General features: G+C 39.1%; 50 protein-coding genes and 3 pseudogenes (2 of these 53 only partly in view). 42 read left to right on the forward strand and 11 right to left on the reverse strand.

The genetic code is table 11. The features are described from left to right. The 4 genes and pseudogenes from AMD01_RS01150 to dacB form a co-directional block, all read left to right on the forward strand. Positions 1-186 (forward strand): annotated as a pseudogene (locus AMD01_RS01150) (autorepressor SdpR family transcription factor) (it extends 81 nt beyond the left edge of the window). A 2-nt stretch (positions 187-188) separates the two neighbouring features. Next, positions 189-806: an SdpI family protein gene (locus AMD01_RS01155; protein ID WP_053399549.1), complete on the forward strand. Its 618-nt coding sequence runs from the start codon at positions 189-191 to the stop codon at positions 804-806. 227 nt (positions 807-1,033) lie between these two features. After that, entirely contained in the window at positions 1,034-1,936 is a 903-nt protein-coding gene (locus AMD01_RS01160; protein WP_053399550.1) for an AEC family transporter, read from the forward strand. Positions 1,937-2,485: 549 nt separating this feature from the next. Continuing rightward, on the forward strand, positions 2,486-3,970 hold the full coding sequence (gene dacB / locus AMD01_RS01170) for a D-alanyl-D-alanine carboxypeptidase/D-alanyl-D-alanine endopeptidase (RefSeq protein ID WP_053400088.1): 1,485 nt from the start codon (positions 2,486-2,488) through the stop codon (positions 3,968-3,970). Positions 3,971-4,021: 51 nt separating this feature from the next. On the opposite strand, the gene AMD01_RS01175 is transcribed toward dacB, so the two are convergent. Then, positions 4,022-5,008, reverse strand: coding sequence for a zinc-binding dehydrogenase (locus AMD01_RS01175; RefSeq protein WP_053399552.1), 987 nt, complete (start codon positions 5,006-5,008; stop codon positions 4,022-4,024). Positions 5,009-5,272: 264 nt separating this feature from the next. Continuing rightward, positions 5,273-7,168, reverse strand: coding sequence for an FtsX-like permease family protein (locus AMD01_RS01180; RefSeq protein WP_053399553.1), 1,896 nt, complete (start codon positions 7,166-7,168; stop codon positions 5,273-5,275). Positions 7,169-7,389: 221 nt separating this feature from the next. Here AMD01_RS01180 and AMD01_RS01185 point away from each other — a divergent pair, with 221 nt between their 5' ends. The 3 genes from AMD01_RS01185 to efeB are packed head-to-tail and all read left to right on the forward strand — an operon-like array spanning position 7,390 to position 11,308. After that, entirely contained in the window at positions 7,390-8,871 is a 1,482-nt protein-coding gene (locus tag AMD01_RS01185; RefSeq protein ID WP_053399554.1) for an FTR1 family iron permease, read from the forward strand. 1 nt (position 8,872) lies between these two features. Beyond that, positions 8,873-10,033, forward strand: coding sequence for an iron uptake system protein EfeO (gene efeO / locus AMD01_RS01190; RefSeq protein ID WP_053399555.1), 1,161 nt, complete (start codon positions 8,873-8,875; stop codon positions 10,031-10,033). A gap of 30 nt (positions 10,034-10,063) precedes the next feature. Continuing rightward, a complete protein-coding gene (efeB, locus tag AMD01_RS01195) occupies positions 10,064-11,308 on the forward strand; it encodes an iron uptake transporter deferrochelatase/peroxidase subunit (protein ID WP_053399556.1) in 1,245 nt (414 codons plus the stop codon). A 39-nt stretch (positions 11,309-11,347) separates the two neighbouring features. Here the strand turns inward: efeB and AMD01_RS01200 are convergent, their stop codons facing one another. Further along, positions 11,348-12,793 carry an alkaline phosphatase gene (locus AMD01_RS01200; protein ID WP_053399557.1) on the reverse strand — a complete coding sequence of 482 codons (1,446 nt, stop codon included), beginning with the start codon at positions 12,791-12,793 and terminating at the stop codon, positions 11,348-11,350. A gap of 222 nt (positions 12,794-13,015) precedes the next feature. Further along, positions 13,016-13,207 carry a twin-arginine translocase TatA/TatE family subunit gene (locus tag AMD01_RS01205; protein ID WP_053399558.1) on the reverse strand — a complete coding sequence of 64 codons (192 nt, stop codon included), beginning with the start codon at positions 13,205-13,207 and terminating at the stop codon, positions 13,016-13,018. A 536-nt stretch (positions 13,208-13,743) separates the two neighbouring features. Here AMD01_RS01205 and AMD01_RS01210 point away from each other — a divergent pair. Together AMD01_RS01210 and AMD01_RS01215 are read left to right on the forward strand one after the other, a co-directional pair. After that, positions 13,744-14,244 carry an RNA polymerase sigma factor gene (locus tag AMD01_RS01210; RefSeq protein WP_053399559.1) on the forward strand — a complete coding sequence of 167 codons (501 nt, stop codon included), beginning with the start codon at positions 13,744-13,746 and terminating at the stop codon, positions 14,242-14,244. Then, positions 14,237-15,193: an anti sigma factor C-terminal domain-containing protein gene (locus AMD01_RS01215; RefSeq protein ID WP_053399560.1), complete on the forward strand. Its 957-nt coding sequence runs from the start codon at positions 14,237-14,239 to the stop codon at positions 15,191-15,193. Before AMD01_RS01210 ends, AMD01_RS01215 begins: the two co-directional genes overlap by 8 nt. Before the next feature lie 149 nt (positions 15,194-15,342). On the opposite strand, the gene AMD01_RS01220 is transcribed toward AMD01_RS01215, so the two are convergent. Beyond that, positions 15,343-16,257 (reverse strand): DUF3298 and DUF4163 domain-containing protein, encoded by a 915-nt coding sequence (locus AMD01_RS01220; protein WP_053399561.1) that lies wholly within the window; start codon positions 16,255-16,257, stop codon positions 15,343-15,345. A gap of 297 nt (positions 16,258-16,554) precedes the next feature. Between AMD01_RS01220 and AMD01_RS01225 the strand changes: the two genes are divergently transcribed. Further along, positions 16,555-16,998, forward strand: a complete 444-nt coding sequence (locus AMD01_RS01225) for a DUF3888 domain-containing protein (protein WP_053399562.1) — start codon at positions 16,555-16,557, stop codon at positions 16,996-16,998. Positions 16,999-17,038: 40 nt separating this feature from the next. Here AMD01_RS01225 and AMD01_RS01230 read toward each other — a convergent pair whose 3' ends face one another. Beyond that, positions 17,039-17,944, reverse strand: coding sequence for a DUF3298 and DUF4163 domain-containing protein (locus AMD01_RS01230; RefSeq protein ID WP_053399563.1), 906 nt, complete (start codon positions 17,942-17,944; stop codon positions 17,039-17,041). Positions 17,945-18,193: 249 nt separating this feature from the next. Between AMD01_RS01230 and rpiA the strand changes: the two genes are divergently transcribed. Continuing rightward, positions 18,194-18,865, forward strand: coding sequence for a ribose-5-phosphate isomerase RpiA (rpiA, locus tag AMD01_RS01235; RefSeq protein WP_053399564.1), 672 nt, complete (start codon positions 18,194-18,196; stop codon positions 18,863-18,865). 35 nt (positions 18,866-18,900) lie between these two features. Here rpiA and AMD01_RS01240 read toward each other — a convergent pair whose 3' ends face one another. Both AMD01_RS01240 and AMD01_RS01245 read right to left on the reverse strand, forming a co-directional pair. Further along, the gene (locus AMD01_RS01240) at positions 18,901-19,440 is read right to left on the reverse strand and encodes a hypothetical protein (RefSeq protein WP_053399565.1); all 540 of its coding nucleotides are present in this window, start codon (positions 19,438-19,440) and stop codon (positions 18,901-18,903) included. A gap of 182 nt (positions 19,441-19,622) precedes the next feature. After that, on the reverse strand, positions 19,623-20,225 hold the full coding sequence (locus AMD01_RS01245) for a YdbC family protein (protein ID WP_053399566.1): 603 nt from the start codon (positions 20,223-20,225) through the stop codon (positions 19,623-19,625). A gap of 157 nt (positions 20,226-20,382) precedes the next feature. Between AMD01_RS01245 and AMD01_RS01250 the strand changes: the two genes are divergently transcribed. The 4 genes from AMD01_RS01250 to AMD01_RS24850 all read left to right on the forward strand — a co-directional run bounded on the left by AMD01_RS01250 (position 20,383) and on the right by AMD01_RS24850 (position 25,395). After that, the gene (locus AMD01_RS01250; protein WP_053399567.1) at positions 20,383-22,416 is read left to right on the forward strand and encodes a hypothetical protein; all 2,034 of its coding nucleotides are present in this window, start codon (positions 20,383-20,385) and stop codon (positions 22,414-22,416) included. 232 nt (positions 22,417-22,648) lie between these two features. Beyond that, positions 22,649-22,846: a cold-shock protein gene (locus tag AMD01_RS01255; RefSeq protein WP_053399568.1), complete on the forward strand. Its 198-nt coding sequence runs from the start codon at positions 22,649-22,651 to the stop codon at positions 22,844-22,846. Positions 22,847-23,172: 326 nt separating this feature from the next. Continuing rightward, the gene (locus AMD01_RS01260; RefSeq protein WP_053399569.1) at positions 23,173-24,882 is read left to right on the forward strand and encodes a choice-of-anchor I family protein; all 1,710 of its coding nucleotides are present in this window, start codon (positions 23,173-23,175) and stop codon (positions 24,880-24,882) included. 378 nt (positions 24,883-25,260) lie between these two features. Beyond that, positions 25,261-25,395, forward strand: a complete 135-nt coding sequence (locus AMD01_RS24850) for a hypothetical protein (protein WP_281176816.1) — start codon at positions 25,261-25,263, stop codon at positions 25,393-25,395. 36 nt (positions 25,396-25,431) lie between these two features. Here the strand turns inward: AMD01_RS24850 and tagU are convergent, their stop codons facing one another. Next, positions 25,432-26,352, reverse strand: a complete 921-nt coding sequence (tagU, locus tag AMD01_RS01265) for a polyisoprenyl-teichoic acid--peptidoglycan teichoic acid transferase TagU (RefSeq protein ID WP_053399570.1) — start codon at positions 26,350-26,352, stop codon at positions 25,432-25,434. Positions 26,353-26,633: 281 nt separating this feature from the next. After that, a complete protein-coding gene (locus AMD01_RS01270; protein WP_053399571.1) occupies positions 26,634-27,092 on the reverse strand; it encodes a VanZ family protein in 459 nt (152 codons plus the stop codon). Positions 27,093-27,630: 538 nt separating this feature from the next. Here AMD01_RS01270 and AMD01_RS01275 point away from each other — a divergent pair. The 25 genes and pseudogenes from AMD01_RS01275 to AMD01_RS01390 all read left to right on the forward strand — a co-directional run bounded on the left by AMD01_RS01275 (position 27,631) and on the right by AMD01_RS01390 (position 53,378). After that, the gene (locus AMD01_RS01275; RefSeq protein ID WP_053399572.1) at positions 27,631-28,398 is read left to right on the forward strand and encodes a tyrosine-protein phosphatase; all 768 of its coding nucleotides are present in this window, start codon (positions 27,631-27,633) and stop codon (positions 28,396-28,398) included. A 261-nt stretch (positions 28,399-28,659) separates the two neighbouring features. After that, on the forward strand, positions 28,660-29,553 hold the full coding sequence (galU, locus tag AMD01_RS01280) for a UTP--glucose-1-phosphate uridylyltransferase GalU (protein ID WP_053399573.1): 894 nt from the start codon (positions 28,660-28,662) through the stop codon (positions 29,551-29,553). Positions 29,554-29,570: 17 nt separating this feature from the next. Further along, positions 29,571-30,257 (forward strand): sugar transferase, encoded by a 687-nt coding sequence (locus AMD01_RS01285; RefSeq protein WP_083446367.1) that lies wholly within the window; start codon positions 29,571-29,573, stop codon positions 30,255-30,257. Between the two features lie 48 nt (positions 30,258-30,305). Further along, the gene (gene fcl / locus AMD01_RS01290) at positions 30,306-31,247 is read left to right on the forward strand and encodes a GDP-L-fucose synthase (RefSeq protein ID WP_053400090.1); all 942 of its coding nucleotides are present in this window, start codon (positions 30,306-30,308) and stop codon (positions 31,245-31,247) included. A gap of 36 nt (positions 31,248-31,283) precedes the next feature. Further along, a complete protein-coding gene (gene gmd, locus AMD01_RS01295) occupies positions 31,284-32,363 on the forward strand; it encodes a GDP-mannose 4,6-dehydratase (protein ID WP_053399574.1) in 1,080 nt (359 codons plus the stop codon). A gap of 182 nt (positions 32,364-32,545) precedes the next feature. Further along, positions 32,546-33,793, forward strand: coding sequence for a glycosyltransferase family 4 protein (locus tag AMD01_RS01300; protein WP_053399575.1), 1,248 nt, complete (start codon positions 32,546-32,548; stop codon positions 33,791-33,793). 31 nt (positions 33,794-33,824) lie between these two features. Further along, on the forward strand, positions 33,825-34,403 hold the full coding sequence (locus AMD01_RS01305) for an acyltransferase (protein ID WP_053399576.1): 579 nt from the start codon (positions 33,825-33,827) through the stop codon (positions 34,401-34,403). Next, a complete protein-coding gene (locus AMD01_RS01310) occupies positions 34,400-35,497 on the forward strand; it encodes a glycosyltransferase family 4 protein (RefSeq protein ID WP_053399577.1) in 1,098 nt (365 codons plus the stop codon). The genes AMD01_RS01305 and AMD01_RS01310 overlap by 4 nt, the downstream gene beginning before the upstream one ends. A gap of 101 nt (positions 35,498-35,598) precedes the next feature. Then, positions 35,599-36,798 (forward strand): O-antigen ligase family protein, encoded by a 1,200-nt coding sequence (locus AMD01_RS01315; RefSeq protein ID WP_157052569.1) that lies wholly within the window; start codon positions 35,599-35,601, stop codon positions 36,796-36,798. A 170-nt stretch (positions 36,799-36,968) separates the two neighbouring features. After that, positions 36,969-37,859 (forward strand): glycosyltransferase family 2 protein, encoded by an 891-nt coding sequence (locus tag AMD01_RS01320; protein ID WP_053399579.1) that lies wholly within the window; start codon positions 36,969-36,971, stop codon positions 37,857-37,859. Between the two features lie 143 nt (positions 37,860-38,002). After that, complete coding sequence (locus tag AMD01_RS01325) at positions 38,003-38,833, forward strand: glycosyltransferase family 2 protein (RefSeq protein WP_053399580.1); 831 nt, start codon at positions 38,003-38,005, stop codon at positions 38,831-38,833. A 182-nt stretch (positions 38,834-39,015) separates the two neighbouring features. Beyond that, positions 39,016-39,291: pseudogene (locus AMD01_RS01330) on the forward strand (capsular polysaccharide synthesis protein); the annotation flags it as partial. A 30-nt stretch (positions 39,292-39,321) separates the two neighbouring features. Continuing rightward, complete coding sequence (locus tag AMD01_RS01335) at positions 39,322-40,131, forward strand: hypothetical protein (RefSeq protein WP_053399582.1); 810 nt, start codon at positions 39,322-39,324, stop codon at positions 40,129-40,131. 432 nt (positions 40,132-40,563) lie between these two features. After that, a pseudogene (locus AMD01_RS25040) lies at positions 40,564-40,782 on the forward strand (CatB-related O-acetyltransferase); the annotation flags it as partial. Positions 40,783-40,858: 76 nt separating this feature from the next. After that, positions 40,859-42,226, forward strand: a complete 1,368-nt coding sequence (locus tag AMD01_RS01345; RefSeq protein WP_053399584.1) for an MATE family efflux transporter — start codon at positions 40,859-40,861, stop codon at positions 42,224-42,226. Positions 42,227-42,256: 30 nt separating this feature from the next. Continuing rightward, positions 42,257-43,576: a UDP-glucose dehydrogenase family protein gene (locus AMD01_RS01350; RefSeq protein ID WP_053399585.1), complete on the forward strand. Its 1,320-nt coding sequence runs from the start codon at positions 42,257-42,259 to the stop codon at positions 43,574-43,576. 69 nt (positions 43,577-43,645) lie between these two features. Continuing rightward, positions 43,646-45,034 carry a sugar phosphate nucleotidyltransferase gene (locus AMD01_RS01355; protein WP_053399586.1) on the forward strand — a complete coding sequence of 463 codons (1,389 nt, stop codon included), beginning with the start codon at positions 43,646-43,648 and terminating at the stop codon, positions 45,032-45,034. 45 nt (positions 45,035-45,079) lie between these two features. Next, positions 45,080-46,165 carry a hypothetical protein gene (locus AMD01_RS01360; protein ID WP_053399587.1) on the forward strand — a complete coding sequence of 362 codons (1,086 nt, stop codon included), beginning with the start codon at positions 45,080-45,082 and terminating at the stop codon, positions 46,163-46,165. A 15-nt stretch (positions 46,166-46,180) separates the two neighbouring features. After that, positions 46,181-47,191: a mannose-6-phosphate isomerase, class I gene (gene manA, locus AMD01_RS01365; protein ID WP_053399588.1), complete on the forward strand. Its 1,011-nt coding sequence runs from the start codon at positions 46,181-46,183 to the stop codon at positions 47,189-47,191. After that, positions 47,151-48,905, forward strand: coding sequence for a phospho-sugar mutase (locus AMD01_RS01370; RefSeq protein ID WP_053399589.1), 1,755 nt, complete (start codon positions 47,151-47,153; stop codon positions 48,903-48,905). Before manA ends, AMD01_RS01370 begins: the two co-directional genes overlap by 41 nt. A gap of 104 nt (positions 48,906-49,009) precedes the next feature. Continuing rightward, positions 49,010-49,150, forward strand: a complete 141-nt coding sequence (locus tag AMD01_RS23800; protein ID WP_157052570.1) for a hypothetical protein — start codon at positions 49,010-49,012, stop codon at positions 49,148-49,150. 278 nt (positions 49,151-49,428) lie between these two features. Then, complete coding sequence (locus AMD01_RS01375; protein ID WP_053399590.1) at positions 49,429-50,175, forward strand: YveK family protein; 747 nt, start codon at positions 49,429-49,431, stop codon at positions 50,173-50,175. Next, positions 50,168-50,881 carry a CpsD/CapB family tyrosine-protein kinase gene (locus AMD01_RS01380; protein ID WP_053399591.1) on the forward strand — a complete coding sequence of 238 codons (714 nt, stop codon included), beginning with the start codon at positions 50,168-50,170 and terminating at the stop codon, positions 50,879-50,881. Before AMD01_RS01375 ends, AMD01_RS01380 begins: the two co-directional genes overlap by 8 nt. Before the next feature lie 27 nt (positions 50,882-50,908). Then, positions 50,909-51,709, forward strand: a complete 801-nt coding sequence (locus tag AMD01_RS01385) for a hypothetical protein (protein WP_053399592.1) — start codon at positions 50,909-50,911, stop codon at positions 51,707-51,709. A 349-nt stretch (positions 51,710-52,058) separates the two neighbouring features. Then, the gene (locus AMD01_RS01390; protein ID WP_053399593.1) at positions 52,059-53,378 is read left to right on the forward strand and encodes a UDP-glucose dehydrogenase family protein; all 1,320 of its coding nucleotides are present in this window, start codon (positions 52,059-52,061) and stop codon (positions 53,376-53,378) included. Between the two features lie 50 nt (positions 53,379-53,428). Here AMD01_RS01390 and AMD01_RS01395 read toward each other — a convergent pair whose 3' ends face one another. Beyond that, a complete protein-coding gene (locus tag AMD01_RS01395) occupies positions 53,429-53,920 on the reverse strand; it encodes a sigma-70 family RNA polymerase sigma factor (RefSeq protein ID WP_053399594.1) in 492 nt (163 codons plus the stop codon). 357 nt (positions 53,921-54,277) lie between these two features. Here AMD01_RS01395 and AMD01_RS01400 point away from each other — a divergent pair, with 357 nt between their 5' ends. After that, complete coding sequence (locus tag AMD01_RS01400) at positions 54,278-55,072, forward strand: SGNH/GDSL hydrolase family protein (protein ID WP_053399595.1); 795 nt, start codon at positions 54,278-54,280, stop codon at positions 55,070-55,072. Positions 55,073-55,252: 180 nt separating this feature from the next. After that, positions 55,253-57,671, forward strand: partial view of an EAL domain-containing protein gene (locus AMD01_RS01405; protein WP_053399596.1) — the 5' portion only. The gene runs 386 nt beyond the window's last position; 2,419 of the gene's 2,805 nt are visible here — the first part of the coding sequence; its start codon is at positions 55,253-55,255; the stop codon falls past the right edge of the window.

A 57,671-nucleotide genomic window follows, 5' to 3' on the forward strand; every position in this document is an offset into this window, starting at 1 on the left:
AGTGAAATTACCGCACATTTTAACATTTCACAGCCGAGCATATCGTAACATTTATCTATTTTGAAAAATAGCCATCTCATTGAATCATATAAAGAGGGGAAATACGTCGTTTATTCACTAAATCTAACGGTCTTACAAGATGTTTTAGGGTGGTTTCTAACACTACTGAAGAAACAGGGGGAATAAAAATGAGGCAGCTAGCAATGATCGGTACATCATTTTTAGTCATTATTTTAACGTGGGGTGTTTTCTTTCCTTATTTGCCTGGTAAGGTAGCCATGCATTTTGATGCAGCGGGTAATCCAGATCAGTATGGCAGTAAGCTGTTTGTCATGAGTATGTTTTTAGTACTAAGCTTTGTTTTGCTCTCGATGACGTATTTATTTGTTTTGTATGATCGCAAAAATGTGCACAAAAGAAAGATCAATAGACCCATTTCGATTTTTTTCATCCTCTTTACGTGGTCGCTTAATAGTTTGTTTCTACTCAATACTCAAGATGAGCAGGTGCGGGTTGAAAAGCTCCTCTTTGTCATCATCGGCTTGTTCTTCATCATCATTGGAAACTACATGCCTACGATTAAACAAAATTCGTCCATTGGCATTCGAACGAAAGAAGCGCTTGAAAGCAAGATCGTTTGGAATAAAACACAGCGGTTTGGCGGTTTTGTGTTTATCGTACTAGGCTTTTTAATTGCCTGTTTCGTTTTTGTTGATGGAATAACAGCAGTGTACTCTTCAATTATTAGTCTTACGTTATCACTTGTCATCATTACGCTATACTCCAAAAAGCAAAAGGAAGCGTAGGTTTTTACAGAAGCGTGTGTATGTTGGTACAGGTGATGGAAAAAAATTTCGCATCGCCTTTTTTATTTTGTTAAAAATTTTCAAAAATCCATACGCTTTTCACAAAATTTGTAATACACTTACTAAGTAGGGAAAAAGAAGAGCTTTGCAATAAAAGCTTATTTATGACGTAAAGTGATCCGTTGGGTCATTTTTTTCATTTATTTTATGACAACGAAGGTGAGAAAATGGAATTTTTGAAGGTGCTGCTTCCCGTGTTCGCGATTTTTGTACTAGGGTATGTAGGACAAAAGAAGATTGGGTTTGATCCGAAAACCATTTCGACGATGGCGCTCTACCTGCTGACGCCTGTGCTAGTGTTTCAAACGTTTTATAACGCGGTATTTGACCGTACCTACTTATATATGACGCTTTATACGTTCGGATTATGTTTTGCTCTTATTCTCATTGTTTATGTGATTGGGTATGTGAGAGGGTACAACAAGGTTGAAACGTGTGGAATGATCCTTGCTTCCGTGTTTATGAATAACGGTAATTACGGGACACCAGTAGTCCTTATGCTCTTTGGGGCAGTGGGACTTCATTATGCGATTGTGCTTATGGTTATTCAGCAAATGGTTATGTGTACAGTCGGGGTATATTATGCGGCGAAGGGGAGCCCTGATGCGGATGGGATTCGCTCAGCGGTAAGAGCGGTATACCGAATGCCGATCGTCTACGGTGCTATTCTTGGCGTGCTGTTTCAATACGCGCACATTCCGCTTAGTAATTCAGTAAAAGAAGCAGTCAATTTAGTCGCAAATGCGGCTATTCCAACGGTTATGATTGTGCTAGGCATGCAACTTGCTAATATATCACTTCGTAATTTAGCGAAAAGCAAACTATCACTCTCTCTTTTAGTGAAGCTTCTCGTATCACCGCTTGTTGCCTACGTGCTGACGCTCTTTTTACCGATTGATCCGATGGTGAAGCAAATTATGATTATTACAGCTGCCATGCCAACTGCTGCAAATACCACGATGTATGCGCTGCAGTATAATACCGATCCGGACTTTGTTTCGTCTGCGACATTAGTTAGCACATCGCTTAGCCTTGCAACGCTACCGCTTGTGTTTATGGTCGTATTATAAAAAAACGTGATGAGATCGCCTCATCACGTTTTTTTATGTTTCTTTTGGTTTAGTGCTTTTTTTACGACTCTTACCCCAAAGGACAAGATCGAAGATGGCAAATAAAATACTCACGGTGATCATGACGTTGAAGCGATAACTTATTGGGAGAAAAAAGGTCAGTATTAATAGAAGGGTGTAGGTGGCATGAACCATGATAAAGGGCTTTGCGTACATTTTTCGATAACTCACCGCTTATCACTCCTTTGTTCAAAAAAATTTTCACTCTCTCAAGCTATATCTATTCCTAATTTAACCATTCGATACGAAGATAAAAACTCCTTTATTTGAATATTTACTTCGGGAATCAGCGAAAAAGCATGGACGTACGAAAAAAGATGAAGAAAAAGAATGAAGAACGACAGCCTCAGGCAAACTAGCTTGGGGCTGTTTCGTTTGTTGATGTGAGGAAAAATTTTCAAACAAATCCCTCTTATGTCTCATTAATTTATTGGAATATTCAGTTAAAATAAAGAGGTAGAAAAAATGAAGAACAAGGGGGAGAAAGACATGGACAAGCAAATGTTAAAAAGATGGCTGTTACCGCTCTTTATTTTTTGCTTAGTTGTAATGCCATTTGCGACAAATCACGGCTCGAATGTTGAAGCAGCAGGCGATTATGCGAAGCTGTCAGAGCAAATTAATACGATTTTACAGGACGACCGACTGAGTGGAGGAATTGCTTCCATTAGCGTTCGTGATGCAGAAACAGGGAAGGTCGTATTAGAGCGAATGGGCAATACCCGATTGAAGACCGCTTCTAATATGAAGTTATTCACCGCATCTGCAGCGCTTGAGACGCTTGGGTCCGATTATCGTTTTAAAACGGAAATCTATACGGACGGAAATAAGAAGAATGGCAAACTAAGTGGGAATCTCTATCTAAAAGGAAAAGGTGATTTTTCTCTTTTAGAAGAGGATTTTCAAACGCTTGCCAAGGAAGTAAAAAAACGTGGCATTACAGAAGTGAAGGGGAATGTGGTAGCGGACGATAGCTGGTACAATGACGTGCGCTTGTCTGAGGACTTAGTGTGGAGTGATGAACCATTTTACTACGGAGCACAGATTTCAGCGTTAACAGCTTCACCAAACACGGATTATGATGCGGGAACGGTGATTGTGGAAACGACGCCAACAACGGTAGGGAAGCCTGCACGTGTCGCGTTTGTTCCTCACACAAACTATGCGAAAATTATTAATCACACTAAAACGGTTGCATCAGACGGCGCGAAGAAAATTTCAGTGACGCGCAATCATGGAACGAATGAAATTTTAGTAGAAGGAACAATTCCGGAAAAAGCAACGGCTAGCCGCTCATGGGTGACGCTATGGGAGCCAACGGGCTATGCGCTTGATCTGTTTACACAGGCTCTAAAAAAAGAAGGCATTCGCGTCAAGGGGAAGAACAATACATACGGAATTACACCAGCAAAAGCCTCTTTACTTTATACGAAATCATCTAAGCCGCTGTCAGAGCTCATGGTGCCATTTATGAAGCTCAGCAACAATACGATTGCGGAAAGCTTAGTAAAAGAAATGGGGCAAGTGGTATACAAGGAAGGAAGCTGGGAGAAAGGCCTTGATGTTATTCGAGCTTATGCTGAAAAAGAAGGCGTCAATGTTAAAACGCTCCGCTTCCGAGATGGATCTGGTTTATCACACGTGACAAACGTGCCAACGAATGAGATCTCAAAGCTTCTTGTGAACGTGCAAAAAGAAAAATGGTTTCATGACTATGAATATTCGCTTCCTGTCGCAGGAAACAGTGATCGTATGACAGGCGGAACGCTTAGAAATCGCATGAAGGGAACAGCTGCGGAAGGAACCGTTTTGGCGAAGACGGGAACGATTACAGGTGCGAGTGCGCTGTCTGGATATGTGACAACAAAAAGCGGGGAAAAGCTCGTATTCTCACTCATTTTAAATAACTTTATTGCAGATGATGTCAAAAGCATTGAAGATCAAATAGCGGTTGCGTTAGCAAGCTATCAGTAATCATGAAAAAGGGGCGAAGCGCTGTGTAGAGCGCTTCGCCCCTTTTTAGTGTTATTCTCCTGCGATTTTAGCAACAATTTTACCGCGTACGTGACGGTCGGCAAGCTTTTGTAGTCCTTGAGGAATTTCATCAAGGGAAATGACTTCTTCAAGAAGAGACGAGATTTTTCCGTCTGCTAACAGCTGAAGCATTTCATCACCCATCTTCGCAAAATCACGTTGTTCGTCCATATTATTAGAGGAATGCCCCGCACCTAGCGCTACTTCATGATAAGAAGGAGAGATCGTGAACGGTTTGATTTTTGTGTAATCAGGTGCGCCTGCGATAAATGCAAGATGCCCGTTGAACGTTAAAACGTCTAAAGAAGTCGTTGCGTTATCACGACTTACCGTATCTAATACATAATTCACACCAACGCCGTTTGTCAGCTCCATTACTTTCTCAACGAAGTTCTCTTTACGGTAGTCAATCGCATAATCAGCACCAAGCTCTTTTACGTAGGCGTGGTTCTCTTCGGAAGCCGTTGTAAAGACTGTTAGGCCTGCTTGTTTTGCGAGCTGAATCGCAAAGCCACCAACACCGCCAGCCCCTGCATGAACTAAAATGGTCTTGCCTTCTTGAATGTGCATTTTACGGAAGAGGGCTTGATACGCGGTATATCCCGCACACGGAAGCGCTACTGCATCCTCAAAGCTAATATCATCTGGAATACGAGAAATTGTATGAGCAGTCGTCACCGCGTACTCAGCAAAGTTTCCGTCATTCGCTAAGCTCGCATGATACACGACGCGGTCACCTTTCTTCCATTCAGTTACGCCTTCTCCTACTTCTTCAATTAATCCAGCTCCATCAACGCCCACAATGTGTGGATAGTTCCAATCTGGGTTATTGCCGTTTGCCACTTTATAATCGACAGGATTAAGTCCTGTTGCGTGTACTTTCACTAATACCTCGCCACTTTTTGGAGAGGGAGTAGGAACTTCTCCTACCTTCATATCTTGCCACTGATCGCCTTTTTGTAATAATAATGTTTTCATTTTGATTGCCTCCTCTAAGAAATGATGTTCTATCGTTACTATAACCGAATAGCGGATGATTAAACGGTTGTCTGCACAACGAAAAGTATGAACTGAAAAGAACAAAAAAGAAAGAAGGCACCTTTTGGGTACTGACTTGTTTTGATTTTGTAAGAAAGTGATTTCGGGATGTTTATTCGACAAAATTTGACAAGTAGAGAAGATGAATGGTGTGGGCGGTGTTGGTAAATGAAGGTGTCGTTTAATGGTTTAAAGCGATGGGGGTCAGACCCCCATCGCTTTGTTTAGTTTCCCCATATAATGTAGTCGCAGCCAAATGAAAAACACAACCTGCGCCATCAAGAAACAGCCCAACACCACAGCTAGTTCAGTGCGGATATTTCCGTACTCTTTGTACATCGTTTGCAGCGTCACAAAGGCGACGGAGCTGTGGATCATCGCAATGATGAGCGGTAGGAACGCTTGGAAAGCGAGCTGCTTTGTGATGATGGAGCGCTGCTGTGATGCGCTAAGACCAATGCGTCGCAAAATCGTTAGCTGCTTCACGTCTTCATCAAAGTTTGTGAAGAGGCGGAAGTATAAGAAGCTAGCTGACGTGACGAAAAAGATAATTCCAACGAGCGATGAGACAAGCAGCATGACGTTGTATGCTTGACGTACCATTTGATACAGAACGCCAACGCTCGTATACGAATACTCGGTGCTCCGGGATGTCATTTTCACCAGAGAAGGCGCAATGTTATTTGTGTCCTTCCACTGTGAGTCTTTGACGTTATACGTATAGTAATGAGCATCTGGTTGGATGCCGGAAAACTCCTTCATGTCCGCGTCTGCTACAACGAGCATTGCCCCGACGTTTGGGTTATTAGCGACGATGGGAGCGATATTAGAACGAGATTGAATCGTTTTGGCAATGCCTGAGTTTCCTGTATAAAAGCGGACCGTATCTCCTTGATAAGTGGAACTGAAGTTTCGATAATACAGAACGCTACCACTTCGAACGTCTACAGGTTTTTTCCCTTGAATTTTACGAAGTTTGTTAAATTCGAAACCGCTCATTACGAGAGTTGTTTTAGCTACGCTCGTTTGCATCACGCGAATTTCCCCGTCAAAGGCTTGATACGTAAGCTTGTCTTTTGCAATATCTTTGCGGATCAAGTTCATATGCTTTTCTTCGTTTTTGTTGCCAGGAAGGCTTAAGTAGTTAATCTCGGTCGGATAAAAGCTTTTTATGTTTTCAGCGTAGGACTGTATGGCTGAGAACGTTCCAATCGAGCAAAAAGCAACGGTTAAAACCATCGTCATCAGGAAAAATGTCCGCGCATGATCCTTTAGACGGAAGCTCAGTCCTGAGACGGTGAGCATGCGTTCTCCATTTGCTTTTATGCCGGGTGATTTTTGGATCTTTTGAAACAAGAAGATTAAAAACTGTGAAAAGAAGAAATACGTCCCGATTGTGACGAGACCGACAATGACTAGAAAATCTTTTACAATATCGAGCTGTCCATTAATAAAAATGGCACGAGAATAGCCGTAGCCAAGCGTTGCGATAGCCACCAAAACAAAAAACAGGTTGGCTTTTTTAAAGTGACGTGGCTTGCTGCTTTCAGATAGTAGGGCGATGATTTTTTTACTGCGAACGAAATAAGGCGTGAACATCGATACCACTAAGAAGAGAACAAAAAATGATCCCATCGTAAGGACGAGTGGTTTCCAGTCCATATAGAAAGACAGCGTATTTAAATCAAGAAATTTCCCGCTTGCTAAGTAAAAGAGCTTGCTTAATAAAAGCGCCATTCCCATTCCAAACAAAATCGAAGCGAGTCCAAGTAAAAAGTTTTCTAAGAACAGCATGTTCCGAATTTGACGCGGCTTCGCACCTAAAATGGTTAGAACACCAAGCTGCTTCGAACGCAGTCTTAAGTATGCAGCAACGGAGTAGGTCACAAATAAAAATGAGAAAATAAAGATAATCACTTCTGCGGAGTACATGGCGTATTTTCCAATCTCCTTCACCGTTCCGCTTTCAATTTCAGGGTGAAACATAAAAAGAGCACAGAGGCCAAAGATCATGACTGAAAAGGAACTGCTAATAAAATAAGACCAATAGACCTGAAAGTTTCGTCGAACGTTATTCCATGCGAGCTCACGCATGTTCATGGCTTTCACCTTCCTAATTACGAATTTCTTAATTCTTACTATAAAAGAAGATGGGCGATAAAAATATCGCGTAACCTTACGACTATCTTACAAAATTGTAAGGAACGATGAAAGAAGCGAAAGTTGAAAAAATAGATTGACAAGAATCCATTTTCTAATAATAATAAAAACAGTTAATGATAATGAGAATTATTTTCGATTAGTGGAGGGGACTATACATAATGAAACGTGTTTTGTTTAGCTTGTTGGCGTTCGTATTACTAGTTTGCATCGTGTTTCCTTCTTATATAGGAGCAAAAGAAATTCCAGGAAAAGCGGGAATTGAGGCTTCCACTAAAAGCGTTGATGGAACCATCAGTGCGGTAAAAAAGAACGACTGGGCTGAAAGTGAGGTAGCCTTTGAACAATTCAAGCAGCAATGGACGAAAGTTGAGGGAGATGTTCGAGAAGAATCACTTTCTACATATGGAAAGATTAAAACGAAAATGGCAGCAGTCTCCATTGCGCTGTTAAATCAAGACGCTGAGAAGGCTGAAGAGTCTCTTCAGGAACTGCAGCTTCTTTTGTCACAATATATAAAAGGTCAGGGAGATGGAAAAACGCCTGCATCTTCTAAGCTTACATTATCGACCTACGTTTCTTTACTAGAGGAAACGAAACAAACGTTAAAAGATGGCGACCTTCCGAAGGCTAAGGCACAGGTAGGACAGCTAAAATCACAGTGGTTAACGGTAGAAGGCGAAGTGGTTGGTCAATCAAAAGTGGCGTACAACAACTCAGAAAAACGCCTCGTATTGCTTGATTCTTATGTTTCTTCTGAAAGCGGTTTAAAAAAGGCTGAGAAAACGGTCGGTCATATGATCGCTGATTTAAAGCCGTTATCAAATACAGCATACGGCGTGTGGGATGCTGCGCTTATTCCGATCCGCGAGGGACTTGAGGCGCTGCTTGTCATCGGTGCACTCCTTACCTTCACAAAGCGCGGCCAGCAAAAACGCGGCAGTCAATGGGTGTGGGGGGGTACAATCGCCGGTATCCTTTCAAGCATTGCGATCGGCTTTTTAGTGAGCTATGTGCTGAGCGCTGCCGCATTTGGCCAAAATAACTTTTTAATTAACGGTTGGTCAGGCGTGATCGCAAGCGTCATGCTTCTCTATGTGAGCTACTGGCTTCACCGCAATTCGAACATTAAGCGCTGGAATGCTTTTATGACGAGCAAAACGGAAAAGGCATTGAGTAATGGGAAAGTGATTTCTTTTGCCGTACTTGCGTTTCTTGCGGTGTTACGTGAAGGCATTGAGACCGTTATTTTCCTAGTGGGAATGGCGAATCAAATGTCTATGAACAAGCTTTTAGCAGGTATGGGCGTCGGATTTGGTATTTTAATCGTTATCGGCTTCCTCATGCTGAAGCTGAGCGTTCGCTTGCCGCTGAAGCCGTTTTTCCTTGTATCTAGCATTATCGTATTCTATCTATGTCTGAAGTTCATGGGCTCAGGGATTCATAGCCTACAGCTAGCAGGATTCCTTCCATCAACGGTACATGATTATATTCCAAGCTTCTCAACGCTGAGCGTGTATCCGTCTTGGTACAGCACGCTTCCACAGCTAATCATCGTCGTGGTTGCCGTTGCGGCTTTTGTGATACAGAGAGTGAACAAGAACAAAACAACTAAAATCCAATCAAATCAGGAGGCCATCTAAGATGAGTGTTCGTAAAAAATTTGTTTATACAGCCCTAAGTTTATCCCTATTTACTGTTCCAGCTTTAAGTGCTTGTGGAGCGGACAAAGCGTCTGAGCCGACAAAAGCAGAAAGCTCTCAGAAGGACGGAAGCATGAAGGAAAACGTGAAAAGCATGCAAAAAACGTTAGCTGCGCTTCAAGCCGGTTTAGATAAAAAGGACGAAAAAAAGGTCGTTGCACAAGGAAAGAAGCTAAACGATCAGTGGCTGTCCTATGAAACAGAAATTCGTGAAAAGTATCCTCTGTTATATACAGACGCTGAGAAATATTTGCAGCCACTATACAACGAAGTGACAAAAGAAAAAGTCGATCTAGATAAGATTCAAGAGATAGGGGTTCAAGCAGGGCGTTCACTAGATCAATTAGCAAACGCCAAAAAAGCAGCCGCGAAAACGTCTGAAGCGTTAGATAAAGCAGTGGCGGATTATAAAACATACGTAGAAGAACAAACGGAAGAGCTCGTAAAAACGACGACTGCCTTTACAGATGCCGTTCGTGCCAATGATGCGGAAAAGGCAAAATTCGCTTACGGACAAGCGCGTGTGTACTATGAGCGCATTGAGCCGATTGCTGAAAGCTTCGGAGATTTAGATCCAAAAATTGACGCCCGTGAAAATGACGTATCAGCAGACGAGTGGAGCGGATTCCATCGTATTGAAAAAGCGCTTTGGAAGGACGGATCACTAGAAGGAATGGCGACTTATGCCGATCAGTTAGATAAAGATGTTGCGGAACTTCAAGGTGAGATTAAAAACGTTAAGCTTACGTCCACACAAGTAGTGGCAGGTTCAATGGAATTACTAAACGAAGCGGCCATTTCGAAAGTGACAGGTGAGGAAGAGCGCTATTCACATATTGACTTAGTAGACCTAGCGGCAAACGTTGAAGGATCACAGGCGATTTATCATGCGATTTTACCAGCTCTAACAGATAAAAATCCTGATCTATCAAATCAGCTTGATACCGAGTTCAACCAGCTAACAGAAACATTAACAAAGTATAAGCAAGGTGATTCTTACGTAGCGTACACAACGTTATCAAAAGAGCAAGTACGTGAACTAAGTCAGCAGCTGAGCTCATTATCAGAATCAATGGCACAAACGGCTGAAATTTTTCAGTAAGCGAACGGATTCAGTAAGGAGGATATAGATATGAAGGAGTCAGAGGAATCAAAAAAATATAGCCGACGAGATATGCTGAAAATGTCTCTTCTGACCGGAGCAGGTGTAGCAGTAAGCGCAAGTGGGATTGGCGGAGCTGTCGCGGCAATGGGCGGACTAGGTTCCAAAAAGGCAACCGCAGAGCCGCATGAAGACGACGATGCCATCTCCTTTTATGGGAAGCATCAGGCAGGGATTATCACTCCGCAGCAAACGTATTTGTATGTAGCGTCTTTTACACTGTTAACAGATGATAAAAAAGCGGTCATTTCTCTCTTTAAAAAGTGGACCGAAATGGCGGCTGCGATGAGTGCAGGATCTGTCAACGAAACGTACGGAAACGACTGGCTTCCACCGAGTGATACAGGCGAAGCAGTCGATTTATCAGCGGCACGCTTAACGATGACGTTTGGATTTGGGCCGACTTTTTTTGAGAAAAACGGGAAGGATCGTTTTGGAATTGCATCGAAAAAGCCAAAACACCTGCAAGATATTCCGCCGATGCCGCGTGACGATCTACAAGAGCCGTTTGTTGGCGGAGATGTATGTATTCAAGTGTGCGCCGATGACCAGCAGGTGGCGTTTCATGCGATTCGTAATTTTATTAAATCAAGCGTTGGAAAAGCCGAGCTTAAGTGGATGCAGTCTGGATTCATTAGTGGTAAGGACGGCATGACGCCTCGTAACTTGTTTGGTTTTAAAGACGGAACCGCCAATGCCGCCTCAACGAACACACGTGCACATGATCAAATCATTTGGGCAAATCAAGGTGAGCCTGATTGGATGCAGGGAGGCTCCTACATGGCGTGCCGAAAGATCAAGATGTTCCTTGAAGTATGGGATCGATCTTCACTAAAAGATCAGGAAGACACCTTTGGTCGTAAAAAGGATAGCGGGGCGCCTTACGGAAAAGCGAAGGAGCATGACAAGGTGAACCTGAGTCAGCTTCCGAAAACGTCTCATACGGCGATTGCGAAAGGATCAGGACAGCAAATTTACCGCCGTGCGTATTCCTATACAGACGGTGTGGATACAAAAACGGGCTATGTAGATGCAGGACTGATGTTCATTGCCTATCAAAAAAATCCGACACAACAGTTTCTCCCGATGCTCCTTATGCTCTCAAAGCAGGACAAGCTGAATGAGTATACGAAGCATATCGGAAGCGCGATGTTTGCCTGTCCAAAAGGAATTAAAAAAGGCTCTTACATCGGAAAAGAGCTGTTAGAAGCATAAAAAAAGTCAGAAGGGATCATTCCTTCTGACTTTCGTGTGTTAACGGTGCTTTTTCTTCATATCAAGAATGTAGAAAATGTTTTCAGCTTGCTGCGTGTTATCGATGAGACCAGAGAACATTTCTTTTCCTGGGCCATACGCATACACGCCAACCTCTTCACCTGTATGACCAGACGTTGTCCAGCCAGTGTGAGAGCGCATATTGATAATTTTTTCAATTGCGTCATCGATCTTCACTGCGTTTTTAGATGCAGCGGCATCCTTTACGGATTGAAGCTCTTCAGGCGTCAATTTTAAGTCAAGGTACTGAGCTAACGTTTCGTCAACAGAAGCTCCTTTTACGATTTGATCTGCCATGTAATTGGGCGTTCGTTTCGCTGCTTTAATAGGAGCCGTATCCCAGTTATAGATTCCTGTTCCTTTTTCATCGTTTGCACCAAGTGAGAAGCCACCTGTCGAATGGTCAGCCGTCGCAACAACAAGGGTATGCTTGTCTTTTTTCGCAAAGTCAATGGCTGCTTTATAAGCACGCTCAAAGTCTTCCATTTCGCTCATCGCGCCCACAACGTCGTTATCATGGCCTGCCCAGTCGATTTGACTTCCTTCTACCATTAAGAAGAATCCGTCTTTGTTGGATTTTAATCGATCAATGGCTGAGGTCGTCATGTCTTGTAACGAAGGCGTTTCGTTTGGACGATCAATCATATTAGGTAAGCCGCCGTCTGCGAACAGACCAAGAACCTGCTTGTCCTTGCTTTTAAGCAGCTCATCCTTTGATGTGACGTAACGGAATCCGTCTTTTTGGAACTTTTTCGTTAAATCAACGTCTTTACGGACAAAGTTACCTTTACCGCCACCGAGCATTACGTCGATCTTATGTTTTCCATTAATCATTTCATTGTAGTAATCATCCGCAAGTTGATCCATGTTTTTTCGGCTTTCATCATGAGCACCGAATGAAGCAGGAGTTGCGTGCGTAATTTCCGATGTTGCGACTAATCCGGTTGACATCCCGTTTTCTTTTGCTTGTTCAAGAACCGTTTTGATTTCGTGCTTTTGTTTATCAACCGCAATTGCGTTGTTGTACGTTTTTTTACCACCTGACATAGCCGTCGCAGCAGCGGCAGAGTCGGTAATGTTCTCGTGGTCATCATCAGAGTATGTCGTTTGCATCCCAACAAAGTGCTTATCAAATTCTGTTAGCTCTTTTTGAGGGGTATTTGGATTATCTTTCATGTAGCGATGAGCGGCCATATAAGAAGGACCCATCCCATCTCCAATCATAAAGATCACGTTTTTAATTTCAGGATGCTTCTTTTTAATTTCTTTCATGGCTTCCTGCTGAAGCTCATTTTGAGTTTGATAGGTAGGCTTTTGTTCAGCGGCATCAGAACGATCAAATAGGCCTGTTCCGATCATGGCACCGACGGCTAAAGTAGATAAAGTAGCAAATGGAATCATTTTTTTCTTCCAGCTTTTTTTCATTGTGTACAAGCTCCCTTCAACTTTTATTATCTCTAAGGGTAGAGGAAAAATGTGAATGTTCTGTGAAGGGCTGTTTAAAAATTGTTAAGAAACCATATCGATTTTGTGACAAGTTAGAATGATTACGAAGAAGATTGAGATGAAAAGGAGAGGTAGATAGAGACAGAAGATAGGCATAAAAAAAGCATGACGCTAAAAGATCATTCGTCATGCAAGAAGTACTTATACGTCTTTTTTTTCTAGTTTGTCTGTTTTTTCTGGTTGTTTGTCGTCATCCATGATGCCTCTTGTCGCATCTTTAAATTCACGAAGTGTTTTACCAGCTGCTTTACCTAGTTCAGGCAATTTTTTTGGACCGAACAATAAAAGTGCTACAAAGACAATTAAAGCAATTTCTCCAAATCCTAAATTCATCTTAATCGTCTCCTAACGTCATAATAGTTTTCTAGCTTTATTATAACGTAATTGGGGGCAAAGAGATAGTAAAAACAGTGTGATATGCTTCACAAAAACGGATACAGGGAGACGTTAAATAAGGTATGGATTTTTCAAGAAAAATAGGTATTTTTAAACTGTTGTAAAGCCAAACATTCCCTGTTATTTACGGTGTTTTATCGTCTTTAATAGGTATTTATTCCTAAAAATAAAAAAGGTTACACCATAATTTCACATTTTTAATTCTACCCCCAAAAAATTTGCTATGATAGAGGCAACTCAAGAAAAATGAGTGAATTTGACCGTTTTTAAACGATCTGAAACAGTCTGAAACAGAGCATGACGGAGGGGATAGAAGAGCACGGTTTCTTCATCTTAGCCATATGTAAGCAGGTGAAGACCTCTTTGGAGGCAGAGTACGTATAGACAAGAATTCTAAGACAGATAAGTATAGACCACTAATAATGAAAACAAATAGTAGAGAAACAAATGAAGAGGAAAGGAGGACATGAAAAATGGATGGGTTTCAGGAGGAGCTCCATGCGTATATGGATATTGTTCAAAAGCACTTAATAAAAATTGGTGCAAATCCAGAGGATGCACAGGATGTGGCGCAGGAGACATTGTACAAATATTTAGTCAACATTGATTCGGTTGAAGCGGACAAAGTGAAAAGCTGGTTGTTTCGCGTGGCGGTGAACCATTATTACGATATGGCGAGACGAAAGCAGCGTAAGCAAAAAATCGTTCAATCCTTTCAAATGGAAGACGGATATGAAACAACTTTACCTGAAGATGTACTGTTGAATAAAGAGAAACAATCCCTCATTAAAAAGGTTTTAAATAAATTAAAGCCACAATATCGCGATTTATTGGTCATGAAGTACGGTCGTGAGTTAAAATATAAAGAGATATCTGATGAGTTGGATATTAATGTAGGCACTGTGAAGACAACTGTCCACAGAGCACGCAAAAAGTTTATTCAAGAGTATTGGAGGACAAATCAGGATGTTTGAGGACCATCATTCTCAGGGGTCACCTGGCAATGGCCGATTTCAACAAGTGGTGAAGCGTGCGCAGCGAAAGACTATCTTTCGAACGATCATCATCGCGGCGATTGTATCGACTGTTCTGATTGTTTTGTTCCTACTAACAAGCAATTTGTTATTAAAAGAGCGAATAAAAAAAGAAAATCGATACCGCACAAGCTGGTATCACATCGCATCACCGAATATTGAAGAAAAGCGCACGGTTCACCACAACCATATTTTTTTGGTTACAGAAACGACAACCTTTATAAAAGAAATTAACAACCGACCTATTCCATGGGACACGGTTACGCGTGAGTACGGTCCTTTTGGAAAGGCAAAGACGATTGACCCGCTATGGGGAGAGACGGGATCATACAATGATTCCGAAAAAAGATGGGATTATTACGATGAAAAAACGGGGGAACGCGCGCTCGTTTTTTACCATCCCAGCATTTATTACCGATCCTTTCCGCAAGATTTGGACGAGTTAGATAAAATGGATCCCAATTTAAATGCGGAGTTTTCCTTATCTTTTGATAAGCCTTACACGGTCAAACAAGTTCGAAATATGATTTTATCTGATCATCTCGATTGGATGTGGGTAGATTCCTATTCAAAGCGTGAGCTAAAGGACCGAAATGCACAGACGGAACCACGAGAGGTGTACACCGCCTCTAGCGTGTATGGTTTTAAAAGCGCTGATTACGGACCTGATTTATTTATGAGCTCACTTCACGCATTAAAAGACCAGGAGCCTTATGCAAAAAAAGTTGCGCCTATTTTAAAGTCACTAAAAGAGAAAGAAGTACACTCTCCTCGTGATTTGCGAGTCATTGGCGTCATTATTAGCGGGTTGCCTCAGGATCTCAAGCGCTATCAAAATAAGCCTTATATTCGAGCATCCGTGCTAGGAGCTACGGTAGAGAAGTATTAAAAACAAGCCTTCGTCTTTGACGAGGGCTTGTTTTTTTATGGAGAAAAGTTAATGGATAAGTGAACGGATGAAACAAACCCTAACACGAACAAAGGCAAAACCTAAGCAGGTTTTGCCTTTGTTTTTAACATTTTATTAATGGCGTTGCATTATTTCGTATATAACGTATGAGGAATAAAGATTGCTGGTGTGCCTGCTGCGTATGGACCGACTTCATATGGTTGGAACATGATGCCGATTCCGCGCGTTTGGAAGTAGAACGGGCGAGATTCATCAATTTTAACGTCTGAGAGTTTTTCGACGTCAAACATGCCGTTTTGGTTCATCATGTAGTTAAAGGCATATTGCTGTACTGCACTATTTTTATGGTTGATGACTGTACCTAAGCTGTAGCGTTCACCGGTATTTGTGTCGAAGTTATAGGATTTTAGCCAATAGATTCCGTGTGCACCACCTGTATACTCACCGTCATTCATCATCACGCTTAATTTACCTTGCATATTAAACTTGATTTCATAGGAATTATAATACTCCCAAGCGTACCACGGGTAGCTTCCATCGTAATCTTTCTTCGCTTTCGCTTCTTCTTTTTTCAGTGATACAGATGCATTGTACGAACGCTCTGCGTGCATGGAGAGGACGCGGTTAATTCGAGTTTGCGCTTGTGTGTTCGCCATTCCCGTTACTTGAGGATATGAAATTTTGTTTTTGTACATCTTTTTCACGACTTTAACAGGCTCTTGCTGTGGCACTGCGCTATACGTAACGGAAGTTCCTGGCTTCACATATTGATAACTTCCTACATAATACATGTCGTCAATCATCGAGAATACGCGAACCTCTTCACCTGCTTTTAGCATGCGCGCTTTTGTTAACGAGCCGTCCTTTTCCTTTTTCCACATTTGTGTGTCGGTTTTGATCGTTAACGTGCCGATTTGTCCTTTAATGGGATCTAGGCTTTGTACCGCTTTTGGCTGTGTCATCGTGGATGCATGTGATGTAGACGCTGCACCAAACCCTAATAATAATGATGCTGCGACCGTTCCTGCTAATACTTTTTTCATAATCAGTAACCTCCTTGTGATAACCCTAAAACCTTTCTCTTTTTCTCATTATAAGGTAAAGGAGAAAAAATGTGGACGATTTTACTGTAGTAAATGACTAAAGAAAACGGGGTAAACCCTTAATGCTACAGGGTTTCTTTGGGGGAAATTAAAAATCTAACTGTATCGATAGGGGACGATCATAACAAAACGGATAAGAGAATGTGGAAGTTTAAAAAGGAACGCGGGGCGTGAAAAAGTGAAAATGGAATAGGATGGGTGCTTTTTTAAGATACTAGCCAAAAAGGAGATGAAGGAATGAAGAAGTTACTCGTTTTGTGTGGATTGTCTCTCTTGATATGGACTCATCCCGTCTCGGCAAAGGAAACGTCATCCTATGATGTGAAAGGAATGGAGAAAGCAATCGACCATATGATCGTCGATCAGTTTCAAGATGAGCTTCAGGATGCCGTCGCAGATTTTTATAAGCGGGACTCTGTTGAGCTTCAATATGATTGGAAAGAACAACGCTACGACGTGGTAGAGTTAGAGCAATCCAAAGATGGTCACAAGTTACAGTATCCTTATGTCGTGACGTTCAATGTTCTTGTATACGACAGTAAGAAAAAAGAGAGAATTGGAACAGATACGCTGACATTTGGTGTGGTTCCCGTAACCTCCAAGGAAACGGCGAAAAAACAAGGAAAAATGTTCAGCGTAGCAAAGCTCTTGAACTATCGTCACGGAGAACCGATAAAATAAAAAAGCTGTGAGGGATTGTTCCTCACAGCTTTTGTGTGAATTAATAGTTGTAGACAGTGCTTGGAACAAAAATAGCCGGCATTCCCATTGCATAAGATGCGATTTCATATTCGGTGAACATGATCGCAACACCGTTGTTTTGGAAGTAAAAGGCGTTATCGTTGTTGACTGTAATATCGTCTCTACTTTCGACGAAATAATTTTCATCATACGCGAGCTTGTTGTAGATATATTCTTCTGTATCGTACGTATGGTTTTTAAGAACGCTTATAAGACTGTAACGATTTCCTGTATTAATATCAAAATTATACCCAGTCGCCCACTCTGTACCATGAGCTCCTCCAAGATAAACACCATCATACATAATAACGCTTAGTTTGTTTTGAGCATTATACTTTAGTTCATACGTTTGATAGTAGCTATAAGGAATCCAGTAAGGGTCACTTCCCCAGTTCTTTTTATCTTGTACTTCTTGTTTTTTTACTTCAATACTTGAATTGTAAGAGCGCTGTGCATGCATAAGCAACGTACGATTGATGCGTGCCTCCGCCTGTTTACTTGCAAGACCCTGCACTTGCGGATAGGTCATACCTTTATAGCTTTTCTTCGTGACGGTTACACCGAACTGCTGCTTAACGGAAGCAGGAAGCACTTGATACTTTACGTTTGCACTTTTTTTCACGTATTGTGAACTTCCGACATAATACATTGTACTCGTTAATGAAAAGACGCGCACCGCCTCGCCAGCTTTTAGCATGCGTACTTTTACGTATTTTCCATTTCCTTGTTTCTTGAACAAATCAGTCGCTTTTACGACCGTTGCCTTTCCAATTTGTCCTTTAACCACTTCTTGATTTCCCCACATTACTTTTGCTTGTGTTAATGCAGGTGATGAAACCCCGATCAGCATGAACATAAGTATGCATGCAGTTAGAAGCTTTTTCATAATGATCCCCCTTGTGTGCGAGTTATGTAACTTTAAAAGTATAAAATAAACATGAATAAATTACCATATTTTTCTTTGGGTAAATAACCCATTGTTTATCCCGATTGACTAGTAGGTATTCAAGCAACAACCAATGATTTTAAAACATCACGAGATTTCTCGGCGCCTTCTGCTGACAAGGGATAGAAAGAGAGTGTACAATAGATGGCAGAGAGATAGAAGAAAAGTTTGTAGAAAATAGGTGATCATATGAATGAGAAGCAGCTTGTAGGAGAAAAAGCGGTGGAGTATGTGAAGGATGGTATGATCGTGGGCCTCGGCACGGGATCGACCGTTTACTATACCATTTTAAAGCTTGGAAAGCTTGTGCAAGAAGGTCTTCAAATTAAAGGGATTCCAACATCAGTGCAAACAGCGATGTTAGCAAAAGAGTTAAACATTCCACTCGTAGAGCTAAAAGACGTTGAGCACATTGACGTTGCGATTGACGGAGCAGATGAAGTAGATGGTCAAGCAGCGCTTATTAAAGGTGGCGGCGGTGCGCTTTTACGCGAAAAAATCATTGCACGCGCTTCCAAAATGTTCGTTGTAGTGGCTGATGCGAAGAAAAACGTGCAAACGCTTGGGGCATTTTCTCTTCCGGTTGAAGTCGTTCCGTTCGGATTCGAAATGACGGCTCGTCATATTGCGAAGCTAGGCTGTGAACCTGTTCTCCGTCTAAATCCAGCAGGTGAAGCATTCATATCAGATAACGGAAACTATATTTTAGATTGTCCGTTTCCAGAAATCAATCGCCCCGCTGAATTAGAACGTGCGCTGAACATGATTCCAGGCGTTGTTGAAAACGGTTTGTTCGTTGACATGGCAGACGTGGTGATTACAGTAGATGAACATCAGCAGGTGAAGGTTACAACGGTATAAGAAAAGCCATCTTCTTTTGAAGGTGGCTTTTTTACTTATGGTGTTTGTAAAATGAGAATATATTTACTTTCTAGCGCATTGGCTTTTTGCAAGCTATGTAAAATGCGAAGGTTAAGTGACGTCATGTTATTCGTTTTCTTTAGGGCGGTAATTGCTGCTTCGTACTTTTTTCCCTTCGCCATTTGTTCAGCGATTTGAATTTGACCTTGGATATACGTATAGTCCCTTTGCAGGCTTTGCGCCTTCGTCAATTTTTCCTGCACATGTTTGGCGACATCTTTATGAAAAGGATTTTTGTCATTCTCCAGATAAGCGGTTGCTTCTGGTATGAACTGATCCCAGTCATTTTCTTCGTACATATTCAAAAGCCGTTGTATCGTTTGAACGCTATTAATATAATAGTCAATTTTATCAGTATCTCGTTCATTTTTTTCTTCTAGTAATAAAGTCATAGCCTCGTTATAATCTGCTTGTCTGAGCGCTTCGTGAACGCGATCAAAATCCAGTTTTTCATGTCTAGAGCTGCATCCGACTAGCACTGTCGCTACTAGAAACAGCATCAGGAATCGTTTCATTATGTTCCTCCAAAAATCATAGACCTCTTTTGTATATACAATGAAATTCCACATTTGGCAATAAAAATTTGAAATAATTGCATGGTTTTTCGGTCGATTTTCTTATAAAAAATAGCCAGTGGAATTTTAGATGAGTGGTTATATAGGTCATTATACCCTGTTTGGAAGCGTAACGAAACGGATTAAGAGCCTGAATGTGCGAGAACGAGCCATTTTTTTTCTAGACGGTAGTGCTGTTGTTCAATACGACGGACATGTTGATGTGTAATGTTTTGAGTGGTTTTCGGAGGACATGCCACTCCGTATAGCGTAAAAATGCTGACGCTGTTGCCGTCAAGACGCGTAACGATATTTGTTAAGCAACGATAATCGGGGTGAATGACCTCTTTGAGAAGGTCCGTGATCGCGTCGTCCTCGTAAGAATGAAGATCAAGAGTGGTTTTCACCATGTATGTCGTTTCCATCGCACTGCTTCTAAAATAGCGATAGACCCGGGGTGCTAGATAAGATTTCTCTGAAATATTGACTTGTAAGGAGTCATACGTTTGCTTTTGTCCACTTTGATAAAAAAGAGAATCATGCGTATGCTTCATAAAGTCGGTGTAGGATTCATGATCATCCCATACGCCAATGATACAAGCCTCGTTTGGGCGATCAATGTCCCAACCACCTAGCTGCCCAATAAACCCATTCACATGTGCAAGAGCGGACCAATGCTGCTGGGTATAAGAGAAATGGTCTTTTTTACTGTCTGGTACGCTGCAATTAATGATCTTTGTAAGCATCTTTTCTCACCTCAACTATACAGTTCTCTTATTTTATAAAAAACTCCTGCTTTTGCTCACGCCGTTATTGCAAACTAAGACATAATCCCTATCTCTATGAATATAGTAAAAGGAGACAGAGATTGCTTATAAATGATAGAGATGGAGGAGATCATCAATGGACGTCTACCGAGCAAGTAAGAGCCGTTCGCAAAATCGGAGAGGATGGTACGTAACGTTTCGTCATCCGCTTCGAAAGGATGCTACAGGAAAGGTGGGATTAAAAGTAAGGAGAAGTCTCGGCACGGCTGATGATCAGGAAGCAGATTTGCTTGTGAAGCAAATGAATGAGCTGCTGTTAGATGATACGCTGTGGTCTATTTCTGCAAAAAGTCGGGCGCGCTTGTTATATGATGAGCGGGTTATTGCCGCTTTTTACGAGGACTTAGAGCCGGCGCAGATGCTGGACCTAAAAGCCGTGCGTGAGCGTGAATTGCCCTATCCACGCCGTGAAGAGGATTATAATCAGATACGCTTTTTAGGTGGACACGAACGGTATGAGGGCTTAAGGCAACTCCTTGGTCTAGGAGAGGAGCCTTTTTTACAATCCAGTGCGCTTCATGCTCCCCACTATGAGCTTGAGTGGATTGTTTGTGACAGTCCAACGTATGAGGCTGTTGTAACCTTTTTGCCGTTTGATAAGACAAAGGCATGTATTGAGGAATGCGTTATGAAGGCTGCTATTTCTTATGCATGTGACGGAGGAGATCATGAGCTTGCTCGTCACTTTCTACAGCATGAGCACGAGCCGTTTGCACTTCGACACTTGATTGGAACAACACCGGCTTTTTACGTGACGCGCTTTACGGCGAACAGGCCAAACGTTTCGCCAACCGAACACGTGCAGGAGTATATCGAGACCATTCGGTCACAGGCGCTACAAGTGCGGGAGCGCTTAATGGAAGCGTATGGTTTTACGGAAAAGCAGTTTACATATCCAACTGATGACGTTCTATTAGCATTTGAAGAGACGTGGCGAGGGGAGATCGAATTTACGCTACTAATTGATTCTCTAATGGAGGAGGTGGAAAAACGATTTCACTCTCTTCCGCAGGGGAGATGGACGTATACAAGTGAAGAATGGCCAGAGTGCTGGCGGTTTCAAGCGAAAGATCCGAACGTCACGCTTCGCATTTTATCCATTCTTACAAGTCTGGATGAAAGCAAGTGTGGCAAGCTTTTAACACCTCTTGTGGAAGGAGTTCGTGTCCGCGGATTTTTTGGTGGAAAAAAGGGGATTTTTACTGTCGGTCCCGAAAAACATGATCGTGTACTGTCGACGAAGACAATGAAAAAAATCGATCAAAGTCACACGCTCGTTTGGGTTCAAGAAACCAAAAACGATTCGTATCATCATATGCTTCCGACAATTCGCTATCTCATTTCAACGGGACAGATAGAGAAGCTTCATGTTTGTATGCATGGAGATGAGAGCGAAGAATGGAAGCGTCATGCAGGACAGGCGTTAGAGACAGTATTAAACGATGTGAAACGGGAGCTAGGCTTTACGGCGTATAGTCAGGTTGAGCGTCAAATACTCCGGAACGGCCTTTACTTTTCTGTCGACGAAGTCTATGAACGAACGGTTCATACGATCGATGAACATGAGCCGCCGTCTGTTCATCCAATCTATACAAATATGATGCTAGCGTTAATTGTAAAAGAAGCGTGTGATGTATTTTACCAAAAACGAGAGGTACGGGATGGTTTGACGGAGAAAGGACTTTGTCGGCGTTTTGCTGAACTTGGGGAGGATGAATACGGCGGAATGAAGCCTCAAGCTCTTATGTTCACAACGCTTACGGAGGTATTTTATCGGTCCTTCTTCACACATCCATCTGGATGGTCACATGAGGATCTAACAAATGACAAACGGGAAGAGACGATCGCGGCCATTTGCATGCACTTTTCGAAAGCGCTCCGTACGTATCTGCAGACGAACCTTTGTCATCAGCAAACCGGCGAGTGGCAGAGTGCTTATGGACGAAATGGAAAGAATGCAAAGAAGAAACGAGCACAAGATTTGAACGGCATTTTTGAAGACGTGCTGCCTGCCTCATATCATCTCATTCATCAGCCAAAGTGCGTCAAACAGCTGTATGGACTAGTGAAAGAAGCGATCGAAAGTAGTGGCGGCATCCTGTTAAGTTAAGGGTTTTTTTTCATCATTTATAAAAAGTTATCCAAAAGAGGTAAATAGTCTTAACATTTTAGTTACTGCACTGTTTTTCATGATAAAGCCTTGCTTTTTTAGGGTATACTTGTTAATATGAAGTTAATTATTTTTGTTCGCTTTAAAGATTGATGCAACAAATCGTCTTGAAAGATTCGCAGAGCAAGAATAGTAATACAATTGTGTGTCTAACACACTAGGAGGAACAAACATGTTACAAGGTAAAGTAAAATGGTTTAACGCAGAAAAAGGTTTCGGTTTCATCGAAGTTGAAGGTAGAGAAGACGTATTCGTTCATTTCTCTGCAATCCAAGGCGAAGGTTACAAAACTTTAGAAGAAGGTCAAACAGTTTCTTTCGAAATCGTTGATGGAGCTCGTGGACCACAAGCTGCTAACGTTACAAAATAATTGAAGCGATAGCTCATACAAAGAACTTCTCTTTTTGAGAGGTTCTTTTTTTATGTGAATTGATTATAAACGGGAATACACCGTGTAAAAGCAAGAGTGAATACCTCTCATTTCTGAGCGTAATTCTAGAACTGTGTGACTAAGAAAAGACGAATAGCCGTACTCAATAGTCGTACCGAAACGGGCGACTTTTTTTGTGTATTTTGGGAAATTTTGCACACACTAACAGAGTCAATATGATCTTAACTGCCGCTTAATAGTACATTTACAAACGGCCGTTACAATATAGGTGAACAAAAGACGACGAGAATACTAGGAGGCTAAATATGAGACAGATGAAGACGACAATGGCAGCCGTAGTTAGTACCGCTTTTTTACTCGCACCAACTCTTACCACTCAAGCCGCTGTAACCGTAAAGCCAGAGGGAGCACCGCTTTCAGTGAATGAACTTGCACGCTATGACAGTGAATCAGGAGAAGGTGGAAGTGAAATTTTAGCATATGATCCGTATATGGGGCAGGCGTATGTAACGAACGGCGCAAAGAAGGCGCTTGATCTTGTCGACTTTTCTACATTAGCATCCAACAAATCGAAAACGTTATCCCCTACCAAACGAATTAAAATGAAAGATCTCGGTCTACATCACGTAAAAGACGTAACAAGCGTCGCGACACATCCGCATGCGAACTTTATCGCCGTTAGCGTTGTCAGCGATCCGAAAACGGACAACGGGAAAGTCGTGTTTCTTGATAAGCAGGGGCACTTCTTAACCGATGTGACCGTCGGCGCACAGCCTGACATGCTGACCTTTAATGAAGACGGCAGTAAGCTACTCGTTGCAAACGAAGGAGAACCAAGCGATGATTATGCAAAAGACCCAGAAGGATCGGTGTCGGTCATTGATTTAAGTCATGGTCCAATGGAGGCAGAAGTGACGGACGTACCGCTAAAAGATGCCCCGAGAGATCAGGGTGTTCGACTAAACTCCAAGGGAAGCATCGCACAGCAGCTTGAGCCGGAGTACATCACGGTCCAAGGCGACACGGCTTACGTGAGTCTTCAAGAAAACAATGCGATTGCCAAGCTCAATCTAAAAACGAATAAGGTTGATCACATTTACGCGATGGGAACGAAGGATCACTCGCTTCCGCAAAACGCGCTTGATGTGAAAAAAGATGGAAAAGCAAATCCAGAAGCAATGCCGCTTCTTGGACTTTATCAGCCGGACGGAATCCAGGCCGTTCAAATTGGGAACGGATCTTATATCATAACGGCGAACGAAGGCGATACGCGTGATTACGAGGGATACTCAGAAGAAAGTAAGATTAAGGATCTAAAAGAAAAGATTGGACTCAAATCAACCAATTACAAAGGGTTCTCACCATCACAGCTCGATAAAATGATCGGTAATGGTCTCCTTGATGAAATAGGAGACGTGAAAGTATCAAAAGAGGACGGTCAAAAAAACGGGACGTACGAAGCGCTCTATACAAACGGCGGTCGCTCCTTCTCGATTTTAGACGCCAACACGATGAAGCAGGTGTATGACAGCGGCAGAGACTTTGAACGGAAAACCGCGGATTTGCTTCCAGACGTGTTTAATGCTGACAGTACCAACCTGACAGTAGACGATCGTAGTAGCGCCAAGGGACCAGAGCCGGAAAATATGCAGGTCGGAAAAGTCGGTGAGCGCACGTATGCCTTTATCGGAATCGAGCGCCTGAGCGGGATCATGGTGTATGACGTCACGAACCCAAAAGCACCGACGTTTGCACAGTTCATCACAGGCCGTGACTTCTCCAAGAACGTAAAAGGAGACGTCTCACCAGAAGGCTTACAGTTTGTAGAAGCGAAACAAAGTCCGACTGGACATCCGCTTCTGTTCGCCACACATGAAATATCCGGGACCGTCGCGGTGTATGAATTCCAAAAGGCAACTCCAGAAAAGCATGTGAACGCGTCTGATGAAAAAGTAAGCAGCGCGATTATTCACAACCCTCATACAGATAAGCGCGTAGCGCAAAAACAACCATAAAAACCCTTGCCGATACGTTCGGCAAGGGTTTTTATTGAAAAATAGGTTTTACATAAGGGCCAATGCTCAAACAAAAAGGTTGTGTGTACATAGTATGGAAAGGGAGAAACGAAAGGAATCAATGTGTTATTTGTGTGTAACCATTTATTATCTTAAAGCGTCTATTAAAGAGTAATCTCTACAAAAATATCAAAATGATGATTGTTTTAAACTGTAATGGAACGAACATAATGGCGCCCTTTTTGTGTTTTTACGATAAATTTCATGCGATAATCTTCATAGGGCCAAATAACTTTTAGGTTTATCTACTCGTGACGCTGGGAAAAAGCAAGTAACAAATAAAATGTGGCTACTATTTATATAAAGGAGAGTTTAAAAATGAAGACGACACCTACTGTCAATTTACTAGAGATTTTGGAGAAAGTACGGGATGAAGGACAGAAGAATGAGCACATTGATGTGAAGGGATTTATTGAAACCATTTCAGCAGACCTATCTAAGCTATTAAAATAACGACCCTTTCTTTAGGAGAAAAGGTCGTTAGAGTTGTTAAATACCAAGCTGTTTTCGTAACATTTGGGAAACAGACGAGCGCTCTTTCTCTGGAATTGATAAGTAATAAATGCCGTTTATTTTTTCCCCTGCTCCATTTAATTCAACTTGCTGTAAGTTACCGCTAGCATTCTTGTAATTCTTTTGGATACGTATCATGTCATCAAAGGTTAAGTTGGTTTTCATATTTTTTGCGATAGAGTCCAAAATATCTTGGTAATTTGTTAAAGAGGAAAGGCTTGCTCCTTCTTTAATAACCGCTTGGATGATCTGTCTTTGACGCTCCTGACGGCCGAAATCACCTCTCGGATCCTGCTTTCTCATGCGAGAGTATGCTAGGGCTTCGTTCCCGTCTAGGTCTAACTCGCCCTTTTTGAACGTATATCCACCGGATGAAAATGAGAATGGATTTTGAACGTGAACACCACCAACCGCATCTACGATATCCTTAAAGCTTTCCATGTTCACCTTTACATAGTAATCAATCGGAACATGAAGGAAGTTCTCAACGGTTTCAATACTCATCTCTACGCCACCAAAAGCATAGGCGTGATTAATTTTGTCCACTTTTCCTTTTCCGACAATCTCTGTTCGCGTATCACGCGGAATACTGACCATTTTTACCGAATTTGTCTTCGGATTGACCGCAAGTAGCATCATGGAATCTGAACGGCCGCGATCTTTTTCTCGCTCATCTACTCCTAACAAAAGAATGGAAATTGGATCATTTTGATTGAGGTTGACTTGTTCTTTTCGTTGACTCGATTTCTCTCGGTGTAATGGCTCTTCTGTTTGATTAAATGTTTCTCTAACAGAGTGATAGATTGAATAGGCATAGGCACCTGTTGAAAGAAGAAGAACAGCGACAATTCCTAAGACAATCCATAGCCATTTTTTCTTGCGTGATTTTTTTTTCATAATGAGCTCCTTTGCTACATGAAATAAATTTTGTAATAAAAGACATTACACAAAACATAAACCCATTATGTCCCGTGTAGATCTACCTTTCCTATAGTAAAAAAGAACCAGATAAGAACTAGAAGTGCTAACAGAGTATGGTTGTTAAAAGCACACTGAACAAACGGAAAGCTAGGAAGTGTCAACTGCAAAGTTTGTTGAATTTACGCATTTGGTGCACAAATAATCATGGAATTCCGTCATAATAAAAAACTTTTTGACAATCTTCGACAACGTTTTTATTATTTTGATTGTTGTTTTTTTGTAATCTGCACGTGAACTACATAAAGACCACAGAGGAACACAATAGCTCCTAATGAATCAATTCCTACATCCATTATTCGCCCATCACGACCCATCGTGTATGCTTGGTGAAACTCGTCGCTAAGTGCATAAAGAGTTGTCAGCACCCATGCAACGACATAACGATAGCGAAGATTCCAAGCAAATAAGCAGGCAAGAATCCCGAAGAAACTGAAGTGAGCGAGCTTACGAACAAAAAATTCTGCGTCTATCCCGTAATCCCACGGTGAATAAAACTCACTTCCAGGACGTAAAATATCCACAAACTTTACCCCGTCTCGTGATGATCCAGGATTAATCCAGGTAGAGGGATCAAGCACTTTGAGACTGGGCGTGTGCGAAAAGTAGAAAATCGCTAAAAGCATAAATAATAACAATAACAGTCTTTTTTTCACCATATAAACCTCATTTTGACATCATTTTCATTTTTTAATTCTACTAAAGACGTATGTAAAAAACAAACATGATTTTTCTTTAATAAGTCTATCAGACTAATTTTTGTTATTTATTTACAATTTAATTTTATTCTATTTTTAAGAAAGAATCCTCGTATTTCAATAATGAAATCGTATTCAAAATATCATTTTATAAAATGATTCATGAAAATGAGTAAGGTACTCTAGTAGGAGTTAAGGGGGAATCTAACTGGTAAAAAATACATTAGCTTTTTATCCTTATTCTGTTATATAATCTTCATCGTTCCAGTTTTTTTACTTTTTTATTACATAAATAACAATCATTGAAAAAACATGAATAAATTTTCCTGAAATAATAGTTTTTGGGTTATGTTATCAAAGGTCCGAGTATAAAGATGATATTTCGACAAAAAGAGACATGGGAAAAATGTTTATTATATGGTAATATTGAGAAATAATTTTAGTACTAAAGTAATACATGAACGTCCATATAAAAGTTCAATGAAAAGGGTGAGGGAAATTGATTGATTTACATAGTCATATTTTAGCAGGCATTGATGATGGCGCCAAAACAGATGAAGACAGTTTAAAAATGGCGCGTGCTGCTGTAGAAGAGGGTATTACAGCCATTGTTGCCACTCCTCACCACCACAACGGACGATATCTTAATGCAAAGTCTAGCATTCTACGTAAAGTAAAAGAACTAAATCTACTACTAACAAACCATCATATCCCACTAAACGTGCTTCCGGGACAGGAGTCCCGAATATATGGAGAGATTTTACCAGATTATGAGGCTGGCGAGGTCTTAACGTTAAATGACACAAATAAATACCTTTTTGTGGAACTCCCGTCGAGTCAGGTACCTCATTTCACGGATCAGCTGCTTTTTGATATCCAATTAAAAGGTTTGACACCTATTATTGTTCATCCCGAACGAAATGCAAGGCTTATAGAAGAGCCGGAGCTTCTATATAACTTTGTGAAAAAAGGTGCTTTAACACAGGTGACCGCATCTAGTATTACGGGGGAATTTGGAAAGAAGATCAAAAAATTCTCGATGCAGCTACTAGAGGCAAACCTTACCCATGTGATCGCAAGCGATGCTCATAATACGGGAAGCAGAGGCTTTCGTATGCAGGAAGCTTTTTCGCTTATCGATAAACAGTACGGCATGGATATGAGCTATATGCTGAGAGAAAATGCACAGCTCATTATTGAGGGAAAAACAACATATCGTGAACAACCCCAAGAAATTGCAAGAAAGAAGTTTTTGGGAATTTTTTGAGAACGTAAATCAAAAAAAATTGATTTGGTGATGTCTCCTTACCGTTATCAATAGGGGGCACTCGGCCGTGCTGTGGGTTTAATAGTACCTTAGACGCTTGTCGTCAGGAGCACGGTGTGAGGCTGGGTTGGATGCCCAATTTATTATTAAATCATTAGGAAATGTGTATTTTCTAAGTACGTGTTTCCTAGTGATTTAAACACTACCTACTTCTTTTGAAACACAGATAAATAGACAAAGATGAAAGAGGGATCATACCAAATGAAAAGGGTTAGAAAGGCTATTATTCCAGCAGCTGGTTTGGGTACACGTTTTCTTCCTGCAACAAAAGCGATGCCAAAAGAAATGCTGCCAATCGTCGACAAGCCAACAATTCAGTACATTGTTGAAGAAGCGGTTGCATCAGGCATTGAGGACATCATTATCGTAACAGGTAAAGGAAAGCGTTCGATTGAGGATCATTTTGACTATGCACCAGAGCTTGAGCAAAACTTAGTCGAAAAAGAGAAATATGACTTATTAGAAAAAGTTCAAAAATCATCCGATGTTGATATTCACTACATTCGCCAAAAAGAACCAAAGGGTCTGGGGCATGCGGTATGGTGCGCTCGTAACTTTATCGGAGATGAGCCGTTTGCGGTACTGCTAGGTGACGATATCGTCCAAGCAGAAACGCCGTGCCTTCGTCAATTAATGAATGAATACGAAGCAACGCTATCATCAGTGATTGGTGTGCAAACGGTAGCTGACAATCAAACCCATCGCTACGGAATCGTCGATCCAACGTCAAAAGACGGCCGTCGTTATCAGGTTCAATCATTTGTTGAGAAGCCAGCACCAGGGACAGCGCCTTCTAACTTAGCAATTATGGGAAGATACATCTTCACGCCGGAAATCTTCATGTTCCTTGAACAGCAAGAAATTGGAGCAGGTGGAGAAATTCAGTTAACAGATGCTATTCAAAAGCTAAATCACATTCAACGAGTATTTGCCTATGATTTTGAAGGGAAGCGCTATGACGTTGGGGAGAAGCTTGGGTTTATTCAAACGACGATTGAATTTGCGCTTCAACACAAAGACTTACGCGACGAGTTATTAAACTTCATGAAAGAAATCGCAAAAGAAGAAACGACTGTACTTGTGGATTCAAAGTGAGAAAAGGGGAGTGAATTATGCCGCAAGTAGCTGAAAAAAAACAAATGACGCTGGCAGCCACTTCCGATTTAAGTACAGCGATTGAGGTTAATCAACAGCTCGGTTACCGTGTAACAAAACGAGCGATGGACATTATCGGAGCGTTATTTGGCATTTTATTATTATGTGTACCGCTTTTACTTGTAGCCCTAGCGATTAAAATTGAAGATCCGAAAGGACCGATTTTTTTTTCGCAAAAGCGGATTGGTAAAAATGGAAAAGAATTTCATATGTATAAATTCCGCTCCATGGTGTCGGATGCTGAAGAGAAGTTGAAGGACTTACTTGCATTAAATGAAACGACAGGTGCTATGTTTAAAATGAAAAATGATCCACGCATAACGAGAATCGGACGAATCATTCGTAAAACAAGCGTCGATGAGTTTCCTCAGTTGTTTAATGTTTTAAAAGGAGATATGAGTCTAGTAGGGCCTAGACCTCCACTACCAAGAGAGGTAGCGGAGTATTCTCCTTATCATATGCAGCGACTGTTAGTCGTTCCGGGCTGTACAGGGTTGTGGCAAGTAAGTGGAAGAAGCTCAATTGGATTTGAGGGAATGGTTGAGCTTGATATACAGTACATAAAAAAATGTACCACTGGATATGATTTAAAAATTATCGTGAAAACAGTGCGCGTCTTATTCGGTTCAAATGACGCGTTTTAAGAGAGTAATAGAGTAAGCGTTTATTAAATGAAAGATGGTGTCAAACGGATGAAAAAGGATGCAAAAATTTACGTGGCTGGACATAGAGGGCTTGTTGGATCAGCGATTTTAACAAAATTAATGGAGCAAGGGTATACAAACCTCGTTTACCGTACGAGTAAAGAATTAGATTTACGAGATAAAGGAGCGGTTGATGAGTTCTTTGCAGAAGAAAAGCCGGCGTTTGTTTTTCTAGCTGCAGCAAAAGTTGGAGGAATTGTGGCAAACAATGAATACCCAGCTGATTTTATTCGTGACAATTTACTTATTCAAACGAACGTAATTGATGCAGCGTATCGTAATAACGTTGAAAAGCTATTATTCTTAGGCAGCACATGCATTTATCCAAAGCTTGCTTCGCAGCCATTAAAAGAATCTTATCTTTTAACGGGCGAACTTGAGCCAACGAATGAGGCATATGCCATTGCTAAAATTGCGGGGATTAAAATGTGTGAATCATATAATCGTCAATATGGAACAAAATACATTTCCGCAATGCCAACAAATCTATATGGACCAAATGATAACTTCGATCTAAAAACGTCACACGTATTACCAGCTTTGCTTCGCAAATTCCATGAAGCTAAAGAAAGTAACGCACCGTTTGTAGAAATGTGGGGAACGGGTACACCGAAACGTGAATTCCTGTATTCGGATGATTTAGCAGATGCCTGTGTATTTTTAATGAATACATATGAAGGCAACGAGATTGTAAACATTGGTGTCGGTGATGATATTACAATCAAAGAGCTTGGTGAAAAAGTGAAAGCCGTTGTCGGATATGAGGGCGACATTCAGTTCGATACGACAAAGCCTGACGGAACGCCGCGTAAACTAGTTGATGTAACAAAGCTCAACGGTCTTGGATGGAAAGCAACGATATCACTTGAAGACGGTCTTCAAAAAGCGTATCAGTGGTTTTTAGAAAACGAACTAACAACAGCAAAGTAATTATTTCAAAATGTGTGATAGATCATGGAGGAAACAATGAAAAAAGCATTAATTACAGGTGTAACAGGACAGGACGGATCGTATTTAGCAGAATTTTTATTAGAAAAAGGATATGAGGTGCACGGCTTAATTCGTCGCAGCTCTTCCTATAACCAAGAGCGCCTAGAAGATCTTCTTACAGATGAAGAAGCAAAAGCGCTGTTAGAGAATTCAAATTTCCATCTTCACTATGGTGATGTGACAGATGCGTTAAACGTAACGCGTATTATCGGTGAAATCAAGCCAGACGAAATCTATAACCTAGCTGCACAATCTCACGTACGCGTATCCTTTGATATGCCAGGATATACGTTAGATGTGGATGGTAAAGGAACGTTAAATATTTTAGAAGCCGTGCGTATTCTTGGATTAACGGAAAAAACACGTATCTACCAAGCGTCAACTTCTGAGCTGTTCGGTAAAGTACAAGAAGTTCCTCAAAAAGAAACAACGCCGTTTTATCCTCGTTCACCATATGGTGTCGCGAAGATCTACGGATTCTGGATTACGAAAAATTACCGTGAATCATACAACATGTTTGCGGTTAACGGAATTCTATTTAATCATGAGTCAGAGCGCCGTGGCGAAACGTTCGTAACGCGTAAAATTACGCTAGGTGCTGCGCGCATTGCACAAGGAAAGCAGGAAAAATTAAAGCTTGGAAATCTAGAGTCATTACGTGATTGGGGTTACGCAAAAGACTATGTAGAATGCATGTGGTTAATTCTTCAACACGATAAACCCGAAGACTTTGTCATCGCGACAGGTGAAATGCACTCGGTACGTAAATTCGTTGAATTATCATTTAAGCATACAGGTATTGAAATCGAATGGACGGGTAGTGGCGTAGATGAAAAAGGAATTAACAAGGCTACAGGTGAAGTAATTGTGGAAGTTGATCCTAAATTCTTCCGTCCAGCTGAAGTAGAGCAATTGTTAGGTGATCCAAAGAAAGCTAAAACATTGCTGAACTGGAATCCAACAAAGACTTCTTTTGAAGAATTAGTTCGTATTATGGTGACGGAAGATATGAAAAAGGTTGAGACAGAAGAGAAAGTGAAGAAGATGTTTGACTAATAGTAGTCATTTATTAAATTAAATTGTTCTTTTGTAATGAAAAGAGACAGCTTCTTTTATGCGATTAAAATAAAAGAGGCTCTCTTTTTTCACGTTTATGATGAAAATAAAGAGGTTCATTCGTGCAGAGTTGACGTGGACTAGGTTGCATGTAGCCTCAAAAAACAGGAAAGAGAAACTACATGACAAAAAAGAAAAAATTACTCATATATGCGCATTATTATGCTCCAGACGTAGCATCAACGGGCCAAATTTTGAAAGAACTTGCTGAAGGTATGCTAGATGAATTTGAGATTACCATTATAAGTGTTGTTCCTTCATATACAGGAAAGATTGACGAGAAATATAAAAAGAAAATGTTTTATAAAGAAGAGTTAAATGGTGTCAATATTCTTCGTGTCCGCGTGCCAGAGTTCTCAAAAACGAATAAAATTAGCAGAGTAAAAAATATTCTCTCTTATTTTGTAGGTGCTATGCTTGGAACATTTAAAGTTGGAAAGACCGACTACGTATATTCGATCTCTCAGCCACCGATCCTTGGAGGTTTACTTGGTGTTTGGGGAAAATGGATGAAACGCGCAAAATATATTTATAACATTCAAGACTTCAATCCAGAACAAACAATGGCTGTGGCTTATAGCAAAAATAAGCTAATTTTAAATGCAATGATGGCATTTGATAAATTTAGTTGTCGACAAGCGGATAAAGTAATTGTAGTAGGGCGTGATATGATTGAAACATTAAAAGCACGGTTTCAACACAAAAAAGTGCCAAATCACACGTTTATCAATAATTGGACAAATGAAAAAGAGATTTATCCATTGCCTAAAAATCATGATAAAGTTAAAGCTTTTAAAGAGGAGTATGGCTTGAACGATAAGTTCGTCATTATGTATTCAGGTAACTTAGGCTTATACTACGATTTGGAAAATTTAATGGAAGTTATTCATGAATTTAAAGATCGAAAAGATGTCGCTTTTGCCTTCATTGGCGAAGGATCCATTAAACATAAGCTAGTAGATTATAAAGAAAAACATCAATTAGAAAACGTAACCTTTATTCCTTATCAGAAGAAAGAAGATCTTATCTACAGCTTAAATGCTGGTGATGTTCATTGGTGCTTAAATGCAAAAGGAATAAAAGGTGTGTCTGTACCAAGTAAGTTGTACGGAATTATGGCAGCGGGTAAGCCTGTCATTGGTGCGTTAGAAGAAGGATCAGAAGCACGATTAATTATAGAAGAAACGAAAAGTGGATATGTTACGGAGCCTGGTCAATATGAAGATATTAAACAGAACATAGAGAAGTTTTTAAGTGAAAAGGATACTTTAGTTCCAAATGAAATGGGACAAAGAGGTCGCGAGTACTTAGTAGAGAACTTAACGAAAGAAGTATCAGTTAAAAAGTATGCGTACGAAATACAAGCATAGCGAGAATTTACGTGTTGAAAGGAATTAGTCTATGAATAGTAACTGGTTTAAGTTACCTATGAATTTAATGAAGGTTAAATATGGGGAAAAGCTGTTGCTAAAAGGGATGCCAGTCATTTTTAATAAAAAAGGGGCCCAGCTTATTATTGGAGACAATGTAACGATCAATTCTTCATTTCTTTCAAATTTAGTGGGACTGTATCAACGTACTATTATTGTAACGCGGACAGCAGAAGCCGAGATTTCAATTGGAGATAATGTTGGAATTTCTGGAGCAACGATTTATGCTAGAAAAGGAATTAAAATTGGTAACAATACCTTAATTGGTGGTAACACAAAGATTATGGATAATGATTTCCATCCAATTAATCCAGAAACACGCATGAACACCCCTAACGATCATATGAAAGTAAGCCCAATTGAAATAGGCACAAATGTATTTATAGGATGCAATTGTTTAATTCTTAAAGGTACAAAGATTGGTGATAACTCAGTTGTTGGTGCTGGTAGTGTAGTGAGTGGAGAGATTCCTGATAATTGTATAGTAGCCGGAAATCCTGTGAAAATAATACGATATTTAGAAAAAAATCAAGAAAAGGTAGAGAGATGAATAAGAAAAAAATATGTTTCATCGCACAATTTCCACCACCGATTCATGGATTGTCAAAAGCTGTCGATACCCTTTATAATTCAGATCTTTCTAATGAATTTGAATTCACGAAAGTGGATATTACAAACAATAAACAATTCTTAAAGAACCTTATGAAGATTTGGGTAAGTAATGCAGATTTATTCTATTTTACCATTAGTCAAACAAAAGGTGGAAATATAAGAGATTTAATCATTTTAAACATTTTAAAGCTTCGAAAGAAGAAGTGCTTAATTCATCTCCATGGTGGTTACTACCGTCAACTAGTCGAAAATGATTTGTCGAACTGGCAGCGTAATATTAATTACCGAGCTATGAAGAACTTGGCAGGCGCGATCGTTCTGGGCCCGTCTTTAAAACCTATATTTCAAGGGATGGTTGATGAAAGTAAAATATTTATTGTGCCAAATTGTGTCGATGATGAATTTTTAATTTCAGATGTAGAGTTTACACAAAAGCTTGATTCACTAAAAGATAAAAAAGTATTAAACGTATTATACCTTAGCAACTTTATTCAAAGTAAAGGGTATCCAAAAGTTCTTGAGATGGCAAAATTAGAAAGAGATCGTGTCGTTAACGATGGAGAAGATCAAAAATTTCATTTTGATTTTGCAGGTAAGTTTTTTAATGATGACGATAGAGAGTTTTTTGAAAGATACGTACGACAAAATAAACTTCAAGATTTTATAACGTATCATGGTATTGTGAGTGGAAAGAAGAAGAGAGATTTATTGAAGAAATCAAATATATTTGTATTGTTGACTACATATCCTAACGAAGGTCAGCCAATATCAATATTGGAGGCTATGGGTAATGGTATGGTAATTGTAACTACAAATCATGCTGGTATACCAGATGTTGTTCAAAATGGAGAAAACGGTCTAATTCTACCAGTATCAACTTTAAATAATATAGATGTTTTAGATGGAATTGAAAAATTCACTTTAAAAGATATAAAAACAATTATAGAAAAAAATTACAATAATACTAGAGAAGAATATACAGAAGAAAGGTATCTAAGCAATATGTCTGAAATTTTTGACACCATTAACTAAATTTTTTAAAAAATATAGGAATTATTACATTAGCAAGAAAGGTTTTTATAGATGTTATGAAGATAAAAAAAATAGAATTTAAGTTATATGAATACCTTATCATGACAATTCTAATAATGGCTACAGATTCTATAGTGTTCAGGACTGTTTTTCATCCGTACAACTATTATTTTTTAACTGTAGTCGGTGCAATTTGCGCTATGTTAGTGTTGGGTAATCTTCATATATTTTCTCAAAAAAACAAATTTCCTTTAGCACTTTTTTTTGCGTTTTCAATTATTGTAACCTCCTTGATTTATTTAGATACAGATTTTTTTGTGGTTTACAAAATTCTAGTTATTGCATTAGGCCTTTATTTGTTTGTAAAATGGGACATTTCCAAACTAGCGAATATTTACGTTTCTGTGATAGTTTTTATTGCTTTGTTTTCAATTATAGGTACTTTAGCTAATAGATTAATTATATCAAATCCCATATTTCCTACACTAAACGATGGAGAGTATGGAACTAAGACAGCTTTTTTCTATAATATACGCTTAGGATGGACGCAATTAGTTTACTACAGAAATCAGGGGCCTTTCTGGGAGCCAGGAGCGTTTCAAGCTTATCTTAATTTAGCTGTCTTCTTCAAACTCTTTCTTGTAAAAAGGAATCTTAAAAACCTTGAGTTTCTGATTTTAATAACTGCTGTATTTTCTACTTTATCAACAACAGGAATCATTGTACTTTGTTTGTTAATTTTGGCTAGAGGTATAAACAATGACAAAAGTGATTGGAAATTTAAGACTATTAATGTTGTTACCATCGTTACAATATTAGGTATATCTTTATTTAATAGCAATATAAATGAGCAGTTGTTCAGTAAATTTAATAATTCATCAAGTAGTGTCATATCAAGTGAAACAAGAAAAGAATCGATAATAACAAATATGAAAATAATTTCACAAAATCCTTTCACTGGATTTGGAATTACAAATGGAAGTGGGCTTTACAATAAAATAAGTAGTTTAAATAAAGATATAGATCAAAACGTGAATACGTCTACACTGTTATATTCATGGTCAATATTTGGTATAGTATATGCCTTGCTTTCACTATATGCTTATATGAAGCTATCAACGGCTTTTGTTAAGGGGATATTACCTAAAATAATTGTTTTAATCGCTATTTTAATTATTACTAACACTGAGGATTGGACATATTCAGTTTGGTTCAATGTGTTGTTGATTTACGGCATAATGATGCCAAGTGTAAAAAGAATCAATTCAAATGAAGTTATACCCATAACGAAAATTAGTTGATTTAATATTTGTCAAATACTATTTAAGATTTATATTTAGAGCATATTTTGAAAGGTTATTTGCACTCTTGGTAAAGAGTATGAATTTATATTTAAATTAGTTTTTTGAAAATTACCTGTGAAGCTTGCGGTTTTTATATCTCAAATATTTAAATGCCAAAGGAATTTTTTATGGATAAAATTACATGTATTGTTACGACTTATAATAGACCTATTTCAGTTTTGAAGAGAGCATTAGATAGTATTGTTAATCAGACTTATTCTAACCTAGAGATAGTAGTTGTGAATGATGCTCCTCATTTGATAGAGTTAGAAGAAAAAATACGAAACATGATATGTGAGTATGAAAACTTTAAGATAAAATACGTTAAGCACTCTGAAAATATGGGTGCTTGTGGCGCTCGAAATACAGGATTAGAACATGCAACTGGTCAATATGTAGCATTCTTAGATGATGATGATGAATGGTTGCCGATAAAACTAGAAAAGCAGTATCAACTAATTACTAAAGAAGACGTAGCCTTAGTATACTGCTCTCATTATGAAACAGATGGAAAAAATGAGTATAAATTAGTTGAGGAGAGTTTTGCCAGAGAAGGAATACAGAAAGATGATTGGGGAAGGCTTTTAATGGAGAATTTTGTAGGTTCAACTTCTTATCCTTTGATAGATATAAAAGCTATTAATCATGTAGGAGGATTTAATTTAGAACTAAAATCTTCACAAGACCATGAACTATGGATTAGGATAGCTAAGAAATATAAAATTTTATATTGCCGAGAACCTCTAGTGATATATTACAACAGCAAAGAATCAATATCATCTAATCCACATAATAGACTACAGGGCTTTGAATATTTGTTAGAAAAATACAAAGATTTCTATTACTCTAATAATCAACTTTACAACTACCGATTAAACTATATTTCATATAGTTTTTTAAAAGATAAGCACTATAGGCTGTTTATAAAATATTTCCTCAAAGCATTAATGATAAAACCTTTTAGTAGATACAACTTTATGATTGGTATGAAAATAATAAAAAAATTAGGGCTAAGTTAAGAGATGTTTATCACTCAAGTTACGAAACTTACTCTTATTTAGTATAGAAAATTTGTTGATTAAATAAAAATGTTTTTTGTTAAATACACGAAAATATTTAATAAAACGTTTTAGGTTAGAATTATAAAATAGGAGAAATTATAGTGAAAATAGCAGCAGTCTTGACTTGTTTTAATCGAAAAGAAAAAACATTGAATTGTATAAAAAAGCTTATGAATCAACGAAGAGATATTGATATTTATGTATGTGACGATGGGTCTACAGATTTGACTAGTGAAGCTATACAAGAACTTTACCCAGAAGTAAAAATTATAAAAAGTACAGGAGGGTTGTTTTGGAGTAAGGGGATGTTTCAAGCAATGAAAGCTGCTGTTGTAAATAACTACGATTTTTATTTAATGGTAAATGATGATGTTGATTTTTATGACAGTATGCTAGATATAATGTTAAATTCATACAAAATTTCTAGTGAGAATTGTGCAATAGTAGGAAGTACTCAATCGGTTATTTCAAAAGACCTTACTTATGGTGGGAGTGTATTAAAAACAAAGTGGAATATCAATAAAAAAATGTTATTGAAACCAAATGGAGAAATTCAAAAATGCGATTTTGCGAATTGGAATTGTTTTTTAATTGATAATTTTACAGTGGACCACGTTGGGCTCATAGATAACAAGTATGAACATGGAATTGGTGATTTTGATTATTCATGTCAAATGAAGAAAAAAGAAATACCAATATATATTGCCACAGATTATGTTGGAATATGTGAGCGTAATCCAATAAAAAATACATTTCAAGATCATACTTTATCAATTAATAAAAGGTTATCTCTACTGTTATCAGCAAAAGGTTTACCTATAAAATCCTATATGAGATTCTACTGGAAAAATTACAAATTGATAGGTGTTCCTTTTTGTTCGTGGATGTATTTAAAAATGATAATGCTTATTTTTTTAAAACAAAAAAGTTAGTTTTAAAAACTTTATCCTTTTAAGAAATAAATAAAATAACAATTTTAATGAGTCAATCGCATTATCAATATAATTAACAAGTTAAAAAACTTAATTAGTGAAACTACCATTTAATGATCTGAAAATTCTAAGGTCATCATTGCGTAAAAGTATTATAAAGTCACTGACTATTTTTTTTTACAGATTATCCTATTGCAATTTCTATAGAAAATGTAATGGAAGTTGATACATTAATTACGAATGTTCCACCTAACAATCTTAATATACATGAACTTCAAAAAAGATTAAATAAGAGGTTTGTCAAAGGTGAATTTACAGAATTATGTTCAGATAAAGTTTTTCACAAACAAAATTGGAGACTAAACTATCCAAATAAAGCTGATAACAAGGCAACATTTTATGGAGCAATTGTTAAAGAAGTTTGTGAAGGTAGAAAAAATATGGGTGCTAATAATTAATGATTTACTAGGAGTGTTTGTATAAGTTTTATGAAAATATTAATTAATTATGCTAACAATAAGTATAAAAAGACTCAAAAATTTAATAGTTTTACAGGTAAATATATAGGAGGATTTGACAAAGTATATTCTTTTGGTCCAGAAGACATTGATGAAGATTTTCAAAAGAGTAATTTTAAAATTCTTAACCAAGAACGAGGAAACGGTTTATGGTTATGGAAACCTTATTTTATTCTAAAAGTGATGAAGGAAGCAAAAGAGGGGGACGTTATCTTTTACTGTGACTCAGGATCTTTTTTTTTAAAGAATATAAATCCCTTAGTTGAAAGTATCAGGGAATCAGATAAAAAAATATGGGTATCTAATATACCTTTGTTGGAAGTATCTTTTACTAAGCCTTCATGTTTTAAACTTATGGATTGCGATAGTGATTATTACAAATACACTAATCAGATACAAGCAACCTTTTTCTTAGCTATAAATAATGCGAAAACTCGTTCCTTTGTAGAAAAATGGTTGAATTTGTGTAGCGAATATAAATTAGTATCTCCTGAAAATGGTGACATCGATAGCGGTAATTCTACGAAGAGGTTTATATCTCACAGGGAGGATCAATCAATATTGAGTTTGCTATGTAAAAGAGAAGGTATTCAGCCCTGTTTAGATCCTACTCAAAGAGGAAAGTATCCCGCATGGTATCGAAATAAAGATTACGAATTTGTAGTTCCTGTCCATACGCATAAATATTCTCCTATGATTTTTCTACACAAAACTCCAAATATTGATATTGTCTCTTGGATAAAACAATATTTAGTTTGTTTAAAGCGTAAACACAGTTAGAGTATTTTGCAAAATTATATCAAATGGAAAGAGAGTTTATTTTATATGTCTAGAATCAGATCTCTAATAAGGGCATTTCTATACTCCTATTCACACTACAGGTACAATATAGATCACACTTGTAAGGTGTGGCCTTCTAGAAAAGTGAACAATATAAGATGCGAAGGATATAATACTATTCCGAAAGACGCAATGGTTAACAATGTGGAGTTGGGCTATGCTTCGGGCATTAGTAGAGATTCTATAATTATGAACACCAAAATTGGGCGATATACAGCTTTAGGTCCAGGATTGAAATTGGCAGTAGGACAACATCCTACATCAAAAATGGTTTCAATTCATCCCTCTTTTTATTCTTTAAAACAACAGTATGGTTTCACATATGTCAGTGGTCAAAAAATGGAAGAGTTTAAATATGCAGATAAAGAAAAAAAGTACTCAGTAGTAATAGGTAACGATGTATGGATCGCGTCAAATGTCACATTAATAGAAGGCATTACTGTTGGTGATGGTGCCGTTATTGCAGCAGGTGCAGTAGTCACTAAAGATGTTCCCCCCTATGCTATAGTTGGAGGCGTTCCAGCAAACGTAATTAGATATAGGTTTGATGATAACATTATTTCTTATCTACTAAAATTAAAATGGTGGGATCAGGAACAGATTTGGATAGAACAGCACGCTGAATATTTTGAAGATGTAAATAAATTAGTTGAGGTTATAAATTCTCATGTCTACAACAAAGAATCTTAGTCGCAGCACTAGAAATGTCATATTCAATATATTTAATAGTGTAATAGTTAAAGGGGTTGCGATTTTTGTAGGGTTTATTACTATTCCAGCTTATATTACATACTTTGATAATAATCTTATGTTAGGTGTTTGGTTTACTATATTGTCGGTATTAAGCTGGATATTAAATTTTGATTTAGGTATAGGAAACGGTTTAAGAAATAGGCTTGTGACTACTTTGGTTGAAAATCAAGAAGAAAAGTCTAAAAAATATATTTCGTCAGCTTATGTTTTCTTAACAATGATGGCATCGGCTCTTTCCGTGATATTATGTAGCATCTCACTGGTTATTCCATGGAATAGAGTTTTTAATGTTACCAATACGAGTATTGATCCTATGGCTCTGAAGTTGGCAATTACAATTTTAATGTTAAGTATATTATTACAATTCATATTAAGAATAATTTCGTCAATTCTATATGCCTTACAGTTATCGTTTGTTCCTAATTTGTTAAGTCTCATTACCAGTATTATTTTGCTGGTTTTTGTAATAACTAGTAATAATTATTTTGAACATAAGGATATAGTTGCCTTAGCTATAGTTTATTTTCTGGCTGTCAATGTACCTTTGTTAGTTACAACATTACTCGTTTTTAATACGAGGTTGAAGTCTTTTCGTCCTAGTATAAGTTTTTTTGAGTGGGAATATGCTAAGGATACTTTTAAGGTAGGCAGTGCTTTCTTGGGTTTACAATTAGAGGCTATGATTATTAATAATACTAGTATATTTTTGATTACGTGGTTGCTCGGTAGTTTATACGTTGTTGAATACAACATATACATTAAGGTTTTTTCACTAGTAAGCACTGTATTTTCTTTAATTACAGTGCCCATATGGTCTGCTGTAACTAGGGCACAATCACAGGGTAATTATGTATGGATTCGCAAAACTATAAGAGTACTACAATTAGTGGGTATTACATTATCAGTAGGACAACTTGTATTTTTGCCTGTTATGCAATTTCTATTTAATATGTGGCTTGAAAGCAATTCAATAATTGTAGATTATAAAGTAATGATTTTGTTTTCTATAGATCAAAGTATTATCATATGGTCAGGTATATGTGCCTCTATATGCAATGGATTGAATGAATTGAAATTACAATTCAAGTTAATGACAGCTGGTGCAATTTTAATTGTACCACTGTCTATTTTCTTAACAAATATGTTCGATGGCTATTCTGGAGTAATTCTGGCACATATCATTTCTCTTATTCCGTATTGTATAGGCCAAACTATATGGATGGAAAAATACACACGAAGAAATATTTTGCTAGTTAATAATGAAATTTTATTAAATAAGTAATAATAATATTTTAAGGTGGCGGAAGTAAAAATGAAAATCTCAGTAGCAGGAACTGGCTATGTTGGCCTCGTAACAGGCGTCTGCCTTGCAGAATACGGCCACACAGTTACTTGTGTGGACATAGACGAAAGAAAAGTAGCATTGATGGAATCTGGTATTTCGCCGATTTATGAGCCAGGTTTAGAAGAATTAATGAATAAAAATATGGAGCGTTTGCATTTTACGACCGACTACGGGCGTGCCTATGAAGATGCAGACGTTATTTTTATTGGGGTCGGTACGCCTGAGAAGCAGGATGGATCTGCTAATTTAACATATGTATACGGTGTAGCGGAGGAGATTGCTGCAAGTATTAAAAAAGATTGCGTCGTTGTTGTTAAGTCAACGGTTCCAATTGGAACAAATGATAAGATAGAGGAAGTCATTAAGTCAAATCTACAGCATGATGTGAACGTGTATGTGGCGTCAAACCCAGAGTTCTTATCACAGGGAAGTGCGGTAAAAGATACTCTAAATACGTCACGTATTGTTATTGGTGTGGAAGAAGAGTTTGCAGGAAGCGTTCTCCAAGAAGTGTACAAGGATTTTAACGCTCCTATCGTTGTGACGAACCGCAAAAGTGCGGAAATGATTAAGTATGCTTCGAATGACTTTTTAGCGCTAAAGATTTCATTTATCAATGAAATTGCTAATCTATGTGAAATTATTGGTGCAGACATTGAAGATGTGGCTCACGGTATGGGGTTTGATAAGCGTATTGGGGACAAGTTTTTGAATGCGGGAATTGGGTACGGAGGTTCTTGTTTCCCAAAAGATACAAAAGCTCTTCACTGGTTAGCTAATTTTCATGATTATGAATTAAAAACGGTTAAAGCAGCAATTGACGTAAACGAAAATCAGAAGCTTAAGCTTATTAAAAAGTCCCGTAAATATTATGAGAGTTTAAAAGGGTTAAATATTGCGGTGCTAGGATTAACGTTCAAACCAGGTACTGATGATTTACGTGAAGCACCGACTCTAGTTAATATTCCTTTAATGGTGGAAGATGGGGCAAACGTGAGAGCATGGGACCCTGTTGGGATAGAGAATTTTAAAAAGCTTCATCCGAAGAGCGTTACGTACTGTGCTTCAATTGAAGAAACGTTACAAAATGCGGATATTTGCTTCATCTTCACAGAATGGGACGAAGTAAAGGCATTTGATTTAAATAAGTATAGCGAGTTAATGAAGCATCCAATCGTTATCGACGGACGTAACTGTTATCAGTTATCTGATGTGAAGAAAGCAAAAATCGTGTATGATTCCATTGGTCGTGAAACGATTCAACAAGTGGAAACATCATTCGTTTAATAGAAAAGGTTTTGGGTTAGGGGATCTGTAAACAAACAGATCTCTTTTTTTATTGAGGGGGGAATAAAAATGAAATTAGTATTACTATCAGGTGGATCAGGAAAACGCCTGTGGCCGCTATCAAACGATACGCGCTCAAAGCAGTTTTTAAAAGTATTAGAAGGAAAAGACGGAAGCAAAGAGTCCATGGTACAGCGCGTTTGGAGTCAAATTCAATCGGTTGGACTAGGGGAGTCGACGGTCATTGCGACGTCTAAATTGCAGCGTGATATGATTCAAAGTCAGGTTGGAATGGACGTACCGCTTATTATTGAGCCGGAGCGTCGTGATACGTTCCCAGCGATTGCACTTGCTGCGTCTTATTTATATTCAGAAGAGAACGCGTCAGAAGATGAAATTGTCGTTGTATTGCCCGTTGATCCGTATGTGGAAGACGGGTTTTTTGAGCGTGTAAAAGATTTAGAAGAAGCGTTGAAGGAATCAGATGCAGAACTTGCACTAATGGGTGTTACGCCGACATATCCTTCCTCCAAGTACGGTTATATCGTACCGAAGGGCACAGTGGAGGGGAATGCTCATTTTACGGTGGATCGTTTTACGGAAAAGCCAACAGAAGATGCGGCGATTCAGTTAATCCAGCAGCGTGCGCTTTGGAACTGCGGTGTATTCGCATTTAAGCTTGGTTATTTAATGAAGATACTAATAGAGAAAAACTTGCCGCTTTCGTTCACAGACCTACATAATACCTATGAAACGTTACCGAAAATTAGTTTTGATTACGAAGTAGTGGAAAAAGCGGGTCATATTGTAGCGCTTCCTTATGATGGTTACTGGAAGGATCTTGGAACATGGAATACGTTAACCGAAGAAATGGCCACTTCCCAAATCGGAAAAGGTGTGCTAACAGACGATTCAACTAACAGTCATCTAGTGAATGAGCTTGATATTCCTGTAACGGTACTAGGGGTCAAGGATATTGTAGTTGCAGCGAGTCCAGACGGAATCTTAGTAGCAGATAAGGCATCAAGTCCAAAGATTAAAGAGGTCATTGGCGATTGGAATTATCCACCTATGTATGAGGAGCGTCTTTGGGGGTGGTCTCGTGTACTTGATTATGCAAAGTACGAAGACGGCACGGAAATGGTCACAAAGCGTATTCATATTGCAGAAGGAAAAAACTCAACGTATCATTATCACAACCTTCGTGATGAAGTATGGACAATTGTGCGCGGTGAGGGTGAGCTTGCGTTAGATGATCATTTAACACGCGTGAAAGCGGGCGATATTATTCACTTACCGGCTGGTAAAAAGCACGGAATTCGTGCCCTTCGTGAGTTGGAATTTATTGAAGTGCAGACAGGAAGCGGTATTTCAGAGCAAGATTTCGTTCGCTTATTGTTCAAATGGGACGATGTTGTCAAACAATTTCAAGGCTCACGTCCAAAGGTAATTTCGTAAGAATGTGTCTACATAGACGCATTTTTTTATGAGGAGAGCTTGAAAATGAAGAAGATTGCGTATTACATCTCAGATTATGGCTATGGTCATGCGGCACGCAGTATTGCCATTATTCGTGAGTTGCTAAAGCAATATGATGATGTTGAAGTGGTTATTTGTCATTCGTTCGCACTCGCATTTTTACAGCAATCGCTTCCTCAAGAGCGGGTCACTTACCGGCGTATTCAAACAGATATTGGTTATATCTTAAAAGCGGGATCATTGGAGCCAGATGGCATAGAAATAGAGAAGGGCTTACGTGAATTTTTAGAAGACGATCATTATTTAATAGAAGAAATGATCTTTTTAAAAGAAATGGCTATTTCGTTCGTACTTTCTGACGTATCGTTTATTGGCATTGCAGCTGCTTATGAAATTGGAATTCCGTCACTAGTTATATCAAATTTCACATGGGCTACGGCATACGATGGATTAATTGACCGATATCTTCATTATTATCTGCGTAATCAATATATGAAAACGACTCATTTCTTTCGACTAGCTGGAAGTACAGAAACGGACCATGTGTGTGAAGGTCATTTGAATCTTAGCTTTGATTTTCTTTCGAGACAAATAGAGAAAGACGAAGTACAGCGTATTCGAACATCGCTGTCTGCTACTAGTGACAAAGCGATTGTGTATGTGGGGCTTGGAATGAAAGTAAACGTTGGTGATGTGAACAGCTGGTCATTATGGGACAGTCCAAATTGTACGTTCATCGTGTCATCAACTATGGACGTGCAGCATCACAATGTTGTATCCATTCCGACTGATTATATTGAATCACAGCATTACATCGCAGCAGCAGACATCGCGATTACAAAATCAGGATGGGGTACAATCAGTGAAGCTATTCTGGGTGAAACTTCGCTTTTAGTTGTGGAACGACAAAGCTTAAGGGAAGACAGAGATACAATCGCGTATTTAAAGGAACGAAATCTTTGTGAAGTTATTCATTGGGATGCATTACCGGATTTTGTGTTAGATGAAAAAAGAATTTCAACATTAAAAGAGAAACAGCCACAAGGATGGCTGAATGAAACAAGTTCGATTGTGAAGAGAATAGGACTTGTTCTAGAGAGCAGTGAATAAAAGGGAGTCAAAAAAATGAAAAACGAACCAATATTTCTAACGCCGATTTTCCAAGAGCGGATCTGGGGAGGAACGAAGCTACAGGAAGTGTATGAGTATGCGATTCCTTCTGGCCAAACAGGAGAGTGCTGGGCAATTTCTGCTCATCCAAACGGTGAGAGCATAGCAAGAAACGGAGAATTTGAGGGATATACGCTTAGTAAGCTATGGGAAGAGAAGCCAGAGCTGTTTGGGCACTTTGAGAGCGATCGTTTTCCGCTTTTAACGAAAATTTTAGATGCAAACGCTGATTTGTCTGTACAGGTTCATCCAAATGATAACTATGCGCGTGAGTATGAGTTTGGTGAGCTTGGCAAAACAGAGTGCTGGTATATTATTGATTGTGAGAAGGATGCAGAGATGATTTTCGGTCATCATGCACAGTCAAAAGAAGAGTTTGTACAGATGATACATAATGGTCACTGGGATGATTTGTTGCATCGCATTAAAATCAAGCCCGGTGACTTCTTTTATGTACCAAGTGGGACAATTCATGCGCTTTGTAAGGGGACACTCGTGCTAGAAACACAGCAAAGCTCTGATACAACGTACCGAGTGTATGACTATAATCGCATGGGACAAGACGGAAAGCTCCGTGAACTTCATCTTGATAAAGCAATTAAGGTCACAACAGTTCCCCATCGTTCTGCAAAAGTAGAGCCTACTCTCGCTAGAATTAGTGGGGGAGAAATTACGAAATTTCTGGAGGAAGATTACTTTTCCGTCTATAAATGGAGTGTTCAAACATCCCTTGAACTTAGCCAAGAGGCTCCATTTACGTTGGGTAGCGTTATAAGCGGTAACGGAACTCTTCGTACGGATGATGGGGAGTTTTCATTGCGAAAAGGCGATCATTTCATTTTACCGAAGGGGATAACAACATTTACGATTGAGGGAAACATTGACATCATTGCTTCACATCCAAACAACAAGGGAGATCATCACCATGACATGGAAACAGCAGCTAAACAAATGGCTCACATATAAAGAATTAGATGAAGAACTAAAAGTTTTACTAAATAAAATGGAAAAAGATCCGAAAGAAATAGAAGATGCGTTTTATAAGAACCTAGAGTTTGGAACAGGTGGGATGCGCGGAGAGCTAGGACCGGGTACCAATCGTCTGAACGTATATATGATCCGCAAAGCAACAGAAGGGCTAGCTCGTTATATTGAAGAGAATGGTACCGAGGCGAAGGAGCGCGGTGTAGTGGTGGGGTATGATTCTCGTCACAAGTCTCCCCAATTTGCATTAGAAGTTGCGAAAGTATTAGGTGCGCATGGAATTAAAACGTACATTTTTAATGAGCTTCGTCCGACACCAGAGCTTTCATTTGCTGTTCGGAAGCTTCACGCTTTTGCAGGAATTGTAATTACCGCAAGTCATAATCCACCAGAGTACAACGGCTATAAGGTGTACGGCGAGGATGGTGGTCAAATTCCGCTTAAGGCAGCTGATACTATTATTCCATATATCAATGCTGTCGAGAATGAATTAACGGTTGCGGTGAGAGAAGAAAGTGAGCTTCTTGAGAAGAATGTTCTTATTTATATAGGAGAAGAAATGGACGCAGCCTATCTTGAACAGCTTAAGACGATTTCCGTTCAGCCAGAACTCATGAAGGAGATTGGACAAGATCTTAAGATTGTTTTTACACCTCTTCATGGAACAGGTAATAAGCCTGTACGTTCAGGACTTGAAGCGCTTGGGTTTACGAATGTTTCTGTTGTCTCTGAGCAGGAGCTTCCAGATCCAAATTTCTCTACTGTTACATCACCAAATCCTGAAGAGCATGCGGCATTTGAGCTTGCGATTAAGTACGGGAAGGAAATAGATGCAGATATTCTAATGGGAACAGATCCTGATGCCGATCGCTTAGGCGTAGCGGTAAAAAATGAACATGGTGACTATGTCGTGCTAACAGGTAATCAAATGGGGGCGTTAATGCTTCATTATTTATTATCTCAAAAAGCGGCACAAGGGACCCTTCCACAAAACGGTGTTGTCATCAAAACGATTGTAACATCTGAAATTGGTCGTGTGATTGCAGAGAAATTTGGATTGCAAACGCTTGATACGTTAACAGGATTCAAGTTCATTGGCGAAAAGATCAAAGAGTTTGAAGAAACAAATGAATATACGTTCCAATTCGGCTACGAGGAAAGCTATGGCTACTTAATTGGTGACTTTGTTCGAGATAAGGATGCGGTTCAATCAGCGCTATTTGCAGCTGAGGTCGCAGCATACTATAAAAGTCAAGGCAAAACGCTTTATAAAGGGTTACTAGATATCTTTGAAGAAGTAGGCTATTTCCAGGAGTCGCTTCGTTCCTTAACATTAAAAGGAAAAGACGGAGCGGAGCAGATTCAGCATATCTTATCTGTGTTCCGCGCTGATGCACCAAAAGAAATTAATGGTGTACGCGTAATGGCAGTAGAAGATTTCCAAGCGAGTGAACGAAAAGACGGTTTGACAGGAGAGGTAACAGCCTTAACACTTCCTTCTTCAAACGTTCTTAAGTTTTATTTAGAGGATGGCTCATGGTTTACAATCCGTCCGTCAGGAACCGAACCAAAAGCCAAGTTCTATTTTGCAGTGCAATCAGCTTCACTTCAACACAGTGAAGAACTTTTAAATCAATTAGAAGCTACGGTTATGACAATGGTAGACGAAATTGTAAAGTCAAAAAACAGCCTTTAATTTGAATGTAAGACAAAGAAGAATACTGTATCACTAGGTATGTTTGTAGATAGAAAATTTCTCTATTCATAAGCAGATCGATTTAGTTAAAGAGGGGATAGAATATGGAAGATCATCATTCTGCGCAGGCCTTACTTCAGTTATTAAAGAAGGTTCAAGCAGAAGGAACTAGCAGAACAGATGGGGATATTAAAAGCTTTATTAACGAACTTTCAATTGAATTAAAGAAATTGCTAGATTCCTAATGAGATGTTCCTTTATTTATCTCTCTTTTTTGCATGTTTATAGTTATTTATAACTATAAACATGCAAAAAAAGTTAAAGTTTTTAAATTTATCTAGCTAACTATATCGTTCTAATTTATAATGAATTGTCAGATTCTGAGTAAGAAAGCAGTTGTTTTAACTATTTTAAAAATAGAGCAAAAGTCCTTTTTAAAACGGTAGTGACAACTTTTATAGGAATTCTATACATAAACTCAAACATGTTTGTATAGTGTTTTATTTTACTATTGGAGGTCATCATGGAAGAAACCATAAGTCTGCGTGAACTATTTTACACGCTTAAAAAACGCCTTTGGTTAATTGTAGTAATAGCGGTATTGGCTGCGACTGTAAGTGCCATTATTAGCTTCTTTGTGTTAACACCTATCTATCAATCATCTACACAAATTCTCGTTAACCAAGCGAAAAATAATCAACAGTTGTACAACTATAACGAAGTGCAAACAAATGTACAGCTTATTAATACGTACAGCGTTATTATTAAAAAACCGATTGTTTTGGACGATGTAAAGAAAGAGCTTAAGTTGTCTTATTCAACAGAAGAGCTTACGAACAAAATTGCTGTAGCAAGCGAAAAAGATTCCCAAGTCTTTTCTGTGACAGTGGAAGATCCAGATCCGGTCATGGCCGCGAAAATTGCGAATACGACCGCACAAGTGTTTCAAAACAAAATCCCCAAAATTATGAGCGTGGATAACGTAAGCATCTTGTCAAAGGCAGCTCTTGGAGAAGATCCGTCTCCTATTAAACCGAAGCCGCTCTTAAACATTGCTATTGCACTTGTAGTAGGTGTGATGCTTGGGGTAGGATTGGCGTTTTTACTTGAGTATCTAGATAATACGATTAAAACAGAGCAGGACGTGGAACAAGTGTTGGGGCTTCCTGTACTAGGTGTTATTACGGTTATGGACGGGAAGAGCCTTCAAGATGCCGCAGCAGTAGCACCAGGTCAACGAACAAGAAGAGGTGAAGTCTACGATGGCTAAACGATTTGGGAAGAACAAAAAAGTTTCCAATATGAGAAATTTAATCGCCCACTTAAAACCTAAATCAACTATTTCTGAGCAATATCGTACCATTCGAACAAATATTCAATTTTCCAATGTTGATCAAAAGTTGCGCTCCATCGTCGTAACTTCTTCTGTTCCAGGAGAAGGGAAATCGACAACGATTGCGAACTTAGCAACCGTTTTTGCTCAACAGGATAAACGTGTATTACTGATCGATGGTGATTTGCGTAAGCCAACGGCTCACTATACGTTTCGATTAGAGAACCGCATGGGCTTAACAAACGTTTTAACGAAACAAACAAGGTTAGCATCTGCTATTCAGCGAAGCGAAGTAAAGAATTTGGACATCTTAACAAGTGGCCCTATTCCACCAAATCCAGCTGAATTGCTAGCCTCACAGGCCATGGCCAATCTGTTCACAGAGTTATATGAGCATTATGAATTGATTGTATTTGACTCGCCGCCTATTTTACCTGTTACGGATGCACAAATACTAGCCAATCAATGTGACGGAGCTGTGTTAGTTGTTCAGAGCGGTCGCTCTGATAAAGAGGCCACTCAAAAGGCAAAAGAGCTTTTAGATGCAGCAAAAGGCAAGTTGCTAGGCGTTGTGCTAAATAGGAAAGAGCAAAAGGCCAGCAGCGGTTACTACCACTATTATGGAACGGATAACAACAACTGAATATCTTCTTAAGGAGTGATAGTAGCAATGCCAATGATGCGTGAAATTTGGACCCCTTTTAAATTAGTAGGGGTCCGTTATTTTAAAGACAAGGGCAATGGGTTGTATTACAGAAAAGTTAGAAACCAAGCGAGAAAAGAAATCCGTCCACCTTGGCGTTTGAAACGCTTTTACGGACTCACAGCCCTCTTGGTAGTAGGGATTGTTGTAGGTATAGGTTATTACGTCGTAATCCAGAAAGCGTCAGATCAATTGTTTACTGAGGTATCTAAGGATGTAACATCAGAGGACATGATAAGTATTCTTCATAATAAAAACGTGCAACAACTGTTAAAAGATGAAGTAGGGGCTGCAAAAGCAAGTAGTGTGTTAGTAAAGTACAGTGTTTTATCTACAGATGCTCCTGAGTCAGTCACTCATGCAAATCAACCAAAAGAGACGACTGATTCGTCATCACCTAGCGGCACAACTGAAGGATCTTCATCTGTCTCAAATTCCAGCAGTGAAGGAAATTCTAGTGAAACACCTTCGTCTACAAATAATGGAGAAACACAAAAAGAATCAAATTCGCAAAAGAGTAAGGAGAATAGTAAAGGGTCATCTGCATCAAACTCTTCCGCACTGCGTTTTGAATCTCGTGAAGAAGCAACAAGGTTTGTGTTACGTAAATTTTCAATTTCAGAAGTCAATGAAATACGCACGCTCGTCCAGGGTAATGCGAATGCTGATGAGAAAGCTCATGTTAAAAAACTAGTCTATTCTCGCCTTTCACCTTCAGAAGTACAAGCACTTAAAGTATTCAGTGTTATTGAAAGGGCAAATCATTAATGAGATCGTTTTTTTTACCCTAATATGGTAAAAAAATAATTTTGAGTAATAATATACTAAAATATCTTTTTTGTTCAGAATTAACTTTCTATTCCTAAAGAAAAGATATTTCGAAATATTAATAAATGAACTAAAAAGAAGCGGTCTTTCCTTAATTATAAGGAAAGACCGCTTCTTTTTAGTGAAAATGTGATTTAACAGCGCTATTTGTTGCCATAACCTTTGTAGCTACAGTATTCTAAACAGTAAGTTGTATTCCTGAAAATAATGAATGTCAATCACTGTATTTGTATACAGAGATGAATTGTTTGAGTGGAATAGAATATGAACAATTAAAGGTGGATGTTAAATGAAAATCTCAGTAGCTGGCACAGGCTATGTTGGTCTTGTAACAGGTGTCTGCCTAGCAGAATATGGGCATACGGTTACATGTGTTGATATAGATGAGAGAAAAGTAGCGTTAATGGAATCAGGTATCTCACCAATTTATGAACCAAGGTTGCAAGAGCTGATGATAAAGAATAAAGAACGGTTGTCTTTTACAACAGACTATCAGGGTGCTTACAAAGAGGCGGACGTTATTTTTATTGGAGTGGGAACGCCTGAAAAGCAGGACGGGTCAGCGAATTTAACTCATGTGTATACCGTGGCAGAGCAGATTGCGAGAAGCGTGGAGAAAGATTGTGTAGTTGTGGTGAAGTCAACCGTCCCAATTGGAACGAATGATAAAATTGAAGCGCTCATTCATTCAAACTTGGCGCACGATGTAACGGTTCATGTGGCATCAAATCCAGAGTTTCTCTCACAAGGAAGTGCAGTAAGAGATACGCTCGGTGCGTCACGTATTGTCATCGGAGTGGAAGATGAGGAAGCCGGCCAGGTTTTACAGACGGTGTACAAAGACTTCAATGCACCAATCGTTGTGACGAACCGGAAAAGCGCTGAAATGATTAAGTATGCTTCGAATGATTTCTTGGCATTAAAAATCTCGTTTATTAATGAGATTGCAAATTTATGCGAAATTATTGGCGCTGATATTGAAGATGTTGCGCATGGGATGGGCTTTGATAAGCGGATCGGGGACCAATTCTTAAAGGCTGGAATTGGCTATGGAGGTTCTTGTTTCCCAAAAGATACGAAGGCACTTCATTGGCTTGCAAACTTTCACGATTACGAACTGAAAACTGTAAAAGCAGCCATCGATGTAAACGAAAATCAAAAGCTGAAGCTCCTAAAGAAATCGCGAAAGTATTATGAGCGTCTAACAGGATTAAACGTGGCGGTGCTAGGATTGACGTTCAAGCCTGGAACCGATGATTTACGCGAAGCGCCAACGCTCGTGAATATTCCTTTGATGATCGAAGACGGTGCAAATGTAAGGGCATGGGACCCCGTGGGAATAGAGAACTTTAAAAAGCTGCATCCTGAAGGGATAACCTACTGCTCCTCGATTGAAGAAGCCTTACAAGAAGCAGGTATCTGTTTTATTTTCACGGAATGGCAAGAAATCAAGGAGTTGGAACTGGACAAGTACCGTACATTGATGAAGCATCCAATCGTCTTAGATGGTCGTAACTGCTATCAGTTAGCAGATGCAGAAAAAGCGGGCATCGTTTACGATTCAATTGGCAGGGAGACAATTTCACAAACCGAAACGTCGTTTGTATAGATTCTCTAAAAAAAGCAGGGAGAAGGACTCATCCTTCTCCCTGCTTTTTCCTATGGTTTAAATAAATGTTTTTTCGCTCTCAGTTTTTTTCTTGCTGTTTTCCCCCACGCTTTTACCGTTTCCTCAGACACGCCGTACGTGTGAGCCATCGTCCGAAATGAATAGCCGTGAACGATATGATCCATCACATACGTTAATTCTCTTGCTGACAATCCCTCTAAATAAGGTGATAAATATTCCTGTTCCAAATACGTGTGTTCATAAGAAGGAGCATTCACCATTTCGTAGTGAATAGTAGGCTGACGATCGGCTAGCTGCACCTTTTTTCGTAGGTGTGCAAGCATATAGCCACGAATAGTGGCATAGGCAAAAGGAGCAAATGCCCCTTTCGTATAATCGTGGCGTTCGTGTGCTTTCCAAAGGCTAATGAGACCAAGCTGATAATAATCCTGCTGCTCTTGATAGACGTTGATTGAACGCATAATGGAATAAATCATCGGCTCGTATTGAATAATCAATTCCTCAAACTGTTCGTTTTTCATGTTCTAGCTCCCGATAGAAGCGCGCTTTCTTGTATTCCGCGGTAGGTTTATCATAGCGAATCATGTTAAACAGATCGAATCACTAAATATCTTCTTTTACGTCTTAAAAGAGCTGATCTTCGCTGAAGGAAGTCCCTTCCCTAGGTGAAGTGGCATCGTTTATGTATGTTACATGGAAGGAGACGCTAGGGGGGAGAAAGTAATTGTATTAATACAGGAGGGCTTCAACGGTATAAAAACAGATTGTGTTTGGCTGATATTTAAATAATCTTCTGTTAAGCTCCTCTTTCTATAAAACTATTTCTTTATTATAATAGAATTAAATGGTGAAAAATGTTATTTAGGTGGGGAACTGAAATGAAATTAAAAATCGTAGCATATGTAGGTACTATCCTCGTAATGATTACATGTACAGCAGTAATTATAATGGGCTATTTAAGCTGGCATCAGAGGATAGAGAATAAAGCACAGGCATCTGACCTAGAATATGAGGCATATTCGAAGAAAGAAGAAGAGGAATCCAAACTAACGGATCTAAAAGAACGCACAAAAACTTTACCGGCAGCCATGAGACAGAAATTTTATCAAGCTGCAAAAGAAAAGAGGCCATTAGAGATCGTATTCGTTGGCTCTAAAGCAACTTCCACGTCCCCAAATAGCTGGCCAACTCTCCTCGAAAAGCAATTAAAGGCTGCATATGGAAAAGAGTTTATTCACGTTACGATAAAGACCTATTCACAACAAACGTCTAAAGACCTACTAAACGGAGGGATCGTTAAAGAAGTAATGTCGACAAAGCCCGATATTGTGCTAGTAGAACCGCCTCTTCTTAACGAGTATCAAGCTTTTTCTGTGGATCGAACGTTAAGTAATCTTTCGCAGTTGCTAGGTCAATGGAAAGAAAAGCAGGTGGTCGTTATCATTCAACCACCAAATCCACTTTACAAAAACGACTCTTATATCAATGAAGTGAAGCAACTTCACACATGGGCCACTGATTTGCATTATACGTACGTAAATCATTGGGAAGCTTGGCCGTCTTCCACGTCTGATGATCTGTTATCCTATTTAACTGAGGATCATCTGCTACCAAATGAGAAGGGTCAGAAGCTATGGTCCGACTTTTTAACCCATTATTTTATCTCTAAATAGTTAATAAGAACTATTTCTGATTAAAAAAGAAGATTTCTCCTTAAAAAGAGGGGGATTATCTTCTTTTTTTGTGAGTAAAAGTAGAAAATTGTCGAAAAACTAGTAAAATATACTATACGTATAAAGTCCTATTTAGTATAGTGGATAGTAACCCAATAAATGTCTGGAAGGAAGACGATTATGGACTATCAAGAGCTGTTAGGTAGAAATGTAAATGAAATCCTTCTCTTTTTTTCCCTTTGTTTAGGGCTAGCCGTAATTTACTTTACGGTAGGGATTTTAGAGCGTCTTCGACAAGCAGAGAAAGCGCTTCGCCAGTTTTGGATGATTCTTGCCTCGCTTATTGTTGGTGTAGGTGTATGGGGCATGAATTACGTGACGATGCTCAGTTTTGAAATCATTCGTTTGCCTCACTATGAGTTTTTATATGCAATGGAAGGAATGGGCTTAGGGGTCGTTTCTTCGTATGTCGCGCTATGGCTAGCCTCTTCGCGGAAATGCGGGACTTTACGATTAGTTACACCGAGCATTCTTTTATCTTGTGGGCTTGTCGGTATGCAGTTTATTAGTATGATAGGGGGCGTGCCGCTCTTTACGTATAATCGCACGTTACTTATCGTATGTTTTGTGATTAGTTTATTTATCTCATTTGTTTGTCTCTGGGTGATCTTTGATATTAAGCGACCTGCTCAATCATTATACTGGTTTTCCAAAATCGTTTTTTCTGTCATGATGACATGCGCGATTATGATTGCTCAATACATAGGACTTGCAGCAGCAAAACCCACCCCGTCGATAGGTGTTCAAACAAGTTATTTCTTGCCCGTTCGAACTGAATTTTTGGTTATTATGTTTACAGTGTTTATCGTTCTTCTTCTTGTCCTCATGTTTGTCGCTAATTTTATGAATCGCCATATTAGTGATGAGCGATTAATAAAGGGAGCTATTTTTTCTTCTTCTATTGATCCGATGATTATTACAAATAGCGAAGGGCGTATTCTCGATTTAAATACGTCGGCATGTGAATTTTTTTATACAAAAAGTTGGCTTGGAGAGAACATTCAAGATATGCTTCCAAACTCTCATCACTTTCACAACCTTATTGGAAAACGCGTGGAGGCAGACATTCGAATCGAAAAAAATGAATGGAAAATGGTTGAGATTACGGTGACAGAGATCCATACCGAGCAGCTTCCTGAATACTTGGTGTATATACGTGATATCACTGCACAGAGGTATTACGAGGAGGATCTTCAGGAAACGAATGATCGTTATCAGCAGTTGTTTAATTCCTCACCTCTTGCCATTATCGTTCATCGACACGGAGAGATTATTTCTGCGAATGAGGAAAGCTTAAAGATTGTCGGAACGATGCATGAGTACGAGGTCGTTGGGCAATCGATTTTGCAGTTCATTGCTCCTGAACAGGTAGGAAAAGTAGATCGTATGATTGAGAATTTGTTAAAGGGAGAAATTGATCATAACGCACTCTTAAAGGAAATTAAAATTCACAATATGCAGGGCGATGAGCTTTACCTTGAAACAAGGTCGAACGTCATTAAGATGAGAGGGATGTTTTACGTTCAGACCATCATCAAAGATATCACGGAAACACGAAAGGTGAAAAATTCCGTTCGCTATATTGACTATCAGGACGAGCTGACAGGATTACCAAACGGTGGCCTTTTTAATACGCTTGCGCACAACATGCTAGAAAAAGCGAAAAAAGAAAAGAAAACTGTGTCGGTTCTTTTAATTGATTTGGATCGCTTTCGCTATGTGAACGAACAGTACGGACGTGACGTTGGAGATCAGCTGTTAAAAGAGGTCGTGAAACGAATTAAAAAACTGCTCGTCGCAAACGATATATTATCTCGTTTTGGCAGCGATAATTTTTTACTCGTAACGTCTGGTTTGACCCGAAATGAAGTCCATAGCCTTGCGAAAGATATGCTAGAAGCGATTCAAGAAGTCTTTTTCATTGAAGGAGAGAGCATTTCCTTAAGTGCTAGTATCGGAGTGAGCTTGTTTCCGAAGAACAGCCTCGTGCTAAATACGCTCATTCGCCAGGCGGATTTAGCGATGTACCACACGAAAAAGCATGGACGAAATAATTTATCGTTTTATGAGTCAACGATGAAAACGACGGATACAAGGCAAATGATGATTGAACAAGGACTTCGAAAGGCGATTAAAAAGAACGAGTTAGAGCTGCACTATCAGCCAAAAGTTAGTCTTCAAAATCATCAAATTGTTGGATTGGAAGCATTAATTAGATGGAATCATCCAACGCTTGGTCAAATTTCACCAGGCGAGTTCATTCCGGTAGCTGAGGAAACAGGACTCATTATTCAAATTACTGAATGGGCGCTTCGAACGGCCTGTGCTCAAAATAAAAAATGGCAAGAAGAGGGAAAGAAAAAGATGCGTGTGGCGGTGAATATTTCAAGCGTTGATTTCGGAGAAGAGTCGTTCATCCACACCGTTCAGAAAGTGTTAAAGGAAACGAACCTTGATCCCCGCTACTTGGAGCTTGAGATTACAGAAAGCGTCGCGATTAAAAACATTGATATCGTCGTCGAAAAATTAAACACGCTAC

Origin of the sequence: Priestia koreensis (genome assembly GCF_001274935.1) — a bacterium.
In the GTDB taxonomy this organism is placed as follows: Bacteria; Bacillota; Bacilli; order Bacillales; family Bacillaceae_H; genus Bacillus_AG; species Bacillus_AG koreensis.

Coding starts and splice junctions, on each gene's coding strand:
- AMD01_RS01245 (WP_053399566.1), bottom strand. CDS start 20,225: ATGCTTACAAAGATCATTAATTGCAGCGTACCAGACAGTAAAAAAGAC.
- AMD01_RS01335 (WP_053399582.1), top strand. CDS start 39,322: ATGAAAATATTAATTAATTATGCTAACAATAAGTATAAAAAGACTCAA.
- AMD01_RS01360 (WP_053399587.1), top strand. CDS start 45,080: ATGAAGAAGATTGCGTATTACATCTCAGATTATGGCTATGGTCATGCG.
- fcl (WP_053400090.1), top strand. CDS start 30,306: ATGAAAAAGGATGCAAAAATTTACGTGGCTGGACATAGAGGGCTTGTT.
- AMD01_RS01160 (WP_053399550.1), top strand. CDS start 1,034: ATGGAATTTTTGAAGGTGCTGCTTCCCGTGTTCGCGATTTTTGTACTA.
- efeB (WP_053399556.1), top strand. CDS start 10,064: ATGAAGGAGTCAGAGGAATCAAAAAAATATAGCCGACGAGATATGCTG.
- AMD01_RS01240 (WP_053399565.1), bottom strand. CDS start 19,440: ATGAAACGATTCCTGATGCTGTTTCTAGTAGCGACAGTGCTAGTCGGA.
- rpiA (WP_053399564.1), top strand. CDS start 18,194: ATGAATGAGAAGCAGCTTGTAGGAGAAAAAGCGGTGGAGTATGTGAAG.
- AMD01_RS23800 (WP_157052570.1), top strand. CDS start 49,010: ATGGAAGATCATCATTCTGCGCAGGCCTTACTTCAGTTATTAAAGAAG.
- AMD01_RS01185 (WP_053399554.1), top strand. CDS start 7,390: ATGAAACGTGTTTTGTTTAGCTTGTTGGCGTTCGTATTACTAGTTTGC.
- AMD01_RS01180 (WP_053399553.1), bottom strand. CDS start 7,168: ATGAACATGCGTGAGCTCGCATGGAATAACGTTCGACGAAACTTTCAG.
- AMD01_RS01300 (WP_053399575.1), top strand. CDS start 32,546: ATGACAAAAAAGAAAAAATTACTCATATATGCGCATTATTATGCTCCA.
- AMD01_RS01175 (WP_053399552.1), bottom strand. CDS start 5,008: ATGAAAACATTATTATTACAAAAAGGCGATCAGTGGCAAGATATGAAG.
- AMD01_RS01270 (WP_053399571.1), bottom strand. CDS start 27,092: ATGGTGAAAAAAAGACTGTTATTGTTATTATTTATGCTTTTAGCGATT.
- AMD01_RS01205 (WP_053399558.1), bottom strand. CDS start 13,207: ATGAATTTAGGATTTGGAGAAATTGCTTTAATTGTCTTTGTAGCACTT.
- dacB (WP_053400088.1), top strand. CDS start 2,486: ATGGACAAGCAAATGTTAAAAAGATGGCTGTTACCGCTCTTTATTTTT.
- AMD01_RS01260 (WP_053399569.1), top strand. CDS start 23,173: ATGAGACAGATGAAGACGACAATGGCAGCCGTAGTTAGTACCGCTTTT.
- tagU (WP_053399570.1), bottom strand. CDS start 26,352: ATGAAAAAAAAATCACGCAAGAAAAAATGGCTATGGATTGTCTTAGGA.
- AMD01_RS01390 (WP_053399593.1), top strand. CDS start 52,059: ATGAAAATCTCAGTAGCTGGCACAGGCTATGTTGGTCTTGTAACAGGT.
- AMD01_RS01375 (WP_053399590.1), top strand. CDS start 49,429: ATGGAAGAAACCATAAGTCTGCGTGAACTATTTTACACGCTTAAAAAA.
- efeO (WP_053399555.1), top strand. CDS start 8,873: ATGAGTGTTCGTAAAAAATTTGTTTATACAGCCCTAAGTTTATCCCTA.
- AMD01_RS01385 (WP_053399592.1), top strand. CDS start 50,909: ATGCCAATGATGCGTGAAATTTGGACCCCTTTTAAATTAGTAGGGGTC.
- AMD01_RS01305 (WP_053399576.1), top strand. CDS start 33,825: ATGAATAGTAACTGGTTTAAGTTACCTATGAATTTAATGAAGGTTAAA.
- AMD01_RS01250 (WP_053399567.1), top strand. CDS start 20,383: ATGGACGTCTACCGAGCAAGTAAGAGCCGTTCGCAAAATCGGAGAGGA.
- AMD01_RS01355 (WP_053399586.1), top strand. CDS start 43,646: ATGAAATTAGTATTACTATCAGGTGGATCAGGAAAACGCCTGTGGCCG.
- AMD01_RS01380 (WP_053399591.1), top strand. CDS start 50,168: ATGGCTAAACGATTTGGGAAGAACAAAAAAGTTTCCAATATGAGAAAT.
- AMD01_RS01220 (WP_053399561.1), bottom strand. CDS start 16,257: ATGAAAAAAGTATTAGCAGGAACGGTCGCAGCATCATTATTATTAGGG.
- AMD01_RS01230 (WP_053399563.1), bottom strand. CDS start 17,944: ATGAAAAAGCTTCTAACTGCATGCATACTTATGTTCATGCTGATCGGG.
- AMD01_RS01370 (WP_053399589.1), top strand. CDS start 47,151: ATGACATGGAAACAGCAGCTAAACAAATGGCTCACATATAAAGAATTA.
- manA (WP_053399588.1), top strand. CDS start 46,181: ATGAAAAACGAACCAATATTTCTAACGCCGATTTTCCAAGAGCGGATC.
- AMD01_RS01400 (WP_053399595.1), top strand. CDS start 54,278: ATGAAATTAAAAATCGTAGCATATGTAGGTACTATCCTCGTAATGATT.
- galU (WP_053399573.1), top strand. CDS start 28,660: ATGAAAAGGGTTAGAAAGGCTATTATTCCAGCAGCTGGTTTGGGTACA.
- AMD01_RS01215 (WP_053399560.1), top strand. CDS start 14,237: ATGTTTGAGGACCATCATTCTCAGGGGTCACCTGGCAATGGCCGATTT.
- AMD01_RS01155 (WP_053399549.1), top strand. CDS start 189: ATGAGGCAGCTAGCAATGATCGGTACATCATTTTTAGTCATTATTTTA.
- AMD01_RS01210 (WP_053399559.1), top strand. CDS start 13,744: ATGGATGGGTTTCAGGAGGAGCTCCATGCGTATATGGATATTGTTCAA.
- AMD01_RS01285 (WP_083446367.1), top strand. CDS start 29,571: ATGCCGCAAGTAGCTGAAAAAAAACAAATGACGCTGGCAGCCACTTCC.
- AMD01_RS01255 (WP_053399568.1), top strand. CDS start 22,649: ATGTTACAAGGTAAAGTAAAATGGTTTAACGCAGAAAAAGGTTTCGGT.
- AMD01_RS01200 (WP_053399557.1), bottom strand. CDS start 12,793: ATGAAAAAAAGCTGGAAGAAAAAAATGATTCCATTTGCTACTTTATCT.
- AMD01_RS01395 (WP_053399594.1), bottom strand. CDS start 53,920: ATGAAAAACGAACAGTTTGAGGAATTGATTATTCAATACGAGCCGATG.
- AMD01_RS01225 (WP_053399562.1), top strand. CDS start 16,555: ATGAAGAAGTTACTCGTTTTGTGTGGATTGTCTCTCTTGATATGGACT.
- gmd (WP_053399574.1), top strand. CDS start 31,284: ATGAAAAAAGCATTAATTACAGGTGTAACAGGACAGGACGGATCGTAT.
- AMD01_RS01320 (WP_053399579.1), top strand. CDS start 36,969: ATGGATAAAATTACATGTATTGTTACGACTTATAATAGACCTATTTCA.
- AMD01_RS01350 (WP_053399585.1), top strand. CDS start 42,257: ATGAAAATCTCAGTAGCAGGAACTGGCTATGTTGGCCTCGTAACAGGC.
- AMD01_RS01310 (WP_053399577.1), top strand. CDS start 34,400: ATGAATAAGAAAAAAATATGTTTCATCGCACAATTTCCACCACCGATT.
- AMD01_RS24850 (WP_281176816.1), top strand. CDS start 25,261: ATGAAGACGACACCTACTGTCAATTTACTAGAGATTTTGGAGAAAGTA.
- AMD01_RS01315 (WP_157052569.1), top strand. CDS start 35,599: ATGACAATTCTAATAATGGCTACAGATTCTATAGTGTTCAGGACTGTT.
- AMD01_RS01345 (WP_053399584.1), top strand. CDS start 40,859: ATGTCTACAACAAAGAATCTTAGTCGCAGCACTAGAAATGTCATATTC.